This window comes from Streptomyces crystallinus (assembly GCF_039521265.1).
Classification (GTDB): domain Bacteria; phylum Actinomycetota; class Actinomycetes; order Streptomycetales; family Streptomycetaceae; genus Streptomyces; species Streptomyces crystallinus.
Window position 1 is genome coordinate 1 of the sequence record NZ_BAAACA010000031.1, and the last position, 57,671, is coordinate 57,671.

General features: G+C 71.4%; 46 protein-coding genes (1 of these 46 running past the window's edge). 21 read left to right on the plus strand and 25 right to left on the minus strand.

Features of this window, described 5'->3' with window-relative positions:
- Positions 1-205 precede the first annotated feature (205 nt).
- Entirely contained in the window at positions 206-3,187 is a 2,982-nt protein-coding gene (uvrA, locus tag ABD236_RS22340; RefSeq protein WP_344075959.1) for an excinuclease ABC subunit UvrA, read from the minus strand.
- Between the two features lie 183 nt (positions 3,188-3,370).
- Here uvrA and ABD236_RS22345 point away from each other — a divergent pair, with 183 nt between their 5' ends.
- The 3 genes from ABD236_RS22345 to ABD236_RS22355 all read left to right on the plus strand — a co-directional run bounded on the left by ABD236_RS22345 (position 3,371) and on the right by ABD236_RS22355 (position 6,151).
- Positions 3,371-4,057, plus strand: coding sequence for a maleylpyruvate isomerase family mycothiol-dependent enzyme (locus ABD236_RS22345; RefSeq protein WP_344075961.1), 687 nt, complete (start codon positions 3,371-3,373; stop codon positions 4,055-4,057).
- Between the two features lie 21 nt (positions 4,058-4,078).
- Positions 4,079-4,735 (plus strand): MBL fold metallo-hydrolase, encoded by a 657-nt coding sequence (locus ABD236_RS22350; RefSeq protein ID WP_344075963.1) that lies wholly within the window; start codon positions 4,079-4,081, stop codon positions 4,733-4,735.
- Between the two features lie 138 nt (positions 4,736-4,873).
- On the plus strand, positions 4,874-6,151 hold the full coding sequence (locus ABD236_RS22355) for an MFS transporter (protein WP_344076053.1): 1,278 nt from the start codon (positions 4,874-4,876) through the stop codon (positions 6,149-6,151).
- A 10-nt stretch (positions 6,152-6,161) separates the two neighbouring features.
- Here the strand turns inward: ABD236_RS22355 and ABD236_RS22360 are convergent, their stop codons facing one another.
- The 6 genes from ABD236_RS22360 to ABD236_RS22385 all read right to left on the minus strand — a co-directional run bounded on the left by ABD236_RS22360 (position 6,162) and on the right by ABD236_RS22385 (position 13,648).
- Entirely contained in the window at positions 6,162-6,467 is a 306-nt protein-coding gene (locus ABD236_RS22360; RefSeq protein ID WP_344075966.1) for a hypothetical protein, read from the minus strand.
- Between the two features lie 140 nt (positions 6,468-6,607).
- Positions 6,608-7,588 carry a TerC family protein gene (locus ABD236_RS22365; protein WP_344075968.1) on the minus strand — a complete coding sequence of 327 codons (981 nt, stop codon included), beginning with the start codon at positions 7,586-7,588 and terminating at the stop codon, positions 6,608-6,610.
- A 248-nt stretch (positions 7,589-7,836) separates the two neighbouring features.
- On the minus strand, positions 7,837-9,756 hold the full coding sequence (locus ABD236_RS22370; protein WP_344075970.1) for a TerD family protein: 1,920 nt from the start codon (positions 9,754-9,756) through the stop codon (positions 7,837-7,839).
- 124 nt (positions 9,757-9,880) lie between these two features.
- Complete coding sequence (locus ABD236_RS22375) at positions 9,881-10,459, minus strand: TerD family protein (protein ID WP_344075972.1); 579 nt, start codon at positions 10,457-10,459, stop codon at positions 9,881-9,883.
- A 117-nt stretch (positions 10,460-10,576) separates the two neighbouring features.
- Positions 10,577-12,715, minus strand: a complete 2,139-nt coding sequence (gene uvrB / locus ABD236_RS22380) for an excinuclease ABC subunit UvrB (RefSeq protein ID WP_344075974.1) — start codon at positions 12,713-12,715, stop codon at positions 10,577-10,579.
- 72 nt (positions 12,716-12,787) lie between these two features.
- On the minus strand, positions 12,788-13,648 hold the full coding sequence (locus tag ABD236_RS22385) for an MHYT domain-containing protein (RefSeq protein ID WP_344075977.1): 861 nt from the start codon (positions 13,646-13,648) through the stop codon (positions 12,788-12,790).
- 277 nt (positions 13,649-13,925) lie between these two features.
- Between ABD236_RS22385 and ABD236_RS22390 the strand changes: the two genes are divergently transcribed.
- Entirely contained in the window at positions 13,926-14,504 is a 579-nt protein-coding gene (locus ABD236_RS22390) for a methylated-DNA--[protein]-cysteine S-methyltransferase (protein WP_344075979.1), read from the plus strand.
- Positions 14,505-14,560: 56 nt separating this feature from the next.
- On the opposite strand, the gene ABD236_RS22395 is transcribed toward ABD236_RS22390, so the two are convergent.
- Complete coding sequence (locus ABD236_RS22395; RefSeq protein WP_344075981.1) at positions 14,561-14,950, minus strand: cupin domain-containing protein; 390 nt, start codon at positions 14,948-14,950, stop codon at positions 14,561-14,563.
- 196 nt (positions 14,951-15,146) lie between these two features.
- Here ABD236_RS22395 and ABD236_RS22400 point away from each other — a divergent pair, with 196 nt between their 5' ends.
- Together ABD236_RS22400 and ABD236_RS22405 are read left to right on the plus strand one after the other, a co-directional pair.
- Positions 15,147-16,052: a pseudouridine-5'-phosphate glycosidase gene (locus ABD236_RS22400; RefSeq protein WP_344075983.1), complete on the plus strand. Its 906-nt coding sequence runs from the start codon at positions 15,147-15,149 to the stop codon at positions 16,050-16,052.
- A gap of 89 nt (positions 16,053-16,141) precedes the next feature.
- The gene (locus ABD236_RS22405) at positions 16,142-17,071 is read left to right on the plus strand and encodes a carbohydrate kinase family protein (protein ID WP_344075985.1); all 930 of its coding nucleotides are present in this window, start codon (positions 16,142-16,144) and stop codon (positions 17,069-17,071) included.
- Between the two features lie 19 nt (positions 17,072-17,090).
- Here the strand turns inward: ABD236_RS22405 and ABD236_RS22410 are convergent, their stop codons facing one another.
- Both ABD236_RS22410 and ABD236_RS22415 read right to left on the minus strand, forming a co-directional pair.
- Entirely contained in the window at positions 17,091-17,732 is a 642-nt protein-coding gene (locus ABD236_RS22410; RefSeq protein WP_344075987.1) for a nucleoside/nucleotide kinase family protein, read from the minus strand.
- Between the two features lie 72 nt (positions 17,733-17,804).
- The gene (locus tag ABD236_RS22415) at positions 17,805-18,464 is read right to left on the minus strand and encodes a winged helix-turn-helix transcriptional regulator (protein WP_344075989.1); all 660 of its coding nucleotides are present in this window, start codon (positions 18,462-18,464) and stop codon (positions 17,805-17,807) included.
- Positions 18,465-18,593: 129 nt separating this feature from the next.
- Here ABD236_RS22415 and ABD236_RS22420 point away from each other — a divergent pair, with 129 nt between their 5' ends.
- The 3 genes from ABD236_RS22420 to ABD236_RS22430 all read left to right on the plus strand — a co-directional run bounded on the left by ABD236_RS22420 (position 18,594) and on the right by ABD236_RS22430 (position 22,955).
- A complete protein-coding gene (locus tag ABD236_RS22420; protein ID WP_344075991.1) occupies positions 18,594-19,805 on the plus strand; it encodes a pyridoxal phosphate-dependent aminotransferase in 1,212 nt (403 codons plus the stop codon).
- A gap of 139 nt (positions 19,806-19,944) precedes the next feature.
- The gene (locus ABD236_RS22425; RefSeq protein WP_344075993.1) at positions 19,945-20,595 is read left to right on the plus strand and encodes a DUF2293 domain-containing protein; all 651 of its coding nucleotides are present in this window, start codon (positions 19,945-19,947) and stop codon (positions 20,593-20,595) included.
- A gap of 284 nt (positions 20,596-20,879) precedes the next feature.
- Positions 20,880-22,955, plus strand: a complete 2,076-nt coding sequence (locus tag ABD236_RS22430) for a TerD family protein (protein WP_344076055.1) — start codon at positions 20,880-20,882, stop codon at positions 22,953-22,955.
- A 25-nt stretch (positions 22,956-22,980) separates the two neighbouring features.
- Here ABD236_RS22430 and ABD236_RS22435 read toward each other — a convergent pair whose 3' ends face one another.
- From ABD236_RS22435 to ABD236_RS22455, 5 genes are all read right to left on the minus strand, one after another.
- The gene (locus ABD236_RS22435; RefSeq protein WP_344075995.1) at positions 22,981-24,216 is read right to left on the minus strand and encodes an SWIM zinc finger family protein; all 1,236 of its coding nucleotides are present in this window, start codon (positions 24,214-24,216) and stop codon (positions 22,981-22,983) included.
- 52 nt (positions 24,217-24,268) lie between these two features.
- A complete protein-coding gene (locus tag ABD236_RS22440; protein WP_344075997.1) occupies positions 24,269-27,109 on the minus strand; it encodes a DEAD/DEAH box helicase in 2,841 nt (946 codons plus the stop codon).
- Between the two features lie 101 nt (positions 27,110-27,210).
- Complete coding sequence (locus tag ABD236_RS22445; protein ID WP_344075999.1) at positions 27,211-28,773, minus strand: carboxylesterase/lipase family protein; 1,563 nt, start codon at positions 28,771-28,773, stop codon at positions 27,211-27,213.
- Positions 28,774-28,780: 7 nt separating this feature from the next.
- Positions 28,781-29,830, minus strand: coding sequence for an alpha/beta fold hydrolase (locus ABD236_RS22450; RefSeq protein ID WP_344076001.1), 1,050 nt, complete (start codon positions 29,828-29,830; stop codon positions 28,781-28,783).
- A gap of 94 nt (positions 29,831-29,924) precedes the next feature.
- Positions 29,925-31,259: an esterase/lipase family protein gene (locus ABD236_RS22455; RefSeq protein ID WP_344076003.1), complete on the minus strand. Its 1,335-nt coding sequence runs from the start codon at positions 31,257-31,259 to the stop codon at positions 29,925-29,927.
- A 256-nt stretch (positions 31,260-31,515) separates the two neighbouring features.
- Between ABD236_RS22455 and ABD236_RS22460 the strand changes: the two genes are divergently transcribed.
- Positions 31,516-31,920: a hypothetical protein gene (locus ABD236_RS22460; RefSeq protein WP_344076005.1), complete on the plus strand. Its 405-nt coding sequence runs from the start codon at positions 31,516-31,518 to the stop codon at positions 31,918-31,920.
- 31 nt (positions 31,921-31,951) lie between these two features.
- On the opposite strand, the gene ABD236_RS22465 is transcribed toward ABD236_RS22460, so the two are convergent.
- Positions 31,952-32,878 carry an acyltransferase domain-containing protein gene (locus ABD236_RS22465; RefSeq protein WP_344076007.1) on the minus strand — a complete coding sequence of 309 codons (927 nt, stop codon included), beginning with the start codon at positions 32,876-32,878 and terminating at the stop codon, positions 31,952-31,954.
- Between the two features lie 128 nt (positions 32,879-33,006).
- On the opposite strand from ABD236_RS22465, the gene ABD236_RS22470 reads away from it, so the two are divergent.
- The gene (locus ABD236_RS22470; protein WP_344076010.1) at positions 33,007-33,267 is read left to right on the plus strand and encodes a DUF6343 family protein; all 261 of its coding nucleotides are present in this window, start codon (positions 33,007-33,009) and stop codon (positions 33,265-33,267) included.
- A 24-nt stretch (positions 33,268-33,291) separates the two neighbouring features.
- Here ABD236_RS22470 and ABD236_RS22475 read toward each other — a convergent pair whose 3' ends face one another.
- On the minus strand, positions 33,292-33,663 hold the full coding sequence (locus ABD236_RS22475) for a tetratricopeptide repeat protein (protein WP_344076013.1): 372 nt from the start codon (positions 33,661-33,663) through the stop codon (positions 33,292-33,294).
- 93 nt (positions 33,664-33,756) lie between these two features.
- Entirely contained in the window at positions 33,757-34,143 is a 387-nt protein-coding gene (locus ABD236_RS22480) for a DUF3592 domain-containing protein (protein WP_344076015.1), read from the minus strand.
- Positions 34,144-34,266: 123 nt separating this feature from the next.
- On the opposite strand from ABD236_RS22480, the gene ABD236_RS22485 reads away from it, so the two are divergent.
- Positions 34,267-35,451, plus strand: a complete 1,185-nt coding sequence (locus ABD236_RS22485) for an IS701 family transposase (RefSeq protein ID WP_344076057.1) — start codon at positions 34,267-34,269, stop codon at positions 35,449-35,451.
- Positions 35,452-35,611: 160 nt separating this feature from the next.
- On the opposite strand, the gene coaE is transcribed toward ABD236_RS22485, so the two are convergent.
- Both coaE and ABD236_RS22495 read right to left on the minus strand, forming a co-directional pair.
- Positions 35,612-36,211: a dephospho-CoA kinase gene (coaE, locus tag ABD236_RS22490; protein WP_344076017.1), complete on the minus strand. Its 600-nt coding sequence runs from the start codon at positions 36,209-36,211 to the stop codon at positions 35,612-35,614.
- A gap of 98 nt (positions 36,212-36,309) precedes the next feature.
- Positions 36,310-37,191, minus strand: coding sequence for a PAC2 family protein (locus tag ABD236_RS22495; protein ID WP_425543927.1), 882 nt, complete (start codon positions 37,189-37,191; stop codon positions 36,310-36,312).
- 322 nt (positions 37,192-37,513) lie between these two features.
- Here ABD236_RS22495 and ABD236_RS22500 point away from each other — a divergent pair, with 322 nt between their 5' ends.
- On the plus strand, positions 37,514-38,479 hold the full coding sequence (locus tag ABD236_RS22500; RefSeq protein WP_344076021.1) for a right-handed parallel beta-helix repeat-containing protein: 966 nt from the start codon (positions 37,514-37,516) through the stop codon (positions 38,477-38,479).
- A gap of 105 nt (positions 38,480-38,584) precedes the next feature.
- Here the strand turns inward: ABD236_RS22500 and rpsA are convergent, their stop codons facing one another.
- Positions 38,585-40,093 (minus strand): 30S ribosomal protein S1, encoded by a 1,509-nt coding sequence (gene rpsA / locus ABD236_RS22505; protein WP_101387822.1) that lies wholly within the window; start codon positions 40,091-40,093, stop codon positions 38,585-38,587.
- Positions 40,094-40,460: 367 nt separating this feature from the next.
- Between rpsA and ABD236_RS22510 the strand changes: the two genes are divergently transcribed.
- Both ABD236_RS22510 and hrpB read left to right on the plus strand, forming a co-directional pair.
- Entirely contained in the window at positions 40,461-41,279 is an 819-nt protein-coding gene (locus ABD236_RS22510; RefSeq protein WP_344076024.1) for a class I SAM-dependent methyltransferase, read from the plus strand.
- Positions 41,280-41,499: 220 nt separating this feature from the next.
- Entirely contained in the window at positions 41,500-44,100 is a 2,601-nt protein-coding gene (hrpB, locus tag ABD236_RS22515) for an ATP-dependent helicase HrpB (protein ID WP_344076026.1), read from the plus strand.
- 64 nt (positions 44,101-44,164) lie between these two features.
- On the opposite strand, the gene pgfA is transcribed toward hrpB, so the two are convergent.
- From pgfA to polA, 4 genes are all read right to left on the minus strand, one after another.
- Positions 44,165-45,154: a cell envelope lipid trafficking protein PgfA gene (gene pgfA, locus ABD236_RS22520; protein WP_344076028.1), complete on the minus strand. Its 990-nt coding sequence runs from the start codon at positions 45,152-45,154 to the stop codon at positions 44,165-44,167.
- 15 nt (positions 45,155-45,169) lie between these two features.
- Entirely contained in the window at positions 45,170-45,325 is a 156-nt protein-coding gene (locus tag ABD236_RS22525; protein WP_344076030.1) for an SPW_0924 family protein, read from the minus strand.
- A 156-nt stretch (positions 45,326-45,481) separates the two neighbouring features.
- Positions 45,482-47,176, minus strand: coding sequence for a lytic transglycosylase domain-containing protein (locus ABD236_RS22530; protein WP_344076032.1), 1,695 nt, complete (start codon positions 47,174-47,176; stop codon positions 45,482-45,484).
- Positions 47,177-47,420: 244 nt separating this feature from the next.
- On the minus strand, positions 47,421-50,129 hold the full coding sequence (gene polA, locus ABD236_RS22535) for a DNA polymerase I (protein ID WP_344076034.1): 2,709 nt from the start codon (positions 50,127-50,129) through the stop codon (positions 47,421-47,423).
- Positions 50,130-50,261: 132 nt separating this feature from the next.
- Here polA and ABD236_RS22540 point away from each other — a divergent pair, with 132 nt between their 5' ends.
- The 6 genes from ABD236_RS22540 to ABD236_RS22565 all read left to right on the plus strand — a co-directional run.
- Positions 50,262-52,544, plus strand: coding sequence for an FdhF/YdeP family oxidoreductase (locus ABD236_RS22540; RefSeq protein WP_344076036.1), 2,283 nt, complete (start codon positions 50,262-50,264; stop codon positions 52,542-52,544).
- A 124-nt stretch (positions 52,545-52,668) separates the two neighbouring features.
- Positions 52,669-53,136, plus strand: coding sequence for a PaaI family thioesterase (locus ABD236_RS22545; protein WP_344076038.1), 468 nt, complete (start codon positions 52,669-52,671; stop codon positions 53,134-53,136).
- Positions 53,137-53,959: 823 nt separating this feature from the next.
- Positions 53,960-54,166, plus strand: a complete 207-nt coding sequence (locus ABD236_RS22550; RefSeq protein ID WP_344076040.1) for a hypothetical protein — start codon at positions 53,960-53,962, stop codon at positions 54,164-54,166.
- A gap of 492 nt (positions 54,167-54,658) precedes the next feature.
- Positions 54,659-55,888, plus strand: coding sequence for a branched-chain amino acid ABC transporter substrate-binding protein (locus ABD236_RS22555; RefSeq protein WP_344076042.1), 1,230 nt, complete (start codon positions 54,659-54,661; stop codon positions 55,886-55,888).
- A gap of 189 nt (positions 55,889-56,077) precedes the next feature.
- Positions 56,078-57,010, plus strand: coding sequence for a branched-chain amino acid ABC transporter permease (locus ABD236_RS22560; protein WP_344076044.1), 933 nt, complete (start codon positions 56,078-56,080; stop codon positions 57,008-57,010).
- Positions 57,011-57,015: 5 nt separating this feature from the next.
- Positions 57,016-57,671, plus strand: the beginning of a protein-coding gene (locus ABD236_RS22565; RefSeq protein ID WP_344076046.1) for a branched-chain amino acid ABC transporter permease. It continues 1,129 nt past the right edge of the window; only the first 656 of its 1,785 coding nucleotides appear in the window; it begins with the start codon at positions 57,016-57,018; its stop codon lies beyond the right edge, outside the window.

Genomic DNA, 57,671 nt, shown 5'->3' on the forward strand with positions numbered 1-57,671 from the left:
GGCCCGTGGCTGAGCTGCACTCTCCGGCTGCCGGGGACTACCTAGGGGCGCGGGGAACTGCGCGACCAGCCCCCCACGGTCCGCAGACGAACCAAGGCGCCCGGGGGGCAAAGCCCCCGGCAGCGCGCCCCGCCCCCACCCTGCCCCCGGAGGGTTTAGGGAAGGGGCGGGGTGGGGGCCAAAAAAGGGCCCAGGGCGACGCCCGTCAGGACTTCCGGGCCCGGCTCGCCGCCGTCTTCTTGGCCGGCGCCTTGGCCGCCGCCCGCTTGGCGGGAGCCCGCCGCTTCACCACCGCCGCAACCGGCTCCGGCTCCGGCTCCGCATCGCTGATCCGATCCGCCCCCAGAATGTCCCGCAGGAACTTCCCGGTGTGGCTGGCCGCCACCGACGCGACCTGCTCCGGCGAGCCCTCGGCGATCACCAGACCACCGCCGCTGCCGCCCTCGGGCCCCATGTCCACGACCCAGTCCGCCGTCTTGATCACATCGAGGTTGTGCTCGATGACGATCACCGTGTTGCCCTTGTCGACAAGCCCGGACAGGACCTTGATCAGCTTCGAGATGTCCTCGAAGTGGAGACCGGTCGTGGGCTCGTCCAGGACGTACACCGTCCGCCCCGTAGACCGCTTCTGCAGCTCCGACGCCAGCTTCACCCGCTGCGCCTCACCACCCGACAGCGTCGGCGCCGACTGGCCGAGCCGGACGTAACCGAGCCCCACCTCGTTCAGCGTCCGCAGATGGCGGGCGATCGTCGGCACCGCCTCGAAGAACTCCAGCGCCTCTTCGATCGGCATGTCGAGGACCTCGGCGATGGACTTGCCCTTGTAGTGGACCTCCAGCGTCTCCCGGTTGTAGCGCGCCCCGTGGCAGACCTCGCACGGCACGTACACATCCGGCAGGAAGTTCATCTCGATCTTGATCGTGCCGTCGCCGGAGCAGTTCTCGCAGCGGCCGCCCTTGACGTTGAAGGAGAAGCGGCCGGGCAGATAGCCCCGCACCTTCGCCTCCATCGTCTCGGCGAACAGCTTGCGCACGTTGTCGAAGACACCCGTGTACGTGGCCGGGTTCGACCGGGGCGTACGGCCGATCGGGGACTGGTCGACGTGGACGACCTTGTCGACCAAGTCGTCGCCGTCCACGCGCGTGTGCCGCCCGGGCACCGCCCGCGCGCCGTTCAGCTCGCGCGCCAGGTGGGTGTAGAGGATGTCGTTGACCAGGGTCGACTTTCCGGAGCCGGAGACGCCGGTGACCGCGGTCAGCACGCCCAGCGGGAAGGAGACGTCGATGTCCCGGAGGTTGTTCTCCTTGGCGCCGTGCACGGTGAGCTTGCGCGAGGGGTCCACCGGACGCCGTACGTCCGGCAGCGGGATCGACTTCTTGCCCGCCAGGTACTGACCCGTCATCGACTCCTTGTTGGCGAGGAGCTGCTTCAAGGGGCCGCTGTGGACGACCTTGCCGCCGTGCTCACCGGCGCCCGGGCCGATGTCGACGACCCAGTCGGCCACCTTGATGGTGTCCTCGTCGTGCTCGACGACGATCAGGGTGTTGCCCATGTCGCGCAGCCGGACGAGGGTCTCGATCAGCCGGTGGTTGTCCCGCTGGTGCAGACCGATGGACGGCTCGTCCAGCACGTACAGCACGCCGACCAGGCCGGAGCCGATCTGGGTGGCGAGGCGGATGCGCTGGGCCTCGCCGCCGGACAGCGTCCCGGCGGCGCGGTTGAGCGAGAGGTAGTCGAGGCCGACGTCGACGAGGAAGCGCAGCCGCTCGTTGACCTCCTTGAGGACGCGCTCGGCGATCTTCTTGTCGCGCGCGTTGAGCTTGAGCTCGCCCAGGAAGTCGGCGCAGTCGCTGATCGACATGGCCGAGACCTCGGCGATGGAGCGGTCCATCACGGTGACCGCGAGGACCAGCGGCTTCAGCCGGGAGCCCTCACAGGTCGGACAGGGGACCTCGCGCATATAGCCCTCGAAGCGCTCGCGCGCCCCGTCGGACTCCGCCTCCGAGTGGCGCCGCTTGACGAAGGGCACCGCGCCCTCGAAGGAGGTGGTGTACGCGCGCTCCCTGCCGTACCGGTTGCGGTAGCGCACCTCGATCTGGGTCTTGTGGCCGTACAGCAGCGCCTTCCTGGCGCGCTGCGGCAGCCCGGCCCAGGGGATGTCCGTACGGAAGCCGAGCTCGTCGGCGAGCGCGCCGACGAGGCGGGCGAAGTAGTCCTTGGTGTGGCCGAGCGACCACGGGGAGATCGCGCCCTCGTCGAGGGACTTCTCCTCGTCCGGGATGATCAGCTCGGGGTCGACCTCCATGCGGGTGCCGATGCCGGTGCAGTCCGGGCAGGCGCCGAAGGGCGAGTTGAAGGAGAAGGAGCGCGGCTCCAGCTCCTCGAAGGACAGGTCGTCGTACGGGCAGTACAGATGCTCCGAGTACATCCGCTCGCGCTCGGGGTCGTCGGCCGCCAGGTCGACGAAGTCGAGCACCACCATGCCGCCGGACAGGCCGAGCGCGGTCTCCACCGAGTCGGTGAGGCGGCGCTTGGCGGAGTCCTTCACGGTGAGGCGGTCGATGACCACCTCGATGGTGTGCTTCTCCTGCTTCTTGAGCTTGGGCGGCTCGGAGAGCTGGATCGTCTCGCCGTCCACGCGCGCGCGGCTGTAGCCCTTGGTCTGGAGGTCGGCGAAGAGGTCGACGAACTCGCCCTTGCGCTCGCGCACCAGCGGCGACAGCACCTGGAAGCGGCTGCCCTCGGGCAGCTCCAGGACCTTGTCGACGATGGCCTGCGGCGACTGGCGGGTGATCGGCCGGCGGCACTCGGGGCAGTGCGGCTTGCCGATGCGCGCGAAGAGCAGTCGCAGGTAGTCGTAGACCTCGGTGATGGTGCCGACCGTCGAGCGCGGGTTGCGCGAGGTCGACTTCTGGTCGATGGAGACCGCGGGCGACAGACCTTCGATGAAGTCGACGTCCGGCTTGTCCATCTGGCCGAGGAACTGGCGGGCGTACGAGGAGAGCGACTCGACGTAGCGGCGCTGCCCCTCGGCGAAGATCGTGTCGAACGCGAGGGACGACTTGCCCGACCCCGAGAGCCCGGTGAAGACGATGAGGGAGTCGCGCGGGAGGTCGAGCGAGACGTTCTTGAGATTGTGCTCGCGCGCGCCACGGACGATGAGACGGTCGGCCACGCCGGTCCGCACCTTTCTTGAAGAGAAGCAGGGGGCGGAACCCCCGTCTCAGACTATGGGGGGTCGCCAGGGCGATGGATTGCTTTACAGCCAAGGATGCCTGATGCCACTGACGAGCCTATAGCACGCGCATTCGATTTACGGACTCGTCCAGGCGGCTTCACCCGAATGAGTGGCGGGACTATCGTCGGCGCCATGATTGATCATGCGCACGACCTGGCATCTGTACGGGAAGCCACCGACCGGCTGCTCACCGCAGCCGCCGAACTGGACAACGCGGCGCTCGCCGAGCCGTCACGGCTGCCGGGCTGGAGCCGCGGGCATGTGCTCGCCCATCTCGCCCGCAACGCGGACGCGCTCGTCAATGTGCTCGCCGGGCGCCCCATGTACGAGAGCGCCGAGGCACGGGACGCCGACATCGCGCGCGACGCGGCGCGCCCGCTCGACGTCCACCTCGCCGACCTGCGCGAGAGCGCGGCCCGCTTCCAGGAGGAGGGCGCCCGCCCGGCGGACTGGTCCCGCAAGGTGGAGCTGCGCAACGGCGTCGTCGACGAGGCCGCCCGCATCCCCTTCCGGCGGCTGATCGAGGTCGAGCTGCACCACGTCGACCTGGGCGTCGGCTACGAGCTCGAGGACCTGCCGGACGAGTTCGTCCGGCGCGAGATCCAGTTCCTGGCCGACCGCTTCTCGGGCAACTCCGCGGTCCCGCCGGTCACCCTCACCGGCAACAACGGCCACAGCCTGCGCACCGGCGGCACCGAAGGCACTCCGGTGACCGTGGGCGGCCCCGCATGGGACCTGCTGGGCTGGCTGGCGGGCCGCAGGAACGGAACCGCCCTGGAGGTCTCCGGCGGCCCGCTGCCCGCCCTGCCGCCGCTGTAGGCCCGGGGCTACGCTGAGTCCATGACGTACAGCGGAACGGTCAAGGTCGGCGGTCCTGCGGATGTCCACGAGCTCGGCGATCTCATGATCTCCAAGGTCGCGGTGGGCCCGATGGACAACAACGCGTATCTGCTGCGCTGCCGGGCCACCGGCGAGCAGCTCCTGATCGACGCGGCGGCCGAGCCCGCGACCCTGCTGACGCTGATCGGTGACGACGGCATCAAGTCCGTCGTCACCACCCACCGCCACGGCGACCACTGGCAGGCGCTCGCCGAGGTCGTCGCCGCCACCGGCGCGACGACCTACGCGGGCCGCCACGACGCCGAGGGCATCCCGGTGCCGACCGACGTGCCCGTCGAGGACGGCGACACGATCCGGGTCGGCCGGGTCGAGCTGACCGCCCGCCATCTGGTCGGCCACACCCCGGGCTCGATCGCCCTGGTCTACGACGACCCGCACGGCCATCCGCACCTGTTCACCGGCGACTGCCTCTTCCCGGGCGGGGTCGGCAACACCCACAAGGACCCGCAGGCCTTCGCCAGCCTCCTGCACGACGTGGAGACCAAGCTCTTCGCGGCGCTGCCGGACGAGACCTGGGTGTACCCGGGGCACGGCAACGACACCACGCTCGGCGAGGAGCGCCCGAAGCTGCCCGAGTGGCGAGCGCGCGGCTGGTAGTCGCACGCTCGGGCGCGAACAGTCGGTCCACGGCGCGGGCGCGCTTCCGCACGCCCCCCGTAACCGCCCTTACGCACGGGTAGTTGGCGCGACATGCGCTACTCCCCCGCCTCTCCCTCCACACCCGCACCACCGTCGATGACCCGGCTCGCCGCCGCCTCGCTCGCCGGGACGGCGGTCGAGTTCTATGACTTCTTCGTGTACGGGACGGCCGCCGCGCTCGTCCTGGGCCCGCTCTTCTTCCCCACGTTCTCCCCGCTCGCCGGCTCTCTGGCCGCCTTCGGCACCTTCGGGATCGGTTTCCTCGCCCGCCCGCTCGGATCTGTCGTCTTCGGCCATATCGGTGACCGTCACGGACGTCGTCCGGTGTTGTTCCTCTCGCTGTTCCTGACCGGTTTCGCCACTGTGGCCGTCGGCTGTGTGCCCTCGTACGCGTCGATCGGGGCCGCCGCCCCCGTCCTGCTGCTCCTCCTGCGCTTCCTCCAGGGGCTCGGGCTCGGCGGCGAGTGGGGCGGGGCCGTGCTGCTCGCGGTGGAGCACGCGCCCGCGCGGCGCCGGGTCCTGTGGTCGTCCTTTCCGCAGATGGGCCCGTCCGTGGGGTTCCTGCTGGCCAACGGCGTGATGCTGGCGCTCTCGGCGGGGCTCACCGACGCCGAGTTCCGCTCCTGGGGCTGGCGGATCCCGTTCTGGGGAGCCGGGCTGCTGGCGGCGGGCGGGCTGCTCCTGCGCTCCTCGCTCACCGAGACCCCGCAGTTCCAGGAGATCGGCGAACGCGCCCGGCTGCCCCTGGCGGAGGTGGTGCGCGACCACTGGCGCCTGGTGCTGCTGACCGCGGGGGCGCTCTCGGTCGGCTACGCCGTCTTCTACGCGGTGACCACCTGGGCCCTGGCGTACGCCACCGAACACCTCGGCGTGAGCCGTACGGTCATGCTCGTCTGCATCATGTCCGCCGTCGCCGTCAAGGGCGCGCTGACCCCGGTCTCGGCCCTGCTCGCCGACCGGTACGGGCGCCGGCCGCTCTGTCTCGCGGGCTGCACGGCCTGCGCGCTGTGGATGTTCCCGATGGTCGCGTTGCTCCAGACCGGCGAACCGCTGCTGATGTTCGCCGGCTTCCTGGGGGCGCTGCTCGCGTTCATCACCATGTTCGCGGTGATCGCGGCCTATCTGCCGGAGCTGTACGAGCCCCGGGTGCGCTGCACGGGCGCGGCCGTGGGCTACAACCTGGGCGGGGTGCTGGGCGGCGCGCTGACCCCGGTCGTGGCGACCGCGCTCGCCCGGGGCGAGGGGCCGCCGTGGGGCGTGGCGGCCTATCTGACCGGGGTCGCGCTGTTGAGCCTGGGCTGTTTCGCGCTGCTGCCGGAGACCCGGCCGGCGGCGGAGCCGACGGAGGCGGGTGCCGAGGCGGCGCCCGCCTAGGGCCTGGCGGCTACAGGGACTCCGACTCCACCACGTCGCAGTCCGTGAAGACGGGCGGCCTGCTGGAGAGCGCCGCGAGCTGCCTGGCGAGCTCGGTCGTCTCCGGCGCGTCGCTGTTGGCCATCGCCTCCTCGTACGAGTCGAACTCGACCACGGCCAGACAGCGGTTGGGGTTGGAGCGGTCCCGCAGCAGCGTGCGGTGCGTGGGACCGAGCTTGCGGCCCTCCGACCGGGCCTTCTCCTCGTACTGACGGATGAGGTCGCGCATCTCGTCCGCGCGCTCGGTCTCGAAGTCGATGATCTGCGCGAACTTCATGGGGTCCTCCTGGTCCGCGGTGCCCCCGCGGACCGGGAGCTCTCCCCGTCCAAGCAAGCACCGGCCGACCGGCCCGGCAACTGGGCGCCCGGCCGGCCGGTGCGCGCGCCGGTGCCGATGCACCGCGCGCCCCCGCGGGGTCAGACCCCGACGCTCTTCCTCTCGTCCTCCTCGGCCGCCGTCTGCTTCTTGGCGGCCACCAGGCTGGTGACGGTGGTGATGCCGAGCACGCCGCAGATGACGCCGAGCGAGACCGGGATGGAGATCTCGGGGACGTTCACCCCGTTCTCATGCAGCGCGTGCAGCACCAGCTTCACTCCGATGAAGCCGAGGATCACCGAGAGGCCGTAGCTGAGGTGGACCAGCTTCTTGAGCAGCCCGCCGATGAGGAAGTACAGCTGGCGCAGACCCATCAGCGCGAAGGCGTTGGCGGTGAAGACGATGTACGGGTCCTGGGTCAGACCGAAGATCGCGGGGATCGAGTCCATCGCGAACAGCACGTCGGTCATGCCGATGGCGAGCATCACGACGAGCAGCGGCGTCATGATCTTCTTGCCGTGCTCCTGGATGAAGAGCTTGGTGCCGTGGTACCGGTCGGCGACGCCGAACCGCTTCTCGATGGACTTGAGCAGGCGGTTCTCCTCGAACTCCTCGTCCTCCTCGTCGGAGCGCGCCTCCTGGACGAGCTTCCAGGCGGTGTAGATCAGGAAGGCGCCGAAGATGTAGAAGACCCAGGCGAAGTTGGCGATGACCGCGGCGCCGGCCGCGATGAAGATCGCCCGCAGCACCAGCGCTATCAGCACACCGAAGAGCAGCACGCGCTGCTGGAGGTGGGTCGGCACCGAGAACTTCGCCATGATCAGGATGAAGACGAAGAGGTTGTCGACGGAGAGCGACTTCTCGGTGATGAAGCCCGCGAAGAACTCGCCGGACGCCTGGCTGTCGCCGAAGACCAGCAGGCCGACGCCGAAGAGCCCGGCCAGCACGATCCAGACGACCGTCCAGATTCCGGCTTCCTTGACCGACACGTCATGGGGCTTGCGCCCGATGAAGAAGTCGACCGCGATCAGGGCGCACAGACCGAGAATGGTCAGCACCCACAGGGTCATGGAAACGTCCACAGTGCCTCCGGCTTCGTACCGCTACAGATCAGCGTCGTCGCTGCCGGAGGTCTCCTCCACCCTGGCGTGCCTCCGCCCTCGGGCCGGCGCCCCGGAACCGGTCATATCGGTCCGTACTGACGGGAACGCCGCAGTCGGGAGTACTCCCCTCCGCACCAAGAACCCTACCCCAATCACCAAGAGAAGGTAAAGGGAAGGGTAAAGAAGAACCAAGCCGGTTGGTCGGTGCGCGCCCCGGGGCGCGGACGTCAGCGCGGCCAGGCGCGCCTCGCGTCGGCGACCTGGCCCAGCACCTGCTCCAGCACCGCGCTTCCGGCCGGGACCAGCGGTGGCTCGTACGTCCACGCGTGGCCCACCCACGGATCCGCCAGGTGGTCGTCCGGCACCGGCGTCAGCCGCAGCAGCGAACGCCACAGCGGTTGCAGCACCGGCCCGTACGCACTGGCCTCCTCGCGGTCCGCGATCATCAGCAGATGGATGCCGACCGAGGGGCCCTCGTCGGCGAGGTAGCGCAGCTGGTTGACGGCCCGGTCGTCGAAGCCGTGCGGGAAGTCGTTGACGATCAGGAGCTGCTCGGCGGTGTCCATACCGGGCGGCAGCGCGTCCGCCCCGGCGCCGCCGCGCGCGGCCATCTGGAGCAGGTCGACGCGCTCGGTGAGCCGGGAGAGCACCGCCGCCACCCCCTGGGCGCCGGCGGCGGGCGGCGCGGCGAGCACCCCCGACCGCGTCAGGGGCGCGAAAGCCCCGGCCGCCGCCCCCGCCGGGTCCAGGACGTGCACCGCGAACTCGTGTGCCGGGTACACCGCCAGCAGCCGGGCCGCCAGCGCCACCGAGGTCTCCACGGCGAGCCCCTTGACCTGCTCGCTGTCCATGAAGGCGGCGGCCTCGGAGCCCGAGCGCCCGGAGTCGATCCACAGCCCGCGCTCCAGCGGCAGCCGCACCAGCATCGGGATGCGCAGCTCCGGCCGCTCCGGCAGCCGCAGGTCCCCCACGCGCAGCGCCATCGGGATCTCCATCGGCACCCGGTAGGCGTGCCAGACCGGGTTGTCCCAGCGGGCGTAGGCGGGCGGCAGGGCGGGCTCGACGACCTCGGACTCGGCGGTCAGCTGTGCCAGGTCGCGGTCGAACGCCTCGCGCGCGCGGTCGACGAGCTGCTCGCGCCGGGCCGAGGCCTCCTGGCGGGCGAGGTCGCCGGTGGAACCGATCCGGCTGCGCGGATCGGCCAGCGCCCGGTCGAGCTCCTGCTCCATCCGCGAGTCCGCGAAGTCGACGGCGCTGCGGTACGCGGCGGTGGTGCGGGCCAGGTCCTCGAACATGCCCCACACCTGGTTGTAGAGCCGCTCGTCCATGGACCAGCCGGTGGCGTCGCCCGCCACGGGGGACGCGCTCTCGCCGGGTGCCGCGGGCGGCGCGGTGGGAGGCGGCGGCGGGGGCGCGGTGTTCTTGCGGCGCGGGTGGGCGTAGTCGATGGGGCCGTCGTCGCTGAGGGACTGCTGGGCCGCCTCGGGCGGGGGCGCGGCGCCCGCCGGGCCCGTGTCGCCACCGCTGCCGGGCGCGCCGGTCCGTACCCGGCCCTCGTCCGTCGTACGGGGCGGGGGCGCCGCCACCGAGCGGGAGGCGCCCAGGGCGACCGCGTCCAGGATGCCGGCGGCGAGCTCACGGGCCTGCGGCAGGCCCTGGTCGACGAGCATGTCGGCGAGGCCGCCCGCGTAGCCCTGGCCGATGGCGCGGACCTTCCAGGCGCCGCCCCGCAGATAGAGCTCCAGGGCGACGACCGCCGACTCCGCGTCCAGGCCGGTGATCGTGTAGCTGGCGACCTCGGTGCCGTCGAGCCCGGTAACGGCCACGAAGGGCGCGGCGACCGCGGCGAACCGGCTCGGGCCCGCTGTCCCGGGCGGCAGCGCGAGCAGCACGCTCACCCGGTGCACGCCCTGCGGCAGCGCCTGAAGGTCCACGGCGAGACGGTGGTCGGCGGCGGCCTGCCGGGAGACCTCCAGGCCCGGCAGCGTGGGCGCACCGGGGTGGGCCACCCACTCCGTCCCGCGCACCGTGCCGTTCTCGTCGCCGAGGGTGGCGCCGGCCACGATCGGTGTCCCGGCCGACACCCGGATCTCCAGTCGGGTCTGGGGCAGGGGGTGGTTCTGTCCCCGTACCAGCTCGGCCGTCATCGCTCTGTCCCCTCGTCGAGTTGCCGGTGGTGCACGGTGGTGCGGGGCAGCTCCCGGCGGCCTTGCCTCCGGGAGCTGCGGTTGCGGCCGTGGGGCCGGTGGTGCCTGCGTGGCGCGCCGGCGCCTACAGGTGCGGCAGGATCGCCGGCATCAGGTCCTGGAAGGTACGGCCGTTGGACGGGTTGCCGATGGCGGTCATCTGCCAGCCGGCGCCCGCGCGGTGCACCTTCGCCATGATCTGCGCCGTGTACTGACCGCCGCCGTCCAGCGTGTAGCGCGCCAGCTCCTGGCCGTTGGTCTCGTCCACGATGCGGCAGAACGCGTTCTGCACTTCCTGGAAGGTCTGGCCGGTGAACGAGTTCACCGTGAAGACGATCTGGTCGATGTGGACCGGGACGCGCTGGAGGTCGACGAGGATGGACTCGTCGTCGCCGCCCTGGCCCGCGCCGCCGACCAGGTTGTCGCCGGTGTGACGGACCGAGCCGTCGTCGCTGACGAGGTGGCGGAAGAACACCACGTCCACCGGCTGCTTGTCGGCGAAGAGCACCGCCGAGGCGTCCAGGTCGATCTCCCGGGTGCGCGAGCCGAACAGGCCGCGGCGCGGCGCCGCCTGCCAGCCGAGCCCCATCCGCACCGCGGTCAGGGTGCCGCCACCCTGCTTCTCCAGGCTGATGGCCTGCCCCTTGGTCATATTGACCGTCACGCGCTGTCCCCTCTCCGCATTTTTTACGTTCCCGCCCGACCCTACGCAGTGGCGCGATGTGCGCCACCGCTCGGGGCGGATTTGTGTCGGTCTTGCAACACAGCGGGTGGCGGGCCGTCAGGCCTGCCCCGCCTCCCGCATCTGCCGCAACTCCTTCTTCAGCTCGCCGACTTCGTCGCGCAACCTGGCGGCGATCTCGAACTGGAGCTCGGCGGCGGCGGCCCGCATCCGCTCGGTCATCTCCTCGATCTGCTCGGCGAGTTCGGCGGCCGGGCGGTCGGTGAGGACCTCGCCGCCCTTGCCCGCCTTCGCCTTCGACTTCGACTTCGCCGCCTTCGCGCCGAGCGCGGGGACCGGCGCCTTGGCGCCCTTGCCGTCCTTGCCCTTGCGGTAGCCGGAGCCGAGCAGCTGCTCGGTGTCGACCTCCTCGCGCGCGATGGTGGCGACGATGTCGTTGATCTTCTTCCGCAGCGGCTGCGGGTCGATCCCGTGCTCCTTGTTGTACGCGACCTGCTTCTCCCGGCGGCGGTTGGTCTCCTCGATGGCCTTCTCCATCGCCGGGGTGATCTTGTCGGCGTACATATGGACCTGGCCGGAGACATTGCGCGCCGCGCGGCCGATGGTCTGGATCAGCGAGGTGCCCGAGCGGAGGAAGCCCTCCTTGTCGGCGTCGAGGATCGCGACCAGCGACACCTCGGGCAGGTCCAGGCCCTCACGGAGCAGGTTGATGCCGACCAGGACGTCGAACTCGCCCGCCCGCAGCTCCCGCAGCAGCTCGACCCGGCGCAGGGTGTCGACGTCGCTGTGCAGATACCGCACCTGGATGCCCATCTCCAGGAAGTAGTCGGTCAGGTCCTCGGCCATCTTCTTGGTGAGGGTGGTGACCAGGACGCGCTCGTCCTTCTCGGTGCGCTTGCGGATCTCGTGCACCAGGTCGTCGATCTGGCCCTCGGTGGGCTTGACCACGACCTCGGGGTCGACCAGGCCGGTGGGGCGGATGATCTGCTCCACGAAGCCGTCGCCGCGCGACAGCTCGTACTTTCCGGGGGTCGCCGAGAGGTAGACGGTCTGCCCGATGCGGCCCAGGAACTCCTCCCACTTCAGCGGCCGGTTGTCCATCGCGGACGGCAGCCGGAAGCCGTGGTCGACCAGGGTGCGCTTACGGGAGGCGTCGCCCTCGTACATCGCGCCGATCTGCGGCACGGTGACGTGCGACTCGTCGAGGACCAGCAGGAAGTCGTCCGGGAAGTAGTCGAGGAGGGTGTTGGGCGCGGTGCCGGGGTCGCGGCCGTCGAAGTGCATCGAGTAGTTCTCGACGCCCGAGCAGCTGCCGATCTGGCGCAGCATCTCGATGTCGTACGTGGTGCGCATCCGCAGCCGCTGGGCCTCCAGGAGCTTGCCCTGCTTCTCCAGCTCGGCCAGGCGCTGCTCCAGCTCCTGCTCGATGCCGGTGATCGCCTTCTCCATGCGCTCGGGGCCCGCCACATAGTGGCTCGCGGGGAAGACGTAGAGCTCGCGGTCCTCGCTGATGACCTCGCCGGTGAGCGGGTGGAGGGTGGACAGCGCCTCGATCTCGTCGCCGAACATCTCGATCCGGACGGCGAGCTCCTCGTAGACCGGGAAGATCTCGATGGTGTCGCCGCGCACCCGGAACGTGCCGCGCGCGAAGGCGACGTCGTTGCGCGTGTACTGGATGTCGACGAAGCGGCGCAGCAGCTGGTCGCGGTCGATCTCCTCGCCGACCTTCAGCGGCACCATCCGGTCCACGTACTCCTGCGGCGTGCCCAGGCCGTAGATGCACGAGACGGAGGCCACGACGATCACGTCGCGGCGGGTCAGCAGCGAGTTCGTCGCCGAGTGGCGCAGCCGCTCGACCTCCTCGTTGATCGAGGAGTCCTTCTCGATGTACGTGTCCGACTGCGGGACGTACGCCTCGGGCTGGTAGTAGTCGTAGTACGAGACGAAGTACTCGACGGCGTTGTTGGGCAGGAGCTCGCGGAACTCGTTCGCCAGCTGGGCCGCCAGGGTCTTGTTCGGCGCCATGACGAGCGTGGGGCGCTGGAGCTTCTCGATCATCCAGGCAGTCGTCGCCGACTTGCCGGTGCCGGTCGCGCCCAGCAGGACGACATCCTTCTCACCTGCGCGGATGCGCCGCTCCAGCTCGGCGATGGCCGCCGGCTGGTCGCCGCTGGGCTGGTAGGGACTGACGACCTCGAAAGGCGCCACCGTACGTTCGATCTTGGAAACGGGCCGCATGGAACCACCGTACGACCCCCCACTGACAGTCGGGCGCGATCGGCCCGGCGGCCGGGTCCTCCGAGCCTCGGATCACCAGTCGTGCGGCGACGAGGAGCCCTCGCCGGGCCGGTGCGGGGCGGCCCACCGGGTCGGCTCGGGGAACGAGGGCAGATGGCGCGGGACGGGCGCCGGGCGGGGCGGCCGCTTCTCCCACTCGGGCCTGCCCATCACCACGAGCGGGTCGAACATCACGACGACGCCCGCGAGCACCAGGAAGGCGACCGGGCCGATGAGCATCGGTGCGAGCACGGTCGCGGAGGAGTCCCCGGCCGTGGTGCCCGCCCCGTCGTGCAGATGGACGCTGAGCGCGGCCATGCCCGTGTAGTGCATACCGCTCACCGCCAGGCCCATGACGACGCTGGCGCCGAGGCTGGCGAGGAAACCGCTCACCGAGACGGCGGCCCACAGGGCGGCGGTGGCGGCGACGACCGCGATCACCACGGAGAGGCTGACGGTGAGCGTGTTGTACGCGAATTCGCCGTGCAGTCGAATTCCGGCCATTCCGAGGTAGTGCATCGACGCCACCCCGAGTCCGGTGACGGTCCCGCCGGTGACCAGGGCCATGGGGGTGGCGCCCCGGTATCCGACGATGAAGATGCCGATCCCGACCATGACGACGGCCAGGCCGAGGCTGGCGAACGTGATGGCCCGGTCGTAGCTCAGCACTTCCTGGCGGACCGAGAAACCCATCATCGCGATGAAGTGCATGGTCCATATGCCGGAGCCTATGGAGGTGGCCCCGAGGGCCAGCCAGAGCGCCCTGAAGGGCCGGTCGGCCCGTAGCGACCTGGCGGTGCAGCGCAGCCCGAGCGCGCCGCCCAGACAGGCCATGAGGAACGCCACTACCGGCGTGACGAGCCCGTAGGTGAAGCCGTCGACCGTCCCGTGCATATCCGTTGCCCTTCACCCCGTACCGACTACCGACTGAAGAGGCCGACTGCTGTCGCGGAGGCCCTGGTTCGGGGCGACATTAAGGCTCGCCGAGCGACAGGCAAACATTTTCACGCCAATTTGTCGACACCTTGAACCCGGGGGGTGTCTTCCCCGTACTTCCACGACAGCAAACGATCCCGTCCGGCGGACGGCGCCGGCCCTGCGACGACCGGCCGGACCGGGGCCCGCCGCCGGCCCCCCGGGCGTTGTCAGTGCCGGGTCGTACGGTGGCGACATGAGCAGCGACGAGCAGTTCGAGCGGGCCTCGCGGGGGCCGGAGCGGGTGGTGTGGGCCGTCGTCGGCAGCGACATCGGCCCCCTGCTGCTGGCCGCGACCGACCAGGGCCTGGTGAACGTGGTCTTCCACGCCCGCGAGCCGGTCCGGGACAAGGCGCTGCGGGGCCTGGCGGCCCGACTGGGGACCGAGCCGGTCGCGGCCCGCCCGGAAGGGACGGGCCCGCTGGCCGAGCCCATACGGCAGCTGGAGGCGTATTTCGCGGGCGAGCTGCGCGCCTTCGAGCTGCCGCTGGACTGGACGCTGTCCTCCGGGTTCAACCGCCAGGTGCTCCGCGAACTGGAGGCGACCGTTCCGTACGGGACGGTGGTGGGGTACGGCGACCTCGCCGACCGGGTCGGCCAGCCCCGGGCGGCGCAGGCGGTGGGCGCCGCCATGGGGTCCAACCCGCTGCCGGTCGTGGTGCCCTGCCACCGGGTGGTGGAGAGCGACGGCGGGCTCGGCGGGTTCGGCGGCGGCCTGGAGACCAAGCGGCGGCTGCTCGCCCTGGAAGGGGTGCTGCCGCAGCCGCTGTTCTGAGGGCTCCGGGCGGACCGTCGGCTCAGGGCCGGCCGTAAGGTGCGGGCCGGGAGGCGCTAGAGGCTGATGTGGTACGCCTTGCGCAGCGTCTCGTGCACGGTCCACGTCGTCCGGTCGCCCTCGCGCAGCACGCACGCGTCACCGGGGCCGAGCTCTAGGGTCTCGCCGCCCGCCACCTCGACGGTCGCACGCCCGCTGACCACCACGAAGAGCTCATTGGCCTCCGTGTCGGTCACCACACCGGGGGTGATCTGCCAGATGCCGCGCACCTGCTTGCCGTCGGGCGACTCCCAGAGCACCTTGCCGGTGACCTCGGGGGTGCCCGAGACGATCTGGCCGGGGTCCAGGGGCTCGGGCTCCAGCTCGGCGTCCGGGATGTGGACAACGAACGAGGCCGGAGCGGCCTCGGCGACGGAAGGGGACTCGATGTGATCATTGGTCGTCATGGCGCGCCAATCTAGCCATGTCCTCCGGCGCCCTCGACGCCGCCTCTGTCCGGAACCGCCCGCCGGGAGCAGACTCCCCGTGAGTGGCTCGCGGGGGCGGGCCCCGTAGGCCTCGCGGCCGCCGCCTCCGCGCGCCTCGCACAGGTGATCGCCGACGGGACGTTTACGCGGCGCGCGGGCGCGCCAGGGATGGGGCATGTCCTACGACGACGTACTCAAGGTGTCCGAAGAGGTGCGGGAGGCCCTGGCCGAGGGGCGCCCGGTGGTCGCCCTGGAGTCCACGATCATCGCGCACGGACTGCCGCGCCCGCGCAATCTGCGGGTGGCGACGGAGCTGGAGGAGCTGGTACGGACCGGGGGCGCCGTCCCCGCCACGGTCGCGGTCCTGGACGGGCGGCCCCATGTCGGCCTGGACAAGGACCAGTTGGAGCGGATCGCGGGCGGCGGGCTGCGCAAGCTCGGCCACCGCGATCTGCCCATGGCGCTGGCCGCGGGCGCGAGCGGGGCCACCACGGTCTCGGCGACCGCCTATCTGGCGCACTGGGCGGACATCCGCGTCTTCGCCACCGGCGGGCTCGGCGGCGTCCACCGGGGCTGGACCGAGACCCAGGACGAGTCGGCGGACCTGCGGCTGCTGGCCCGTACGCCGGTCGCGGTGGTGTGCGCGGGAGTGAAGTCGATCCTGGACGTGCCGGCGACGCTGCAACGGCTGGAGACGCTCGGCATCGGGGTGGTGGGCTACGGCACGGACCGCTTCCCCGGCTTCTATCTGGCCGACTCCGGCGAGCCGGTCGACTGGACGGTGAACACCCCTCAGGAGGCCGCCGACGTGCTGCGCTCCCACGACGCCATCGGCCCCGACTCGGCGCTGATCGTGGCCAATCCGGTGCCGGAGGCGGACCAGCTCGACCCGGAGCTGCACGACCGGGTGCTGGCCGAGGCCCTGGCCGCCTGCCGGGAGCGGGGGATCACGGGCCAGGCCGTCACCCCGTTCCTGCTCGACCATCTGGTGCGGCACACCGGCGGGGCGTCCCTGGAGGCGAACGTGGCAGCGGTGCGCGGCAACGTACGGCTGGCGGCGGCGATCGCAGCGGCGCTGTGAGGGGTGCGCCGACGAGAACGGGGCCGGGTTCGGAACCGGGATCGGGATCCGGACCGAGCTCGGAAGCTCCTGGTCCTGGACCTGGACCTATGCGGGACGCGGCGGAAGGCTCGGCGCCCCGGGGCCTGCTGGTCGTCGGGGACGTAGTGACCGACGTCGTCGCCCGGCACCGGGGCCCATTGGCCCCGGCCACGGACACGGCGGCCCAGATCCGTACGGTCCCGGGCGGGGCGGGGGCCAATGCGGCCTGCTGGGCGGCCCGTTCGGGCTGCCCGGACGTACGCGTCCTGGGCCGGGTCGGCAGCGACGCGCTGGCCTGGCACGAGCGGCGGCTGCGGCGTGCGGGCGTACGGCCGCTGCTGGTCGCGGACCCGGTGGCGCCCACCGCCACCGTCGTCTCCTTGGTCGACACCGCGACCGCCGAGCGCACTTTCCTGACCGACAGCGGCGCCGTGCTGCGCATATCCCCCGCCGACTGGGACCCCGCGTTCCTGGACGGCGTCGGCCGGCTGCACCTCTCCGGCTATCTGTTCTTCGCCGACGCGAGCCGTGAACTGGCCCTCGCCGCCTGCCGTTCGGCACTGGAAGCGGATGTTCCGGTGAGCCTGGACCCGGCGTCGGCGGGGTTCCTGGCCGAGCTGGGGGCCGAGCGTTTCCTGGCCGCGGCGGAGGGGGTGGAGGCGCTGCTGCCCAACACCGACGAGGCACGGCTGCTCACGGGACTCGCCGAACCGGCCGAGGCCGCCGTCGCGTTGAGCCGTAAGTTCCCGCTGGTCGCGGTGACGCTGGGGGCGGCCGGAGCGCTGGTGGCGGTGGGCGGCGAGGTCGTAGCCCGGGTGGCGGCTCCGGCCCCGAGCGCGCCCGCCGTGGACTCGACGGGCGCGGGTGACGCCTTCACCGGCGGTTTCCTCGCCGCCCTGCTCGCGGGCGCGGACCCGGCCGAGGCAGCTCGGGCGGGCTGCCGGGCGGGCGCGGAGGCGGTGACGGTGGTGGGCGGACGGCCGCCCGTACAGGACTGATCCGGAGAGCAGACAGGCTCTAACGGGCCGTGCCTCCGTTCCACGCCGGGTGCCTCGGGTCGTCGGCGCGCACGACCACGTCGGCGGCTTCGGCGGGCCGCACCTCCTCCTCGTACCGCTCGAACGCGGAGAGCGTCCACCGGGCGCCGTCCTCCGTGCGCCGCCGCAGCGCGCCCGGCGAGAGGCGGAGGTGGACGGTGAGGTCGAAGGGGAACCACCGCCCCAGGAGCAGCGGCCCGTGGACCACCAGCACGCCGCCCTTCGGCAGGTCCTGGTACGCGCTCCGGGTCGCCCGGTCGGTCACCGGGTCCCAGAGGTCGGGCAACACCCGGCCGCTGCCCCCGGCCTCCAGCGGGTCGAACACCTCGCGCCACAGCGCGGCGGTGTCGAACCAGCCGTCGAAGTACGTGTCCGGATCCTCGCGGCCGTACTCGAAGCGCAGCGAGGCGGGCCGCAGGAAGCCCTCCGTGGACAGCACGAGCACCGACCGCCCCCGTATGCGCAGCGCCTCGGCGAGCGCGGCCGCCAGCTCACCGGGCCGGGCCGCGGGCGCCCCGTCGACGCCGACACGCAGCCACGGGCCGCCGCCGGGTGACGTGTCCACGGCCCGTTCCGCCAGAGCCTCGGTCAGCCGTTCCCAGGTGATCGCTTCGAGTCGCACGCCTCCATGATGCGGGGTGCTCCGGCCCGGGCGACGGCGGCCCGGGCGCGCGTGCGGCGCGGCGGGCGCCGGTCACTCGCCGCGCAGGGCCGCGGCGACGGGCCCCTCGCCCGTCACCTCGATCCGTCCGTCCTTGACCCCTTCCTCGATGGTCAGCGCGCCCTCGGCGAGGGCGCGGCAGGTGTCCGCGTCCAGGACGAGCCGGGCGTCGGCATCGGGCGCGGGCCCCTCCCCGTACACCGTGCCCCCGTCGTCCACGGATCCGTCCCCGCCGGTGCGGACGTGGAACTCGCCCTCGTCCAGGCGTACGTCGAGGACCGCCGGGCCGTACGGAAGGCGGCCCAGCAGCGGGATCAGCGGGATCGCGAACCAGTGCGCGCGCACGGCGTCGGTGGGCCGCCGCTCGGCGAGGTCCGGCGCGCCCCAGGCGGCGAGGGCGGTCAGCACGGGCAGCAACTCACGTCCGCGCGCGGTCAGTTCGTACACCGTCGCGGCTGCGGGCGGGGGCAGCTTGCGGCGGGTCGCGAGCTCCTCGCGCTCCATGTCCTTGAGGCGTGAGGCGAGCACGTCCGTGGACACGCCCGGAAGATCCGCGTGCAGATCCGTATAACGACGGGGTCCGGCGAGGAGTTCCCGGACGATCAGCAGCGTCCACCGGTCCCCGACGGCATCGAGGGCGCGGGCGGCGGCGCAGTACTGGTCGTAGCTTCGACGACGTGGCTGACGTGGCATGCGACGCAGTCTAGACAAGATGTTGGACTTTCCAAGCTCCTACTTGGTAAAACCAAGTAACGCAATTCGAGTGACTGACGACAGACGAGTCACACCAGAGGGATCTGGGCACCTCGGGAGGGCCACGGCATGGAGTTCCGGCAGTCGAGCAAGCTGAGCGAGGTCTGTTACGAGATCCGCGGCCCGGTCATCGAGCACGCCAACGCGCTGGAGGAGGCGGGCCACAGCGTGCTGCGGTTGAACACCGGCAACCCGGCGCTCTTCGGCTTCGAGGCGCCGGAGGAGATCCTCCAGGACATGATCCGGATGCTCCCGCAGGCCCACGGCTACACGGACTCGCGCGGCATCCTCTCGGCCCGGCGCGCGGTCGCCCAGCGCTACCAGGCGATGGGGCTGCCTGACGTCTCCGTGGACGACGTCTTCCTCGGCAACGGCGTCTCCGAGCTGGTCTCCATGGCCGTACAGGCCCTGCTGGAGGACGGCGACGAAGTCCTCATCCCCGCGCCCGACTTCCCTCTCTGGACAGCGGTCACCAAGCTCGCGGGCGGCCAGGCCGTGCACTACATGTGCGACGAGTCGGCCGACTGGTACCCCGACCTCGACGACATGGCGTCGAAGATCACCGACCGCACCCGGGCCGTCGTCATCATCAATCCCAACAACCCGACGGGCGCCGTGTACCCGAAGGAGGTCATCGAGGGCATCCTCGATCTGGCCCGCCGCCACCAGCTGATGGTGTTCGCGGACGAGATCTACGACCAGATCGTCTACGACGACGCCGTCGCCCACTGCGCCGCCGCGCTCGCGCCCGACCTCGTCGTCCTCACCTTCAGCGGCCTGTCGAAGACGTACCGCGTGGCCGGGTTCCGCTCCGGCTGGCTGGTCGTCAGCGGCCCGCAGCAGCACGCCAGGAACTATCTGGAGGGGCTCACCATGCTCGCTTCCATGCGGCTGTGCCCCAACGCGCCCGCCCAGTACGCCATCCAGGCCGCGCTCGGGGGCCGCCAGTCCAGCAAGGAGCTGACCGCGCCAGGCGGCAGGCTCCACGAACAGCGCGACCGGGCCTGGGAGAAGCTCAACGAGATTCCCGGGGTGTCCTGTGTGAAGCCCAAGGGCGCGCTGTACGCCTTTCCCCGGATCGACCCCAAGGTTCACCCGATCGAAGACGACGAGAAGTTCGTCCTTGACCTGCTGCTGCGGGAGAAGATCCAGGTCGTCCAGGGCACCGGCTTCAACTGGCCGCGCCCGGACCACTTCCGGATCCTGACCCTGCCGCACGCGGACGCCCTGGACGCGGCGATCAGCCGCATCGGGCGCTTCCTCAGCGGATACCGGCAGTAGACGTAGTCCGACCACCGCGGTTTGCGCGAAAGCCGCTTGAGGGATCAAGACAGGAAGGGGAGAGCAGGGGGTCGTCGAGCCGTCCGGGCTGTCCGGGCCGTCCGGTCGTCCGGGCCGTCGGCAAGGGAGGTGGCACCCCGTGCTCGTCATAGAACCCAGACGGCGGCACCGCTGCGCCGACTGCGAGCGGGCCCCCCTCGCCCGGCTGGTCCTGGACACCGGAGCCCCGCGCTGTCTGGACTGCGCCGACCTCGGGCACCTGGTGTTCCTGCCGCGCGGCGACACGGCCCTGACGCGCCGCGCCCGCGAGGAGAGCACGCTCTCGGCCGTCGTCGTCCGCTTCAACCGCCGACGGCGCCGGTACGAACGCCAGGGCGTGCTCGTCGAGGAGGCGGCGCTCGCCGTCGCCGAGGAGCGCTGTCTGGCCGACGCGGAGGCCCGTGCGCGCCGCCGCGCCCGCGACGCGCTCCGCCGGGCCGCCGAGGACGTCCGCTTCACCGCGACCCTGGAGGCCGAGATCCTGCGCCTGTTTCCCGGCTGCCCGCCCGAACGGGCCCACGACATAGCGCTCCACACCTCACTCCGGGGCAGCGGCCGGGTGGGCCGCAGCGCGGCGGGCCGCGCCCTGGACGAGGAGGCGCTGACAGCGGCCGTCCGCGCCTCCGTACGCCACCTGGACACGCCCTACGACGAACTCCTGATGGCCAGGGTCCCGCGCAACCGGGCACGGGCACGGGTGGCGGCGCGGATCGAGGGAGTGCTGGCGGGGTGGGCGGAGGGGTGGATGTAGTGCGAGAGGCCTGCCTGCCATGCTGCTCCGACAGCTCGCGGTTGCCCTGCCGACTGATGCGTGGAAGCTACGGCTCGCCGTGTCCGCGGAGCTGTGGCTGGCAGGTGCGGGTCATTTGGTACGAGATTCGACGTCTTTGCTCATACGGCTCGGCCTTCAGGTTCCAGATGAGTAAGCTGCACGTCAGGCTCTTGGGGAGAGCCTCAACATACCGTGAAAGAGAGGGCAGTTCGGCTATGCCTGTGCGGCCCTCGCGTCCCGTGGGGGGATCTCGCGTGCACGAAATGGCCAAGGGTTCCAACGTCAGTCTGTCCGCGCTCAGTGAACATGCCGACTCCGTCATGGTGAGCCTGAGCTGGAGCAGCCCCAGCGGGGAGGGTGACGCCGATGTCTCCGTGCTCCTGATCGACGCCGGCGGGAAGGTTCGCAGCAACAGCGACTTCTACTTCTACAACAACCCAACCGCGCCCGACGGCAGTGTGCACCTTCTGGGATCGACTCCGACCGAGAACGGCACCGAGGACCGTATCCGACTGGACCTCACAGCCCTTCCCGACGACGTGAATCGCGCTGTCATCGCAGCGAGCCGGCACCGGCGCGCCCATTTCGGCGAGCTGGAGAACATTCGGCTCACCCTGAAGGACGGATCCGGCGACGACGTTCTGGGATTCTCCATCACCGATGCGACCGTGGAGAGCGCCTTCGTCTTCGGGGAGATCTACCGACGCAACGACGAGTGGAAGTTCAGGGCCGTCGGTCAGGGCTACGGCACGGGGCTGGCCGGGCTGGCCACCGACTACGGCATCGAAGTCGATGAGGACGACGATGGAGACGACGAGACGGGCAGTGCCACCGAAGCCCAGGAGCACGGTGTACGGGGCATTGAGGAGAGCATTGCCGAGCCCGTCGGCGGGGACCCGTCGGGCACGATCGAGGTGGTGGTCGTCGCGGAAGGCGTCGCCGCGTCCGTGTCCGTCCCCGTACCGCGTGAAGCGGAGTCGCCGAACCCTGCCCCGGTACGCCGGGTTCGCACGGCCAAGAAGAAGGTCACTCTTCCGCGAACGACAAAGCCCTCCCTGGCCGAGAACGACAGCTGGCGGACAGCCCGTCTCTTCCCCGCTTCTTCGCTCAAGAGCGACCGGGAGCGTGAAGTGCGGGCAACGTCCATCCTGCTGTCGGTGATGGCTCAGGTGCCGGAATTCGGTCGTCGGCTCACTGCGGCGTTCGGCGCGCCCGCCGGGCGTATGGAGACCTTCACCGAAGTTTCGCTGCCTCACGGCGAGAATCCGAAGCGGCCGGACGGAATCCTTCGCATCGAGCGCGCCGGAAAGCTCTGGACCGCGCTCGTCGAGACGAAGACGAACGGCAACCCGCTCAAGCCCGAGCAGGTCCAGGACTACATGGACATCGCCTCCCGGCGCGGTTACGAGGCCGTCATCACACTCTCGAACGATGTGGCCCTCGAAGGAAGCCCCCTGGTCGACGTGAAGGTCGACGGACGACGCAAGCACAAAGTGGCGCTGTGGCACCTTTCCTGGGCCGAGGTGACCCAGCAGGCACAAATGCTGCTCCGCCACGAGGGCGTACGACAGGAATCGCACGCCTGGCTGCTACAGGAGCTTCTCCATTACCTCCAGCACGAGAACTCCGGCTGCCACGGTTTCCAGAACATGGGCCCGGCCTGGGTCCCGGTGCGCAACGGAATCGACGAGGAGACGCTGTCACCCGGCGACTCCCGGACCGTGCAGGTGGTGGAGAGCTGGGAACGGCTGGTCCGCCAAGTCTGCCTCCGGATCGGCGGAGAACTCGGCACCAAGGTCATGCCGGTTCAGCGCGCCAAGCGCGGGACCGACCCGCAGTCGCGCCGCATCGAAGTGGCGGACCGCTTCTGTGTGGACGGGAAACTGGAGGCCGAGATCCGGATCGACGGCGTACCCGGCATCGTCGCCATCAGCGCTGATCTGCGCATGGGCAGGCTGCGGACGTCTATCGAGGTGCCCGCCCCTGACCAGGGCTACCCCCTTTCATGGGTGAAGCGACTCATGAAGCAGCTCCACGAGGCACCGGCGGACCTGCATGTGCAAACGCTGCTGGAAGGCGATGCCGCCGGCCCACGCGGGACGTTGGAGAAGCTGCGGATGGAGCCCGGAGACCTCCTCGCGAAGGGGCCGGAGCGCATCATCGGTTTCCGGCTGTCGCTCTCCAAGAGCGTGGGCAACACGCGCGGCAACTCCGAGAACGGATTCATCCGCAGTGTTGACGCCGCGGTCGACCGCTTCCACACCACCGTGGTAGCCAGACTGGAGCAGCGCACGTCTCGGCGCCCCAAGGCTGCCATCGCTCCGGAAGCCGTCATGTGATCCTGTCCGCCCGCCTCTCGCCCTCTCAACGATCCGGCAGGGCGTCAAGCGCCTCCACCGGGTCCTGCGCCGGTATCCCCCGGGGCCACCAGTCCTCCCGCCCCGGGTCGGACTCGTACACGTACCAGAGGCCGTCGCGGCCGTAGCGGAGTTGGGTGGTGGGGGTGGAGAGGTGGTTGCGCCAGGGGCGGAAGCCGGGGTGGCCGGCGGCTGTCAGGGCGGGGCGGGCGCGGTCGAAGGGGCCCGCCGGGGGATCCCAGGGGGCTTCCAGGACGGACAGCGCCGCGAGCCCGCCCTGGCGCCAGGCGGCCACCGCGCGTGCGAGGTCGGTGGGGGTGCGGCCGGTGGCCCGGGAGAGCGCGGCGTACAGCGCCCTGGTCGTCGAGGTCACGCCGGAACCCGGGTGCGCGGCCGCCAGGCGGACCGCGTCCTGCCACGTGGACAGGCCCGCGATCGGGTCCTCGCCCGTGGTGAGCAGCACGTGCGCGCGGGCCGCCGCCTCGGTGGCCAGCAGGTCGAGCGCGAGCGGGTCCGGGGCGCCCTGGAACGTGGGGAAGGCCGGTGGATGGCCGGCTCGCTCCGGAGGCGGGAACGGGGGCGGCAGCTCAGGGCGTGCGCCGGAGCGGACGGCCTCGCGGGCCGCGACCGTGGGCAGTTCGGGTGTGGCTGTCTCCCGCTCGACCGCCGTCAGGGCGCTGTTGCGCCGCGCCAGCGCGGCGAGCGTCTCCTGCTCGCCCCGGCCGCGCATCAGCAGCAGGACGAACGGGTCCTCGTCGAGGAGCCGGGCCGTCTGGTAGCAGAGCGCCGCCGCGTGCTTGCACGGATAGCCGTCGTCGGGGCAGGAGCAGTCGGGGACCAGGTCGCCGGACGCGGGGAGCAGATCCACCTGGTCGGCGAGGGTGTGCGGCAGGTCCTTGTCGAGCAGCGCCGCGATGTGCGAGGGGTCCTGGGCGGCGGTGTCGAGGAAGTCCTCCCACGCCTGGTCGGACAGGGTGCGCAGGCGCAGTTCCGTCCGGTACGGGCGGGGGCGGGAGCCGTGGACGTACGCGGTGATGCGGCCGGGGGTGACCGTGATCGCGTCGACGTGGCCCGCCTGCGCGTACTTCCGGCCGCGGGCCAGCCGGGCCGGGTCCAGGGCCAGGTCCTCCAGCGCCTCGATCCAGGCTCCGCCCCACCAGGTGCCGGTCCGCTCCGAACGGGCGCCCAGGGCCGGGAACGTGCGGCGGCGGTCGTCGTACCGGGTCGTCGGCAGCGGGCTCATCCGGGCCTCCTCTCAGGGGCGGGGCGGACCGTCGCTGCCGTACGGAGTGCGTTCATACGCCCCTCCGCAGGGAGATGAGGTCCGCCAGCTCGCGGTCGGTGAGTTCGGTCAGCGCGGCCTCTCCGGAGCCCAGAACCGCGTCGGCCAGGGCGCGCTTCGCGGCGAGCATCTCCGCGATGCGGTCCTCCACGGTGCCTTCGGCGATCAGGCGGTGGACCTGCACTGGCTGGGTCTGGCCGATGCGGTAGGCCCGGTCGGTCGCCTGCTCCTCCACGGCCGGGTTCCACCAGCGGTCGTAGTGGATCACATGGCCCGCACGGGTGAGGTTGAGCCCGGTGCCGGCCGCCTTCAGGGAGAGGATGAAGACGGGGACCTCGCCGGACTGGAACGCGTCCACCAGCCGGTCCCGCTCCGCCACCGGTGTTCCGCCGTGCAGGAGTTGGGAGGGTACTCCGCGCGCGGTGAGGTGCGCGGAGAGCAGCCGGGCCATCGACACGTACTGGGTGAAGACGAGGACCGAGCCGTCCTCGGCCAGGATCGTGTCGAGCAGCTCGTCCAGGAGGGTGAGCTTGCCGGAGCGGGCGTGCAGCCGGGGCGCGGCCTCCTTCAGATACTGCGCCGGGTGGTTGCAGATCTGCTTCAGGGCCGTCAGCAGCTTCATGATCAGGGCGCGGCGGGCGATGCCCTCGGCGGCCTCGACCCCGGCCATGGCCTCCCGGACGACCGCTTCGTAGAGCGAGGCCTGTTCGCGGGTGAGCGGGACCGGGTGGTCGGTCTCCGTCTTGGGCGGCAGCTCGGGCACGATGCCCGGGTCGGACTTCTTGCGGCGCAGCAGGAAGGGGCGGACCAGCCGGGCCAGCCGCTCGGCGGCCTGCGCGTCCTCGCCGTTCTCCACAGCGCGCGCGTGGCGGGCGCGGAACGACTTGAGCGGGCCGAGCAGCCCGGGCGTCGTCCAGTCGAGCAGGGCCCACAGCTCGGAGAGGTTGTTCTCGACCGGGGTGCCGGTGAGGGCGATCCGCGCCGGCGCGGGGACGGTGCGCAGCGCCCTCGCCGTCGCCGAGAACGGGTTCTTGACGTGCTGCGCCTCGTCGGCGACGACCATCCCCCAGCTGTGTTCGGCCAGTTGGGGGGCGCTGCCGCGCATCGTGCCGTACGTGGTGAGGACGAAGCCGCCCGCCGTGTCCGCCAGGCTGCGGTCGCTGCCGTGGAAGCGCCGCACGGGGACGCCGGGGGCGAACCGGGCGATCTCGCGCTGCCAGTTGCCGAGCAGCGAAGCGGGGCAGACCACCAGGGTCGGCTCGGGGCGCGCGCGGCGCAGATGCAGGGCGATCACGGTGATGGTCTTGCCCAGGCCCATGTCGTCCGCGAGGCAGCCGCCGAGGCCGAGCGAGGTCATCAGGTCCAGCCAGGCGAGGCCGCGCAGCTGGTAGTCACGCAGGGTGGCGTCCAGGCCCGGGGGCTGGACGGCGGCCTGCGGGCCCGCGGTGAGGCGGTCGCGCAGCACGGCGAGCGCGCCGGCCGGGACCGCCTCGACCGTCTCGCCGTCCACCTCGGCGGTGCCGGTCAGGGCGACGGACAGCGCGTCCACGGGGTCGAGCAGTCCCAGGTCGCGCTTGCGCGCCTTGCGTACGAGCGCGGGGTCGGCCACCACCCACTGATCGCGCAGCCGCACGATCGGGCGGTGGGCCTCGGCGAGCGTGTCCATCTCGGACTGGCTGAGCGGTTCGCCGCCGAGCGCCAGCTCCCAGTTGAAGGCGAGCAGCTCCCCGGCGTCGAAGAACGCCGTGCCGTCGGTCGCCGAGCCGGGCGCGGGCCGGACCACGGCGGTGGCGCTCAGGGTGCGGGCCAGCTCGCGCGGCCAGTGCACGGCGACTCCCGCCGCGTCCAGCCGGGTCGCGGCCGAGCCGAGCAGGTCGTACAGCTCGGTCTCGGTGAGCGCCAGCACGTCCGGTACCGGCCGCTCCAGCAACAGGCCCAGCGGCGGCCAGACCCGGGCCGCCCGGCGCAGCGCGAGCAGGGCGTCGATCCGCGCGCGCGGTCCGAACGCGTCGGAGCGCTCCCCTTCCCACAGGGCCGCCGCGTCGACGACCAGGGTGGGGTCGGCGAGGCTGTGAATCTGGACGACCGCGGAGCCCGCGCGCCGCGCGTCCTGCTCGTCGTCGCTGTCGAACATCCCGTACCCCGACAGGTCCAGGCGCAGGGAGACCCGGACGCCCGCGTCCATGCCGGCCGCCGCCTCGGCGGCCCAGACGCGCGCGCCGGGCAGGTGCTGGGGCGCGGCCGCCGCGAACGCCGGGCCCACCGCGTGGGCGGCGGCCGGGGTGCGCGGCAGGCTGTCGGCGACCGCGTCCAGGAAGGCCCGGACCAGCGCCTCGGGGTCGGGCAGCCGCAACGGGCCGCGGCCGGGGGCCGGGACTCCGTACGCCTCGTACGGCATGGCGGCGGCGATGGCGCGGAGCTGGGCGATGTCGTCGGCGTCCAGCGGGCCGGCCCGCCAGGCGTCGTGGTCGGTCCCGGTCAGCCCGGGCAGCAGCCTGCCGCGCGCGACGAGGTGCAGGGCGTGCAGCGCGGCGGCACCCCAGCAGGCGGCCGCGGGGTGGGCGCCGGGGTGCTGCCGGGCCCGGACGAGCAGGGGCAGCGCCTCGGTGACGGGCAGCAGGCGGGCCAGGACGGTACGCCGCGCGGCTCCGGCGCCGTGGCGGCGCACCACGGTCAGCTCGGTGACCTCGCCCGGACCGCCGTCCTCGGGGTCCGCCGCGCCGGGCAGCGGGCCGCCCGCCGGGTCCCAGAAGGCGACCTTGCCCTCGCGGGGCAGCCCGGCGGGCAGGAAGACCGCGGCGGCGGACACACCGGGCCGCGGCGCGAGCTCGGCCGTCCGCTCGGCGTGCGTCATGTCAGGTCACCTCCCCTCGGGCGTGGGGCCGCGGGTCAGCACCTGGTCCGCGACTGCTCTACGACCTTACGGGCGGGGTCTGACAATCGGGCACCGCGTCCTCAGCGCACCCCCTCCCACAAGGCACGTTCGGCCGCCCGCGGGTCCCGGACCAGCTCGGTCGGGGCGGCCGGGGAGGCGCCGAAGACCATGGTCGTACGGGTCTCCCGGTCGTAGACGTCCCAGCCCGGCTCGCCGGTCGCCGCGAACGCCACCCACGCGCCGTGCATCGCGTCCGCGAGGCCCTGCGGCGGCCGGTCGCCGAGCATCGGGGCGTAGACGGGGTCGCGCAGGTTGTCGAAGACGAAGCCGAGCTCCGCGCTGTGGCAGGCGCCGAGCTCGCCGCCGTACTGCGGCGAGCGCCAGGCGAACTCGTACACATGCGTGCCGGGCACGGACTCGGCGAGGCGGACGGCCGGGATCCGGTAGAACCAGTCGGTCGCCACGGCGTCGAAGAGCTCGCCGGGGCCCGCGCCGGGGCGGTTCTCGGCGTACACGGGGAGCGCCTTGTCGGGGTCGAGTCCGTACGCCTCGGTGGTCTCGCGCAGCTTGCGCTCGCTGAGCCGGTGCAGCCGCTCGGTGGGGACCAGGAAGAGGCGGTACTCCTCGCGGTTGCTGCCGGCGAGCAGGTCCACCCCGCAGTCGGCGGCGGGCAGCGGCAGCGCGTCGAGGACCGGCTCGAAGGGCATCATGTTGAGGATCGCCTCGCCCCACAGGGCGGGGTCCGGGCGGGCGCCCATCTCGGCCCGCAGCCCGGCCTGGGCCGGCAGCAGCTCGGCGAAGGGGACGCGCGCGAACGCCTCGGTCAGTGCCGTCCCGGTTGCCTCGATGCCCAGCTCGGCCGCGAGGTGCGCGGTGATCAGGTCGGCCGTGGCAGGCCGCAGGAAGTGATGGGCGGCGCCGCTCTGCAGGATCGCCCGGCGGAACAGCCCACGCGCGCGTGGGTGCGCGAGCAGGACGCCGATGCTCATCCCGCCCGCCGACTCGCCGAACACGGTCACCCGGTCCGGGTCGCCGCCGAAGCCCTCGATGTTGTCGCGGACCCACTCCAGGGCCGCGATCTGGTCGAGCAGCCCGCGGTTGTCGGGGCGTCCCGGGAGCCGCAGGTAACCGTCCGTGCCGAGGCGGTAGTTGACGTTGACGCAGACCACGCCGTCGCGCGCGAAGGCGGCGCCGTCGTACGCCGGGCCCACCCCCGAGCCGTTGGAGAATGCCCCGCCGTGCAGCCAGACCATCACCGGCAGGCCGCCGCCCGGGCCCGGGTGCGGGGTCCAGACGCTGAGGTTGAGGCAGTCCTCGCCCTGTCCGCCGTCCGCGTCCGGGATCAGGGCGTCCATCGGCGGGGCGTAGGGGGCCCGGGGCGCCGACGGGCCGTGTGTGAAGGCGTCCCGTACGCCGTCCCAGGAGGCCGCCGGAGCCGGTTCGCGGAACCGCCGCGGGCCGAAGGGCGGTGCGGCGTACGGGATGCCGAGGAAGGACGTCACCGCGTCGCTCCCGGTGCGGCCGCGCACCGCGCCCTGCCGGGTCGTGCACACGCGCGTCGCGGCCGCTTCCAGCGGCCTGACGGGCTCCCCCGGCGTGATCGGCCGCAACGATTCCGGCTTCCCCGGCCTGGTCGGTTCCATCGGCGCCTCAGACTCCTTCGGCCAGCGTCTCCAGCAGGGCGTCGCCGAACTCCTCGGGGCGCTCGACGTGCACCGCGTGCCCTGCTCCGGGCACTGTCACCTCTCGTACCCTGCCGCCCACGCGCGCGTAAAGGGCGAGAACCTGCCGCGTCTGGGCGACCATCGGCTGTGCCGGGGTGCCGTCCCAGCCGGGCACCGCGCCGATCGCGCCCAGATGGGCGAGGTCGAAGAGCGAGGTGTCGGAGACGATCACGTCGTCCTCGCCGCGCACCCAGGTCACCGGCGGCTTCGCGGGGAGCCCGGCGAGGGCGGTGTGCAGGTCGTCGAGGCGGAAGTGGGTCGGGGCGAGGCAGTTGAGCACCCCGCGCGTGCCCGGGGCGGTGCCCGGCCAGGCCTCGCAGGGCCTGCTGTCACCGGGGTAGTGGTCGTCGCCGAGCCGGGTGCTGAGCATCGACTCGACGTACTCGTCCTCCCGTTCCGGGCGCGACGGCGGCTTCACATAGCAGTGCGCGAGCACGCTGCGGGGCGAGAGCGGGGACTCCTCACCGCGATCGCCCTCGGCCAGCAGCCGTACGAAGTCGGGATGGGCGGTGCCACCGCCGGAACCGGCCCCCTCGGGAGAGTTGAGCCGGCCGTCGACGCCGTGGGTGCCGCCGAAGCCGTACGGCGACACCGGGTTGGCCAAGGTCAGCGAGCGCACCATGGCGGGCCGGTCCCGCATGTGTTGCAGCACCACACCGCCTCCCATGGACCAGCCGACGAAGTGTGCGCGCTCCAGGTCCAGCGCCTCCAGGAGCGCGCCCAGGTCGTCCACGTAGTCGCGCAGTCCACGGGTCGCGTCGACCGGCAGCGGGTCGGTGCCGCCGAAGCCGCGCAGGTCGACGGCGATCGGCCGGTAGCGCTCGGGCAGGGAGAGCATCGCGTCCTGCCAGAAGGCGGACGAGGAGACGTTTCCGTGCACGAAGACGACCGGTTCGCCCGCCTCCCGGGAAACGTCCTCCAGGATGTGCTGGGTGAGCCGGGCGGTCGGTACCCGGCGTGCGGTGAGCGTGGGCATACGGGCCGTCCTTCGGCTACGGGAACGATTCTTCGGGCGCTCGGCCCCGCCGGGGCGTCGGATACCGGCGGAGCCGAGAGGTCAGTCGGCGGGCTCAGGCCAGCCAGGAGGCCACCTGGGCCTCCGAGGCGCTGTTCCAGCCGAGTTCGAGGTGGTTGGCGCCGGTCACGGTGGCCTTGCCGCCGACGGTGGCGACGCCGGTCGTGTCGAGCGCGCTGGAGACGAAGACGACGCCGTCGCTCGGGCCGCGGTTCTCGTTGAAGATGCCCACGACACTCGGCGAGCCGCCCGCCAGGAGGTACGTGGTGACGGAGGCGGGAACTCCGGCCCGCTGCAGCGGGGCGACCAGCGAGCCCGCCTCGATGGCCGGCTGGATGCCGTCACCGGCCGTGTAGAAGCCCTGGCCTCCGTAGTACGTCGTGTACCAGTCCTGGGCCGTCTGGTCGACGCCGTACACGCCGTCCCAGCGGGCCAGCATCTGCCGCTGGCCCGGGTAGTCGTCGTAGCCGCCGGACGGCGTCATGGAGAACTCGGGGTGGGCCGTGTACGTCCCGTAGCAGGTCATCCGGGAGTGCGGGGAGGGCGCGTTGATCTTTCCGCCGCACTCTGGCCAGATGGAGAAGTCGTGGGCCCATCCGTGCGCGTACGGGTAGTCGAAGCCGCCGTTGGGACCGCCGAGGGTGATGAGCTTCCGTACGTCACCGGCGTACGCGCGTCCCCAGGAGGGCTTGAGGGACGAGACGTACGCGCGCGTGGAGAGCTCTCCCTTGCTCCAGCCGACCAGGTCGACCTTGGCGACGCCGAGCTTCGCCTTGATGAGGGCGACGGCGTCGCCGACGGCCTGGGCCTGCATCAGGTTGTCGCCCTGCTTGTGGGCGAAGCCGACGGCGAAGACGCGGTGGCCGCGCGCGGCGAGGTACTGCATCATCCCGGTCGAGGGGCACGAGAGCGTGCCGCAGCCGTACCCGCCGGACTCTCCGGGGTTGGCCCAGGCCCGGTCGGCCGTGTCGTTGGCGCCGTGCACCAGGAGGACGGGAGTGGCCTTGGCGCCGGTGTTCCAGCCGGGCGCCGAGTAGAGCAGGAAGCGGTCGGAGGTGGGGCGGGCGACGCCGCCGAAGTAGGTGACGCGCACCCCGTCCTGGTTGCCCCGGCCGTCCGGCGGATAGCCCTCGGCGGCGGCCGCCTGGAAGCCCGCAGTGGTGTCTCGGTAGCGCTCGACCTTCTCCCAGCCGTTGGTGACCGTGCCGGAGCCGTAGGCGGCTTCCAGAGTGAGGTACGGGGGCGGGGCGGCGGTGCTGCTCGCCGCGGCCGCCAGGGGGCGTGTGGCCGTGCCTGTGGCGGTGGCCGTGCCTCCCGCCGACAGGAGCGCGCCGAGCGCCGCCGTCGCGGCCAGAGCCGCTCTCCATCCCCCACGATGTCTGCTGCGCACGTCCGGGCCCCCTTGCCTTGGCTGATCTGGCTGCGACCACGACGCTAAGGAGGCGGCGCACAGGTGGGGGATGTGTGCGCGCCACATAAGCGCGCTGGCGGATGTGGGGACGAACGGGTGCGGGGCGCCGGTTTGCGGCCGGTGGGGGTGGTGTCGCCCGCCCGGCCGCGTACGGGATGCCCGGTCGGCGATCACCGGGCAGGGTGACGGTACTGACCGCCGTACCGCCGCCGTACCGTACAGACGAGGACCGCTCATGTCCGTGCCTGTGTCCCAGCTCGCGCCGCGCCCCTCCGAGCCGTCTCCGTCCGCTCCGGGCCGCTCGGGGGCCGCCAGGAGGCGGCTCGGCTTCGCCGCCGGGGCCCTGCTGCTCACGTTCGCCACCGCGGCCTGCGCCGGCCTCGGCCGTACGGCGGTCGGCACCTTCTCGTACGCCACGTCGGCGGAGCGGATCGTCAAGATCAGCAGCCCGCCGATCAAGGGCTGCCACCGGATGGCGCCGACGGGCGCCACGGCCGTCCTCAACAACACGCTGGCGGACGTCCGCCTCTACCGGACGCTGGACTGCCGCGGCAAGGAGATGGTGTACATCCCGAGCCGACTCGGGGACAACATCGCGCCCAACACCCTGCCCTGGCGCAGCTACGCGTTCGTGCACTGACGCCGGGCGGGCCGCGCCCCGGGAGCCCGGCTCACAGTTCGAACCACCCGTGTCCGAGGTACCAGTGCTCACCGGCGAGCAGATGCCCCGCGACGGCGCGCTCCACGGCGGTCCGCTGGAGCAGCGCCTCGACGGGCAGCTCCGGATCCCCGAAGACGAAGAACACCGGGACGCTGTCCTCCGCTTCGGTCTCCCGGTATGCGATACGGAACCGGCGCTGGAAGCGGACGAGATTGGAGTCCTCCGGCAGGTACTTCTGTAGCTGTGTGTCGAGCAGCCATGAGTGGCAGCCCGCGACGCGGTAGGGCTCGTCGGGGTAGCGGCGCGCGAAGAAGTCCCGGGCCAGCGCGAGCGAGGCGTCGCACGCCCCCGGGGTCAGCGGCCCCCGGAAATCGGGGATGTGAAGGCTGAGGCAAGGGTCACCGGGTCCGAGCGGCAGCCCGGCGGCCCGCACCGCCTCGCCGGTGCGCTCGCCGAGCCGGGCACGCTGGAACTGCAACCGTCCCAACTGATAGAGCTCGCCGCGGAAGTGCGGCCACAGCCAGCGCGGCTTCACCAGCCCGGCGCTCCCGTGCCATCTGCGGTGCACGGCCAGCTGACGGCCGAGGTCGGCGAGGGTGCGGCGGGAGATGTCGGCGGGCACGCCACGCTCGTCGTGGTACGCGCGCGTATGCGGCAGTGCGGCGAGCAGGACGAGCACGGGGAAGAGCCGCCGGAGACCCTCGGAGCTCACCAACCCCTCCGGCCAAGGCGGCAATTCGGGCTGAAAGCCGACGCTTCCCATATCTCGCACGAGGGCTTTCACGGACTCCTCCAGCAGTGCGCGGACGTCCGGGTCGGCCGCCGCCTTCCTTACGAGCCCCACGAGTTCGTTGATGTCCTCGTGCGGTACGGCGAGGTCGAGCAGCACCTCGGGCAGCTCGTCCCCCACTGGCAGCAGCACGTCCTCGTCCACCATGCGCGTCACCCTATGTGTCACCGGTGACAGGTCCGCGGGATTCCCCCGCAACCAGCAGAGCCGGGCCTCGGCGAGGAGCCTGTTCCAGCCACTGGGTGGGTAAAATCTCCCTGGAAGAGGCGATGGCCATGCGCACTGGGAGTGAGCCCACGACCGCACGCAGTCCCCTGCGGATGCGGTTCTGGCTGAGCGTCTGGGGGCTGATCTGGGCCCTCGCGGGCACGGCGGGCTTCGCGCTGGAGGGCCGCCCGGGCTGGACGGCCGCGTGCGCGGCACTCGCCCTGGTGATCACGATCGACCTCGTCATGATCATCCATCACATCCACCAGGGCCCGCACTACCAGCCGGGCCCGGACGTCCCGCCGTACGAACCGCCCCGGCGGCGTTAGGCGGCCTCGGGCGTCGGACCCGCCTCAGGCGCCGTCCGACTCGAACCGGGCCGCTTCCAGGTACTCCGGCTTGGGGTCCAGCGCCGCCGCCAGGCGGAAGTGGCGGACCGCCTGGTCGGGGCGGGCCGCGCGTTCATAGGTGCGGGCGAGGGCGAAGTGGGCGAAGGCGTTGTCCGGCTCGCGCTCCAGGACCAGCTGGAACTCCAGTTCCGCCGCACGGAGTTGGGCCGAGGCGAAGAACGCGCGGGCGCGCAGGAGGCGGGCCGCGGTGTTCTCGGGGTGGGCCGCGACGACCGAGTCGAGGAGCTTCACCGCGCCGCGCGGGTCCCGGGCCGCGAGCAGCTGCTCCGCCGCGCGGAAGTCGATGACGTGCGTTTCCGGGGTGCTCTCGGCCACGGTCGAGTCCTTTCCCTCGCTGCGCGTTGACAACGCACTGCCCAGTTCCCGTATTCCGTATTCATTCCGGCCGTCACGCAGTGCGAGGGGCGCTCACAGCGCGGCGACCGCCAGGACCAGACCCACGGCCAGTACGGCGGCTCCCGCTGCTACGAACGTACGGTCCAGGCCCGTTCGTTCCCGGCCGAGGAGAATTACCTCGCACGGGTCCGCGGGGTCGTAGGCGAGATGGACGCGCGCGCCGGGCGTGAGCGGCTCGCGGCGCGTGGGCGGAACGGGGGACGGCAGCTCCAGGACCCGGCCGTCGGCTGTCTCGTACTGGAGGAGTGGGCGGCCCGAGCCGGGCGGGGCGGGCTTGACCAGCGCCCAGACGGCGTCGCCCGCCGCCGCGACGCGCCGCGTCTCGCGCAGCCCGTACGCACCGGCCAGCAGCGCCACGAGGCCGCCGAAGACCGTGAAACCCGCCAGTACGAAGAGCACATCGGGATCGTAATCCCGTAGGGCGAGGCGGTGCGGTGATTTCGGACTTCCCGCCTATGGACCGGCCTAGTACTGCAACGGTGTTTGCCGTGACTGGTGGCCAGCTCGGTCGTTGGTGTGGTTATGGGTGGGGACCTTGCTGATGTCAGGCTGTGGGCGCGTGAACTGGACGTGGTGCATGAGCGGTTCGTGCATCGTTTCAGCAGGTCGGAGCCGCGGGCGTCGGTTCTGGCGTATATGCGGGGGCTGATCGCTCCGCTGCAGCGCAAGAACGGCTGGACCGTGGCCGAACAGGCGGGTCATGAGGGTCCGGACCGGATCCAGCGGATGCTGAACCGGATCGAGTGGGACGCCGACGAGGTCCTCAACGACGTCCGTGAGTACGTGGTGGAGAACATCGGTGATTCCGGGGCGGTCCTGATCGTGGACGACACCGGATTCCTGAAGAAGGGGACAGGGTCGGCCGGCGTTCAGCGGCAGTACTCCGGCACGGCCGGGCGGACGGAGAACTGTCAGGTCGGCGTGTTCCTTGGCTATGCAACCGACCGGGGCAGGACGTTGATCGACCGCCGCTTGTATCTGCCGACCTCCTGGACGGATGACCGGGAACGCTGCCGCCGGGCCGGCATCGCAGACGACACCGGTTTCGAGACGAAGGTGGCCATGGCCAAGGCGATGGTCCGAAAAGCCATCGCGGACAAGATCCCGTTCGGTTGGGTGACCGCGGACGCCGCTTACGGCTTCAGCAAGGGTTGGCGGTTTGAGCTCGAGCAGGCGGACGTCTTCCACGTCATGGCCACCACCCGGCACGACACCGTGGTCACCCGCTGGGCGATCGACCATCCCGTCCACGACCTGTTCACCGGCCTTGCCCGGCAGAAGTGGAAGCGCCGTTCTTGTGGCGATGGGGCCCACGGCCTGCGGGTTTACGACTGGGCCCGCGTTGAGGTGCGGCCCTGGCACCGCGAGGACCGCCGGCACTGGGTGATGGCCCGCCGCAGCGTCGCCCGGCCGCAGGAGATTTCCTACTACATCGCCTACTGCCCCGCCGAGACGACCCTGGATGACCTGATCCGTGTCGCGGGCAGCAGGTGGGCCATCGAGGAGTGCTTCCAGAGCGCGAAGCAGGAGTGCGGCCTGGACGACTACCAGGTCCGCCGCTACCCCGGCTGGCACCGCCACATGACCCTCGCCCTGGCCGTCCACGCCTGCCTCACCATCCTGCGGGCCCGTGAGCTCGATACTGGGAAAGCAGAAACGGATCCTCCCACCTCACCCACCTCAGCCTCGCCGAAATCAGACGCCTGATCACGCGCCTCACCGACCGTCCGCCGGCCTCCATCGATCACATCCTGCACTGGTCAACCTGGCGTCGACGACGCCAACACCAAGCCCGAGTCAGTCACTACAAACGACGCGGACACAGCCCATGAACTGGCCACCAGTCACACCAAACACCGTTGCAGTACTAGTGCCCGGCCCGCTCCAGAAGCTCCGCCCACACCTTGCTGACCTGCGGCTCCAGCGCCTCGAGCGGGCCGTCGTTGTCGATGACCAGGTCCGCCACGGCGAGCCGCTGCTCCCGGGTCGCCTGGGCGGCCATCCGGGCCTCGGCCTCGGAGCGCGCCATGCCGCGTAGACGCGTCAGCCGCTCCAGCTGGGTGGCGGGCGTGGCGTCGACGACCACCACCAGGTCGTACAGCGGCGCCAGGCCGTTCTCGGTCAGCAGCGGGACGTCGTGGACGACCACCGAGTCCGGGCCCGCGGCCGCCTCCAGCTCCGCCGAACGCGCTCCGACCAGGGGATGGACGATGCCGTTCAGGACGGCGAGTTTCGTGGGGTCGGCGAAGACGATCGCCCCCAGCGCCGGGCGGTCCAGCGTGCCGTCCGCCGTGAGGATCCCGGCGCCGAACGCCTCGACCACCGACGCCAGCCCCTCGCTGCCCGGCTCGACCACCTCTCGGGCGATCTTGTCGGCATCGATCAGCACCGCCCCGTACGAGACGAGCATGCGCGACACTTCGCTCTTGCCGGCGCCGATTCCGCCGGTCAGGCCCACCTTCAGCATGAGCGGCAGCCTAGGGGATGCCGCCCATGCCGACTCCGACAGGCCCACCGGGCGTACATCGCTGCCGCCCGGCTACCGCGCGCGTCGCCCGGTCGTCGTCACAGGTCGCCCTCGCGCTCGGCGAGGAACCGCTCGAACTCCCGGCCCAGTTCGTCCGCCGACGGGAGGTCCGCCGGTTCGGCCACCAGGTTGCCGCGGCTCTCGGCGCCCGCGATCGCGTCGTACTGGTGCTCAAGTCCCTGCACCAGCGTGACGAGTTCCTCGTCGCCTTCGCCGATCTGGCGTTCGATCTCCGTCTGGGTGCGCTGCGCCTCGGTCCGCAGGCCGTGGGCGACGCTCGGCAGCACCAGGCCGGTGGCCGCCGTGATCGCCTCCAGGGCGGTCAGCGCGGCGTCCGGGTAGGCCGACCGCGCCACGTAGTGCGGGACGTGCGTGGCCACGCCGAGGACGTCGTGCCCGGCCTCCATCAGCCGGTACTCGATCAACGACTCGGCACTGCCGGGCACTTGCGCCTCGTCGAAGGGCGAGCGGTGACCCGGCATCAGGTCCGTGCGGTTGCCGTGCGGCGTGATGCCGACGGGGCGGGTGTGCGGGACGCCCATGGGGATGCCGTGGAAGTTGACCGAAAGCCGTACGCCGAGGCGCTCGACGATCTGCCGTACGGCGACGGCGAACCGCTCCCACTCCACGTCCGGTTCGGGGCCCGACATCAGCAGGAAGGGCGCGCCCGTGGCGTCCTGCACCAGGCGCACCTCGATCGCGGGGGTCTCGAACTCCGTCCAGCGGTCCCGCTTGAAGGTCAGCAGCGGGCGGCGGGCGCGGTAGTCGACGAGTCTGTCGTGGTCGAAGCGGGCCACCACCTGGTGGGGCAGGCTGTCCAACAGCTTCCCGACGATCTGCTCGCCGGTCTCACCCGCGTCGATGTATCCGTCGAAGTGGTACAGCATGACCAGGCCGGCCGACTCCTGCGCGAGCGCCATGTCGACGACTGCGAGGCCCTTCGGCTCCCATTCGTACAAACCCTGCGGATCAAGCACGATTACCGCTCCTCCTCGTGTTCGTAGGGAAGAACGCCCCATGCGACAACGGCATTCCCGCGCGCGTCCGTTTCACATGCTGTTCTCACAGTGGCCGCTCCGGGGTGGCACCGGCGTTTTCCGGCCGCTGGTCCGGACCTTGACATGCCCATGGGCCATCCCTACCGTCACCAGACGACAGCACGTTCAGAAACGCGTCCAGCGTTCACATGAGAGAACTGCTGTGTACGAGAACGGTTACCCCACCTCGACCCGGAGGCCCCCCATGCGTAACCGACCCCTGCTCGTCTCGCTGCTCACCGGCGCCCTCGCCACCGGAGGACTCGGTCTCGCCGCCGCGTCGGCCGACGCGTCCGCCGCCGTCATCGACGTCTCCACGGCCAGCCAGCTGAAATCCGCGCTCTCCGCCGCCCGTCCCGGCGACACCATCCGGCTCGCGGACGGCACGTACACCGGCAACTTCAAGACGACCGCCGTCGGCACCTCGTCCGCACGGATCACCCTCACCGGCTCGCCCAAGGCTGTGCTCAAGGCGAGCGGCGGATACGGCCTGTACCTCAACGGCGCCTCGTACTGGACCGTCCAGGGCCTCACCGTCACCGGCGGCCAGAAGGGGATCATGATGGACGGGGCGAGTGGCGTCGTCATCGACTCCGTGACCGTGCACGGCCTCTCCATGGAGGGCGTCCACTTCCGCAAGTCCAGCAAGAACGGCGTCATCAGGAACTCGCGCATCTACGACACCGGCCGGGACGGCTCGGGCATGGGCGAGGGCGTCTACGTAGGCACGGCGGGCGACCTGTCCGACAGGAGCGACCAGGTACAGATACTCGACAACACCATCGGCCCGGGCGTAGGCGGCGAGAACGTCGACGTCAAGGAGGGCACCACGGGCACCCGGATCGTCGGCAACCACTTCGACGGCAGCGGGCTGACCAACGCCAACTACGACGACTCCTGGGTCGACGTGAAGGGCAACAAGGCCGTGGTCGAGGGCAACACCGGCGTCCACACCCTCAACAACGGCTACGAGACGCACACCCAGCAGTCCGGCTGGGGCTGCGGCACCGTCTTCCGGTCCAACACCTCGGACCTGAGCGACTCCCCCGGCTCGCAGCGGCTCGCGATCAACGTGACCCATTACGACCCGAGCGGTTGCCCGACGACCGTCTACAGCAGCAACAAGGTCACCGGCGGGAAGGGGCTCACCAACATCCCGGTCACTCCGTAGCAGCCCGCCCCGTACGACGGCATAAGGCCCGCAACGATGTAAGACCCGCCCCCCAATGGGGAGCGGGCCTTACATTTCGGCTATCTACCGACCGGGGTCAGAGCGTCAGCTCTGGCCGCCCGCCAGCTTCTCGCGCAGGGCAGCCAGGGCCTCGTCCGACGCCAGGGCGCCGGAGTTGTCGTCCGACTCCGAGGAGTACGAACCACCCGAGATGCCGGCACCGGCGTTGCCACCGGCGGCCGGGGCGGCAGCACCCTCGGCAGCGGCGGCCTCGTCGGCCTCGCGGGACTTGATGACCTGGGCCTGGTGCTGCTCGAAGCGCTGCTGCGCCTCGGCGTACTGGCCCTCCCACGCCTCGCGCTGGGTCTCGTAGCCCTCGAGCCAGTCGTTGGTCTCGGGGTCGAAGCCCTCGGGGTAGATGTAGTTGCCCTGGTCGTCGTAGGACGCGGCCATGCCGTACAGGGTCGGGTCGAACTCGACCGACGCCGGGTCGGCACCGAAGGACTCGTTGGCCTGCTTCAGGGACAGCGAGATCCGGCGACGCTCGAGGTCGATGTCGATGACCTTGACGAAGATCTCGTCGTTGACCTGGACGACCTGCTCCGGGATCTCCACGTGGCGCTCGGCCAGCTCGGAGATGTGGACCAGGCCCTCGATGCCCTCGTCGACGCGCACGAACGCACCGAACGGAACGAGCTTGGTGACCTTACCCGGGACGACCTGACCGATCTGGTGCGTACGGGCGAACTGCTGCCACGGGTCCTCCTGCGTCGCCTTCAGCGACAGGGAGACACGCTCGCGGTCCATGTCGACGTCGAGGACCTCGACGGTGACTTCCTGGCCGACCTCGACAACCTCGGACGGGTGGTCGATGTGCTTCCAGGACAGCTCGGAGACGTGGACGAGACCGTCGACGCCACCCAGGTCCACGAAGGCACCGAAGTTGACGATCGAGGAAACGACGCCGGAGCGGACCTGACCCTTCTGGAGGGTGGTGAGGAACGTCTGACGGACCTCGGACTGGGTCTGCTCCAGCCAGGCGCGGCGGGACAGGACCACGTTGTTGCGGTTCTTGTCCAGCTCGATGATCTTCGCCTCGAGCTCCTTGCCCACGTAGGGCTGGAGGTCGCGGACGCGGCGCATCTCGACGAGGGAGGCCGGCAGGAAGCCACGGAGGCCGATGTCGAGGATGAGACCACCCTTGACGACCTCGATGACGGTACCGGTGACGATGCCGTCCTCTTCCTTGATCTTCTCGATGGTGCCCCAGGCACGCTCGTACTGAGCGCGCTTCTTCGAGAGGATCAGGCGGCCTTCCTTGTCCTCCTTCTGGAGAACCAGGGCCTCGATCTCGTCGCCGACCTTGACGACCTCGTTCGGGTCGACGTCGTGCTTGATCGAGAGCTCGCGGCTCGGGATGACACCTTCGGTCTTGTAACCGATGTCGAGCAGGACCTCGTCCCGGTCGACCTTCACGATGACGCCGTCGACGATGTCGCCGTCGTTGAAGTACTTGATCGTCTCGTCGATCGCGGCGAGGAAGGCTTCCTCGTTACCGATGTCGTTGACCGCAACCTGCGGGGTGGTGGCGGTGGTCTCGGTGCTGCTCGTCATGTGGGAAAGGGCTCCGGTACGGACATGAAGTCGTAGGTACTGCTACGCCGAAAGCCCGTATCGCCTCTGCAGAAGCCGGACAGCCTAGGAAGCGCCCGTCCCGGTGGACCGGGGGCGCCTCGAAACCGAGGGGACATACAACAGTGGGAGCGCGCCTGCTACGTCTGAGGTGCGCAGGCTCGCAGCGCAACTTGTAGCATACGGGGGCAGCCGGACAGGGTCAATGCGCGAAGGCGCACACCCGGGGCGGATCCCCGCATTCCCGGCACAACTGAGGTTCTCCGAGGCCACGCAGGCCCATGCCGTCCCCAGCAGAACGCGGCCGAAGTCGCGCTCGCGTTCTGCGCAAACTACAACGACGGGCACGATGATCCAAGAGTACGAGGCCGAATACGAGCCCGAGGCGACGCGGCGTGACGCGAGTGACGCGGAGAGCAGCCGGGCGAGCCGCGGCTGGTGGGACCGCAACGCCGACGAGTACCAGACGGACCACGGAGCGTTCCTCGGGGACGACCGGTTCGTCTGGGGGCCGGAGGGCCTGGACGAGGCGGAGGCGGCGCTGCTCGGCCCCGTGGAGTCGCTGAAGGGACTCGACATCCTGGAGATCGGCGCCGGGGCGGCCCAGTGCGCGCGCTGGCTCGCCGCCCAGGGCGCCCGGCCGGTCGCCCTGGACCTCTCGCACCGCCAGCTCCAGCACGCCCTGCGCATCGACGGAGGGGCGGTTCCGCTGGTGGAGGCGGACGCGGGGGCGCTGCCGTTCGCGGACGGCTCCTTCGACCTCGCGTGCTCCGCGTACGGGGCGGTTCCCTTCGTGGCCGACCCGGTGCGGGTCTTCCGCGAGGTGCGCCGAGTGCTGCGGCCCGGAGGGCGCTGGGTCTTCAGCGTCACGCACCCCATCCGCTGGGCGTTCCCGGACGAGCCGGGCCCGGAGGGGCTGAGCGTGGCCGCGTCCTACTTCGACCGCACGCCGTACGTGGAGCAGGACGAGACGGGGCACGCGGTGTACGTCGAGCACCACCGGACGCTGGGCGACCGGGTCCGCGACGTGGTGGCGGGCGGCTTCCGGCTGGTCGACCTGGTCGAGCCGGAATGGCCGGCCTGGAACACCCAGGAGTGGGGCGGCTGGTCCCCGCTGCGGGGCAATCTGATTCCGGGCACGGCGATCTTCGTGTGCGAGCGGGATTAGGGCCGGACGGTCGGGTCGGGGTGGGGCACGCGGGACGGGCCTGAGGGGGACAGGGCCCCGAGGGGGACGGGGCCCGAGGACGGCGGGGCGGGCCGCGTGGGATCGGCTTGGGTCTGGGCTCCCCCTCCCTCCCGCCCCCATTAGTCATACGAGCCCACAAACCAGCTGGTCTGTGGACGACCGGAAACCGGCCCGGGCCGGGACGTACGAAACTGTGGTCGTGATCCGAACCGACGCGATCGAGCGTCTTCCCGTTCGCCATGCCGTGCCCGAGCTGCTCAGCGCACTCGACGGGCACGGCACGGCGGTCCTGTCCGCGCCCCCGGGCACCGGCAAGACCACGCTGGTGCCGCTGGCCCTGGCCGGGCTGACCGGGATATGGCCACGGCGGCGGGTGCTGGTCGCCGAGCCGCGGCGGATGGCGGTGAGGGCCGCCGCCCGCCGGATGGCGTGGCTGCTCGGCCAGGAGGTCGGGGACGCGGTCGGATTCTCCGTGCGCGGGGAGCGCCGCACCGGCCCCGGCACGGTCGTCGAAGTGGTGACCACCGGCGTCCTGCTGCAACGGCTCCAGCGCGACCCCGAGCTCGCCGGGGTGGACGTGGTGCTGCTCGACGAGTGCCATGAACGCCACCTCGACGCGGACACCGCGATCGCCTTCCTGGTAGACGTGCGGGCCGCCCTGCGTCCGGAGCTCCAGCTGATCGCGGCCTCCGCGACCAGCGACGCGGAGGCCTGGTCCCAGCTGCTGACAGTGGCCGAGGGCTCGGGCCCCGCGCCGGTGGTGCGGAGCACGGGCGAGGGCCACGGAGCGGCGGTCCACTATGCCCCGCCGCCCGCCGGGATCCGCCCGTCGCACGGCACCTGGGTCGACCCGCAGCTGCTGCGCCATGTCGCGGCCACGGTCCGCCAAGCCTTGGCCGCGCACGAAGGGGACGTGCTCTGCTTCCTGCCGGGCACCGGCGAGATCGCCCGGACGGCCGGAATGCTGGACGGCGTGGACGCCGAGGTCCTCCAACTGCACGGGCGGGCTCCGACAGCGGTCCAGGACGCGGTGCTGCGCGGCGGCGAGGGGCGCCGGCGGGTGGTCCTGGCGACCTCGGTGGCCGAGTCGAGCCTGACTGTGCCGGGCGTACGGATCGTGGTCGATTCCGGGCTGGCCCGCGAGCCGCGTGTCGACCACGCCCGGGGACTCGGCTCGCTGGCGACCGTGACGGTGTCGGACGCGGCGGCGACCCAGCGGCTGGGCCGCGCGGGCCGGGAGGCGTTCGGCACGGTGTACCGGTGCTGGGCACCCGCCGACGACGCCCGGCGTCCGCGCTTCCCCTCCCCCGAGATCAAGATCGCGGACCTGGCGTCCTTCGCCCTGCGGACCGCGTGCTGGGGCGATCCCACGGCGAGTGGCCTCGCGCTGCTCGATCCCCCGCCCGCCGGGGCGATGGCGGCGGCCCGCTCGGTCCTGACCGCGATCGGCGCGGTGGACGAGGACGGCCGGGCCACCGAGCGGGGCGTGCGGATGGCGCGGCTCGGGGTGCACCCCCGGCTGGCCCGGGCGCTCCTGGACGGCGCGGCCGAGGTGGGCGCGCGCCGGGCTGCCGAGGTGGTGGCGCTGCTGAGCGAGGAGCCGCCGAGGGAGTACGGGGACGACCTGGCGGCGGCCTGGCGCACGGCCCGCCGGGGCGGGGATGGATACGGGGCGCGCTGGCGTCAGGAGGTGCGGCGGCTGACGTCGGCGGCGGCGGGGGCGACGGAGGTGGCGGGGCTGGGTGCCACGTCCTTCTCTCTGGCTGGTGTCGGCCCGGAAGTTGCTCCGAGGGCTGGGGGATCGGGATCGGGCGCCGCGTCGGGATCGGATGACGCCGTTGCCGGGCTGGTCACCGCGCTGGCGTTTCCGGAGCGGGTGGCGCGGGCTCGGGGTGAGGGCTCGTTCCTGATGGTGTCCGGTACGCGGGCGGAGCTCGGCCAGGGGTCGGGCCTGCGCAGTGCCGGATGGCTCGCGGTGGCCGTGGCGGACCGGCCGGTGCAGGCGGCTTCGGCGCGGGTACGGCTGGCCGCCGTCGTGGACGAGGGCATCGCGCGCGTGGTGGCCGGACCGCTGGGGGCCGAGGGCGAGGAGGTGCGCTGGGAGGACGGCGATGTCGTCGCCCGGGAAGTGGAGCGGCTGGGCGCGGTGGAGCTGTCCGTACGGCCCTTGAAACAGCCCGACCCCGCTTTGGTGCGGGAGGCGCTACTGGACGGGCTGGCGAGGGAGGGCATAGGACTGCTGCGGTGGTCGCGGGATGCCGTGGGGCTACGGGAGCGGCTGGCGTTTCTGCACCGGACACTGGGCGAGCCGTGGCCGGACGTGTCCGACGCGGCGCTGCTGGCGCGGGCCGAGGACTGGCTGGAGCCGGAGCTCTCCCGGGCGCGACGCCGGGCCGATCTGGGGCGGCTGGAGGCGGGGCAGGCGCTGAACCGGCTGCTGCCGTGGGCGAGCGGCGAGGCAGCGCGGCTGGACGAGCTGGCGCCGGAGCGCATAGAGGTGCCCAGCGGGTCGCGGATCAGAGTGGAGTACGGGGGCGCGCAGCCGGTGCTGGCGGTGAAGCTCCAGGAGATGTTCGGGCTGGAGGGGACGCCGGAGATCGCCGGGGTGCCCGTGCTCATACATCTGCTCTCCCCGGCCGGGCGTCCCGCCGCGGTCACCGCCGACCTGGCGAACTTCTGGCGGGAGGGCTATCGGGCGGTCCGTGCCGAGCTGCGCGGGCGCTACCCCAAGCACCCCTGGCCGGAGGACCCTTCCCAGGCCCAGCCGACGCGCCACACCAACGCGCGGCTCAAACGGTGATCTGGAGAAGGCGAGCTGTCGGAGCGAGGATGGCCTGCCGGCCGGCGTCACACGCTCGCGGGTGTCACGCGCCGACCGGCTCCGGCTCCGTACGGGTCTCGGGTGCGGGGGTGCCGGGGCGGCGGCTGCGGGCCTCCAGCCACAAGGAGAGGGCGAGCAGGGCGATGCCGAGTCCGAGGAAGCCCCAGGGGAGGTAGGAGGTGAGGAGAAGGACCAGGGTGCGGTTCTTCTTGATCAGGGCGACCGTGTGGTCGACGTAGTCCTCGCGCATCTTCACATGACCGGAGAAGGCGGTGATCTTGTCTTGGCCGAACAGAGCGGTGGCGTTGCGGAGTTCTTCCTGGTGGACCTCCTCGCCGTTGACCGGTCCGCCGGTCACGGGGTCGACCCAGAACATCCGTTTGGTGGAGTACCAGCGGGTGAGCCCGGTCTGCTGGGCGACCTCGGGGGTGACGCCGAGGGGCATCGCCTTGGGGAAGGGGACCCGGGTCCAGGGGATGGTCTGCTCGAAGTAGTAGACCTTCAGTCCGTGGAAGGTCCTCGTGCCCTTGTAGTGGATGGGGGCGGTGGTGCGGGTCTGGGCGTCGAAGTACTCGTAGTCCCGCTTCTCGGTGAGGAAGGGCCACTTGAACTCGAGTCCCTCGCGCTTGACCGGGTCGCCGTCGACCATCTCGCCGGTGGCGTGGACAGGGGCCTGGCTGTGGGCGTCGAAGACATAGCGCTCGGGGATCCTGGAGACGAACTGGCCCTTGTCGTCGAGCACATAGGTGAGGGAGTCCCAGACGACGACGTCCTTGCCGGCGGTCTTCTCGATCTTCCGGGACTCCCCGACGTTGCCCTTGAGGGTCTGCACGATGGTCACCTTGGGGACCGTCACGGACTTGAACTGCTTGTAGTCGATGAGGGTGGCGTTCTTGGCCTCAAGAACCGTCTCCTGGTACTGGCTGGGCGGGACCTTGGCGAGCCGGGGGAAGGCATACCAGCGCAGCAGCGGTGAGAGGGCCGCGAAGAAGACGGCGAGGGCGAGCAGGATCAGGCTGGCTTTGCGTCGCATGCGGCCGGCTCTCCTCTACTTCCCCGGCGGGATGGCCCCGGGGGCGGTGGGGACGGTGGTGAGCAGGGGCTTGGGCGAGGTGCTGCCCTCGGGGCCGCCGATCGCGGAGACGGTCAGGACGATGGCGAGGGCGGCGGCGAGCCCGATGGCCGCGGCGACGAGGGCGCGCATGCTCGGCCTCCCGGAGCTGATGGGGCGTCAGGATTGGGGCACCGTAGCAACGCGGGGATGAGATGAGAACACGTGGAACCGCCCCCGCTGCGCTGGGGGCGGCGGGGGCGGTCCGGAGACGACGGCGGCGCAGGGCCGCGGGAGGCGAGGTGGTGGTCAGGCGACCTTGAGCTGGAGGTCGAGGGTGGCGCCGCCGGGGGTGGTGAGGCGGAGCACGAAGGTCCCGGTCTGGCCGTCCGCGTAGATCTTGGGAAGCCGCAGCACGCCGTTGGCGTCGGTCTTCAGATCCTTGAGGGACCGGATGGGGTTGCCCTTGGCGTCCTTGAAGTAGGGGCCCTTGTCGTTGACCTTGGTGTCGGCGGACGGAGTGCCGGCGGCGGGCGCCTCCGGCGTGACGATCATCGCGGCGGCGACGGCGATGCCGGGGACGACGGCACCCTTGCGGGTGGCCTTGACCTCGACGTAGTTGGCGAACTCGGCGCCGGGGGCGGCCGTCAGCTCCTTGGTGTCGGTGCGCGTCAGGGTGTCCGCCTGGCGGGCATCGACGGTGGCGGTCCACTTGAGCTCGGGCAGCGCGCTGCCGACGACGGTGGCCTGGACGGTGAAGCTGCCGGTCTGCTCGCCCGCCTGGAGTGCGGGGGCGGTGGCGCGGCCGTCGGCGCCGGTGGCGACCGTGACCTGGGTGGCGCCGCCTGGGAAGCGGGCGTCGGTGGCGCCGGTGACCTGGAAGCGGACGGTCGCCTTGCTCAGCGGTCGGCCGAGCTGGTCCAGGACCCGCACCTTGGCCTGCCCGGCGAACGAGGAGCCGGCGGTCGCCGTCAGGGGCGCGGTGCCCGCGTCCTCGAAGGTGCTCGCCTTCTTCGACGGCAGCGGCTTGGGCGAGCTGGGCTTGCTCGGGGTCGGCTTGGAGGGCTCCGGGTGCGTCGGCGTGGGGCCCGGCTTGGACGGGGTGGGCTTCGGCGTCGGGCTCGGCGTCGTCGGGTGCGGCGCCGGGGTCGGGGCCGTGCGGACGGGGCGCTGGGCCGGGACGTCGCTGCGGGTGCCCGGCTGCACGCCCGTACCGTTCGGGACCTCGTGGGAGCCGCGCTTGTAGTACTCGAACCACCTGAGGACCGTGGTCAGGTACTCCTGCGAGTGGTTGTAGCTGAGCACCGCCTTGTCCAGGTCGTCCTGGACGGCGAGGTCGCGGTTGCCGCAGAGGTAGTACGCGGTGGCCAGCGAGGCGTCGTAGATGTTGTTGGGGTCCTTGCGGCCGTCGCCGTTGCCGTCGCGGCCGGAGGTCGCCCAGGTGGAGGGGATGAACTGCATGGGGCCGACAGCGCGGTCGTGGACGGTGTCGCTGTCGTACAGGCCGTGGTCGGTGTCGGTGATGTTGGCGAAGCCGACGCCGTTGAGGACCGGGCCGAGGATGGGGCTGAGGGTGGTGCCGTTGGCGTCGACGCGGCCGCCGTTGGCCTGGCCGGACTCGACCTTGCCGATGGCCGCGAGTATCTGCCAGGGGAGGTGGCAGGCGGCCCGGTCGCGGGCGACCTCGGCCTCGGCCTTCTTGTAGGCGTCGAGGATGGTCGCGGGTATGCCCTGGTCGTCCGCGCCCAGGACGGGCGAGCCGGTGGCCGGGGTGCCGGGCGGGTTCGGGGAGACGAGGGGCGGGAGGTCCGTGTAGTACGGCGAGTTGCCGCTGGCCGGGGCTCCGGGGGGAGGCGTCGGGGTGCCGGACGCCGCGTGTTCACCCGCCGGGCCGTTGGCGAGGACGCCGGGGCCCTGGGAGGCGGAGAGCGCCGCCACCGCCGCCGCGGCCACGGCAGTCGTGGTCGCTCCCTTGCGCAGCCGTCGACCGATCTGCGGTGCCATACGTCCAGCCCCTCCCCGTGGTCAGCAGTTCGCGCTCCCCAGCGCAGGCCTCAGGAGACCCTAACGGACCCACTGGGTGGCGCGACACCGCCCCCTGACCCTTATTCACCTTTTCACCGCTTCGTCACCCGGCGGCTTCCCGGATATGGCGGAGAATCGGTTCCCCTCGCCGTACAGGGAGCTGCCCGCCGGGTGCGGCACCCGGCGGGCAGCTCCTCGGGGCCCGGTGGTCCGGGCCCGGTGGTCAGTGCGCGGCCGACTCCCAGTCCGCGCCCGCGCCCACCGACACGTCCAGCGGCGCGCGCAGGGACACGGCCGAGGCCATCTCCCGGCGGACCAGGGCCTCGACCTTCTCGCGCTCCCCCGGGGCGACCTCCAGCACGATTTCGTCGTGGACCTGGAGCAGCAGACGGGAGGTGAGGCCCGCCTCGGTCAGCGCCCTGTCCACCCGGAGCATGGCGACCTTGACGATGTCCGCGGCCGTGCCCTGGATCGGGGCGTTGAGCGCCATCCGCTCGGCCATCTCGCGGCGCTGGCGGTTGTCGCTGTTGAGGTCCGGCAGATAGCGGCGGCGGCCGAGCATCGTCTCCGTGTACCCGGTCGCCCGGGCCTCCTCCACCACGCGCTGGAGGTAGTCCCGTACGCCGCCGAAGCGCTCGAAGAACGTGTCCATCAGACCGCGTGCCTCCGCCGCCTCGATGTTCAGCTGCTGGGAGAGGCCGAACGCCGAGAGGCCGTACGCCAGGCCGTACGACATGGCCTTGATCTTGCGGCGCATCTCCGGGTCGACCTGGGTCTTGTCGACGCCGAAGACCTGGGAGGCCACCGTGGTGTGCAGGTCCTCGCCGGAGGTGAAGGCCTCGATGAGGCCCTCGTCCTCCGAGAGGTGGGCCATCACCCGGAGCTCGATCTGGCTGTAGTCGGCGGTGAGCAGCGACTCGAAGCCCTCGCCGACCACGAAGCCGCGGCGGATGGCGCGGCCCTCGTCCGTACGCACCGGGATGTTCTGGAGGTTGGGGTCGGTCGAGGAGAGGCGGCCGGTCGCGGCGACCGTCTGGTTGAAGGTGGTGTGGATGCGGCCGTCCGCCGCGACGGTCTTGATCAGGCCCTCGACGGTGACCCGCAGCTTCGCCTGCTCGCGGTGGCGCAGCATGATGACCGGCAGCTCGTGCTCGGTCTGGGCGGCCAGCCACGCCAGGGCGTCGGCGTCCGTCGTGTAGCCCGTCTTCGTCTTCTTGGTCTTGGGCAGGGCGAGCTCGCCGAAGAGGACTTCCTGGAGCTGCTTGGGCGAGCCGAGGTTGAACTCGCGGCCCACCGAGGCGTGCGCCTCCTTCACGGCCTGCTGCACCGCGCCCGCGAACTGCTGCTCCATCGCCTCCAGATGCGGGCGGTCGGCCGCGATGCCGTACCGCTCCATCTTGGCGAGGAGGGCCGAGGTGGGCAGCTCCACGTCATGGAGCAGGTCGGCCGCACCGACCTGCTCCAGGCGCTCGGTGAAGGCGGCGCCGAGGTCCAGGACCGCGCGCGCCTGCGTCATCAGGGCCTCGGCCTCGGCCTGGTCGTCGGTGCCGAAGGCGAGCTGGCCGTCGGCGGCCACCGGGGCGAGCTCGCGCCCCAGGTACTCCACGGACAGCGCGTCCAGGGCGAACGAGCGGCGGCCGGGCTTGACCAGGTACGCGGCGAGGGCCGTGTCCATGGTGACGCCCTCGACGCTCCAGCCGTGCTCGGGGAAGACCCGCATGGCGGCCTTGGCGTTGTGCAGGACCTTCGGCCTGGCGGCGTCCGCGATCCAGGCGGCGAAGGCGCGCTCGTCGGCCTCGTCGAGCTCGGAGGGGTCGAACCAGGCGGCGGGGCCGTCGGCGGCGGCCAGCGCGATCTCGCTGACACTGCCGGTGCCGAGCGCCCAGGCGTCGACGGTGGCCATGCCCAGCGGCTCCGAGCCGTGCTCGGCGAGCCAGGGGGCGAGCTCGCCCGCGCCCAGGACCGAGCCGTCCAGCTCCACTCCGGCGGCGGGGGCCGGGGCCTCCTCCTCGCCGGCGCCCGGGTCGACCGCGAGCAGCCGCTCGCGCAGCGAGGCGTTACGGATCTCCAGCACGTCCAGGACGCCGATCAGCGCCGTACGGTCGTAGGCGACGCGCTCCAGGTCGGCCGGGGCCTTGGGCAGCTCCACGTCGCGCACCATCTCGGTGAGGCGGCGGTTGAGGCTGACGGCCTCCAGGTGGTCCCTGAAGTTCTGCCCGGCCTTGCCCTTGATCTCGTCGGCGCGCGCGACCAGCTGCTCGAAGGAGCCGAACTGGTTGATCCACTTCGCGGCGGTCTTCTCGCCCACGCCCGGGATGCCCGGCAGATTGTCGGACGGGTCGCCGCGCAGCGCCGCGAAGTCCGGGTACTGCTGGGGGGTCAGGCCGTACTTCTCCTCGACCTTCTCCGGGGTGAAGCGGGTCAGCTCCGAGACGCCCTTGGTCGGGTAGAGCACCGTCACGTGCTCCGAGACCAGCTGGAAGGAGTCGCGGTCGCCGGTGACGATGAGGACCTCGAAGCCCTGGGCCTCGGCCTGGGTCGCGAGCGTCGCGATGATGTCGTCGGCCTCGAAGCCGTCGGTCGCGAAGCGCGGGGCGTTCATCGCGTCCAGGAGCTCGCCGATCAGCTCGACCTGCCCCTTGAACTCGTCGGGGGTCTTGGAGCGGTTCGCCTTGTACTCCGGGAACTCCTCGGAGCGCCAGGTCTTGCGGGACACGTCGAACGCCACCGCGAAGTGCGTGGGCGACTCGTCACGCAGCGTGTTCGCCAGCATCGACATGAAGCCGTACACGGCGTTGGTCGGCTGACCCGCCCCGGTCGTGAAGTTCTCCGCGGGCAGCGCGAAGAACGCCCGGTACGCCAGGGAGTGCCCGTCCATGAGGAGCAGGCGCGGTCGGTTGTCTGGGGTCTTCTTCGATGCCGTCTCAGCCACGTCCCCGATCCTGCCACGCCCCACTGACAATCCCGGACAGTGCGCTGCGGGGACCGCGCCGGGACGGCTGTCAGTGCCCCGTGACAGGATCGGAACCGTACGTATCGCACACGTCGCTCGAAGGGGAGCGCCATGGCCACCAAGCCGCCCGCTGGGGACCCGGTTCAGGACGCGCCGCAGGTCGCGCCGCCCAAGCACGCCGCCGCCGGACTTCCCGCGATCGGGTACACGGCGCTGGTGGCCCAGCAGCAGATGGGCGTGGCCCGGGCGACGCGGACGCTGCTGAAGGTCAACCAGAAGGACGGGTTCGACTGTCCGGGGTGCGCCTGGCCGGAGGGCGACAAGCGGCATGTGGCGGAGTTCTGCGAGAACGGGGCGAAGGCGGTCGCCGAGGAGGCGACGCTGCGCCGGGTTACACCCGACTTCTTCGCCGCGCACCCGGTCTCCGACCTGGCGGGCCGCAGTGGGTACTGGCTGGGCCAGCAGGGCCGGATCACCCAGCCGATGTATCTGCCGGAGGGCGCCGACCGGTACGAGGCGGTGACCTGGGAGCGGGCGTTCGAGATCGTCGCGGACGAGCTGAAGGCGCTGGACTCGCCGGACGAGGCGCTCTTCTACACCTCGGGGCGCACCAGCAACGAAGCGGCGTTCCTGCTCCAGCTCTTCGCTCGCGAGTTCGGCACCAACAACCTGCCGGACTGCTCCAACATGTGCCACGAGTCGTCCGGCTCGGCGCTCACCGAGACCATCGGGATCGGCAAGGGCAGCGTCTCCCTGGAGGATCTGCACCAGGCCGACTTGATCATCGTCGCCGGGCAGAACCCGGGCACGAACCACCCCCGGATGCTCTCGGCCCTGGAAGAGGCCAAGCGGGCGGGCGCGAAGATCATCTCGGTGAACCCGCTGCCCGAGGCGGGCATGGAGCGCTTCAAGAACCCGCAGACCGCCAAGGGCCTCGCGCTGGGCGGCCAGAAGCTCAACGACCTCTTCCTCCAGATCCGCATCGGCGGCGACCAGGCCCTGTTCCGCCTGCTCAACAAGCTGATCGTGGAGACCGAGGGGGCCGTGGACGAGCTGTTCGTCCGCGAGCACACCCATGGGTACGAGGAGTTCGCCGAGGCGGCCCGGGCGGCCGACTGGGACGAGACGCTGGCCGCGACGGGGCTCACGCGCGCGGAGATCGAGCAGACGCTCTCCATGGCGCTCTCCTCCCGGCGCACCATCGTGTGCTGGGCGATGGGGCTGACCCAGCACAAGCACGCGGTGGCGACCATCCGGGAAGTGGTCAACTTCCTTCTGCTGCGCGGCAACATCGGCCGCACCGGCGCCGGAGTCTGCCCGGTGCGCGGCCACTCGAACGTCCAGGGCGACCGCACCATGGGCATCTTCGAACGGCCGGCGCCCGCGTTCCTGGACGCCCTGGAGAAGGAGTTCGGCTTCGCGCCGCCGCGCCACCACGGCTATGACGTGGTGCGCTCCATCGAGGCGCTGCGCGACGGCAGGGCGAAGGTCTTCTTCGCGATGGGCGGCAACTTCGTGGGGGCCACCCCCGACACCGAGGTCACCGAGGCCGCGATGCGCCGTGCCTCGCTCACCGTCCATGTGTCGACCAAGCTCAACCGGTCCCACGCGGTCACCGGGCGGCGCGCGCTGATCCTGCCGACGCTCGGGCGCACCGACAAGGACGTACAGAAGAGCGGCAAGCAGTTCGTCACCGTCGAGGACTCGATGGGGCTGGTGCACTCCTCGCGCGGCAACCTGCGGCCCGCGAGCCCGCACCTGCTCTCCGAGCCGGCCATCGTGGCCCGCCTCGCGCGCGCCACGCTGGGCGCCGGCTCCAGGGTGAACTGGGAGGAGTTCGAGCAGGACTACGCGACGATCCGCGACCGCATCGCGCGCGTGGTGCCCGGCTTCGAGGACTTCAACGCGCGCGTGGCCGAGCCCGGCGGCTTCCGGCTGCCGCACGCGCCGCGCGACGAGCGCCGCTTCCCGACCGCGACGGGCAAGGCGAACTTCACGGCGGCGCCGGTGGAGTATCCGACGGTGCCCGAGGGGCGGCTGCTGCTCCAGACCCTGCGTTCGCACGACCAGTACAACACCACGATCTACGGCCTGGACGACCGCTACCGGGGCATCAAGGGCGGCCGCCGGGTGATCCTGCTCAACCCCGAGGACGGGCGGGAGCTGGGCTTCGCGGACGGCTCGTACGCGGACCTGGTGAGCGAGTGGAAGGACGGCGTGGAGCGGCGGGCGCCGGGGTTCCGGGTCGTGTACTACCCGACGACGCGGGGGTGCGCGGCGGCGTACTACCCGGAGACCAACGTCCTGGTGCCGCTGGACTCCACGGCGGACACCAGCAACACCCCTGCCAGCAAGTCCGTGATCGTACGTCTGGAACAATCGGCGACCGTCTAAGCGTTCGCTCAGACAGGCCGGCCGGGTCCCTGGGACCAGGCCTGCCGACAGTCAGGTCGGCCGGCACCGCGGATCGGGCCTGCCGACGGCCAGACGGAACCGGACCACGATCGGAGTCCCGCCCATGGGTGAGCAGAGCAAGGTGAAGTTCCCGCAGGAGGTCCTCGACGAGTACGCGGCGCTGGGCGTCGACCTGCCCGCGCTGTTCTCCGCGGGGCACCTCGGCACCCGGATGGGCGTGCAGGTCCTGGAGGCCTCGGCGGAGCGGGTCGTCGGCACGATGCCGGTCGAGGGGAACACCCAGCCGTACGGGCTGCTGCACGGCGGGGCTTCGGCCGTGCTGGCCGAGACGCTGGGGTCGGTGGGGGCGATGCTGCACGGGGGCGCCTCGAAGGTGGCGGTGGGGGTGGATCTGAACTGCACGCATCATCGGGGGGTGCGGAGTGGGCTGGTGACGGGGGTGGCTACGCCGGTGCATCGGGGGCGGTCGACGGCGACGTATGAAGTGGTGATCACGGATGAGGGCGGGCGGCGGGTCTGTTCTGCTCGGTTGACTTGCTTGTTGCGGGATGCGGGGGGTTCTGCGGGGTGAGTCGCCCCTCCCCGCCCCTTCCCTAAACCCTCCGGGGGTGGGTGGGGTGCAGCTGGTCTCCCGGGGCTCTGCCCCCGGACCCCGGTTGCGGGGGCTCCGCCCCCTGCGCCCCACTCCAAGCGAAAGCTCCGTCCCCTGCCGCCCCGGCGGGGCTGCGTCCCTGCTCCCCCATTTCGGCGGGGCCTGCGGCCGCCGCACCCCGCATCGCGTTCGCCTGCGGGCCGGTGGGGGCTGGTCGCGCAGTTCCCCGCGCCCCTGAAGGAACGGGGCCTGCGGCCCCTGTTCCTCCGCGCCCGCCAAGAGCCCCGCGCACCCCAAAGGAACAGTCGCCCCCGCCCCGCCCCCTCTGGCCACCGCCGCCGATGCCAGCCTCCTTCTGATCCCCGCAGAGGCCGCACTACCTAGAGGCCGTACTACCTAGGGGCGCGGGGAACTGCGCGAGCAACCCACCACCAAGCCGCAGACAAACACCGGCCCCATCAGGGGCGCGGGGAACTGCGCGACCAGCCCACCACCCACCCGCAGACAAACACCGGGCCCCCAACCCCCTTATCCCCCACCCCAGTTGTGTCACCGATCGTGACCCCCTACCGTTCGCCCCATGGGCACGCCATCAGGAACCGGACACCCCCTTGGGGCGTGGCGCGTGGTGGGGCGAGGGGTCGTTTCGGTCGGGGTTTGTGCGCTGGTGCTCGGAGGCGTCGGGGTTGGCTGTTCGGGTGGAGGCAGGGGCGGCGCATCTCCTGTCACAGCCGTCCCGGCGCCCACCACCAGCACCCCGGAGGAGGACTGCCGGCAGCTCGTCGGGTACTGGGCGCGGGCCGTGATCCAGGGCAACCGCTGGTCGGGGCTCGACTGGGAGCAGAAGGGGTTCTCCATCGATCAGCACGAGATCCATGAGCGGGTCGTCGCCGCGGCGAGGGGCGAGGAGCGCGCGCACGGTGTCGACGCCGCCTTGCGCCTCGTCGACCGGGAAGCGCGACAGGAGTGCTCCGCCGCGCATGGAGCCATGGGGGGTGGTCGGCACTAGGGGCGGCAAGCGGGCCGTTACCGGGTCCATACCAACCTTCCGGCCACTCCCGATCGTAACGCTCTGTAACTCGGGCGAAATGGATAAACGGGATCAGCCCCTCCGGTCCACTTTCACAAGATCATTACGGAAATCCGCACCGCGGGGCATCACCGCAGGTGGGGCCGGTACCCCCGGCAACCCCCTCTGTCAGTAGCAAGATCGGCTCAAGCCCCTTAGCGGAACTGGGAATTCTCAGTATGTGGGCGCTCTTCGGGCTCACCAATGCCCCCATCTGTCCACAGAGCTCCCCTCGGCGTGTCCGCTCGTCATAACAAGAAAGTCACATCCTGACCTTCCCTGGTCCCCGACTCCGCCACCTGCGCCTAGAGTCACGGCCAGTCACCGCGCCGCCGGGCGCGTCTGCTGCACGGCCACCGGTACCACCCCAGTACGGCCCGGCGAGTCACACGACGTCTCAGCGGAGACGTCGCGCCAGGGAGAGGACATATCGTGCGACACCGTTCCTTGCTCATACTCACCACCGTGCTCACCACGGGGGCGCTCACCCTCACCGCGTGCGGTTCGCGCGACAAGAAGGACGACAACGGCGGCGGCGGCAAGACGACCACCGTGATCATCGGTGTCGACGCCCCGCTGACCGGCCAGAACTCCGCCACCGGCCTCGGCATCCAGTATGGCGTGCAGATCGCCGTCGACGACGCCAACGCCAAGAACCTGGTCCCGGGCGTCAAGTTCGCGGTCAAGGCGCTCGACGACAAGGCGCTGCCGCCGACCGGCCAGCAGAACGCCACCGCGCTCGTCGCCAACAAGGACGTCCTCGGTGTGGTCGGCCCGCTGAACTCCGGCGTCGCCCAGACGATGCAGCAGGTCTTCGCGACCGCCAACCTCGTCGAGATCTCCCCGTCGAACACCAACCCCACCCTGACCCAGGGCAAGGACTGGGCGGCCGGGAACAAGACCCGCCCGTTCAAGACCTACTTCCGCACCGCCACCACCGACGCCATCCAGGGCGGCTTCGCGGCGGACTACGCGGTGAACACGCTGAAGAAGAAGAGCGTCTTCGTCGTCGACGACAAGCAGACCTACGGCGCCGGTCTGGCCGCCCTCTTCAAGCAGGGCTTCACCAAGGCCGGCGGCAAGGTCGCGGGCGAGGACCACGTCAACGTGGGCGACAAGGACTTCGCCAGCCTCGTCACCAAGATCAAGAACTCGGGTGCCGACCTCGTCTACTACGGCGGTCAGTACGACGAGGCGCAGATCGTCACCAAGCAGCTCAAGGACTCCGGCGTCAAGGTCCCGCTCTTCGGTGGTGACGGCATCTACTCCGACACCTTCATCACCACCGCCGGCAAGGCGAGCGAGGGCGACCTCGCCACCTCCGTCGGCGAGCCGGTCGACGGACTGCCCGCCGCCAAGGACTTCATCCAGAAGTACAAGGACAAGAAGTACCCGGGCGACTACGGCACCTACGGCGGCTACTCGTACGACGCCGCCACCGCGATCATCAAGGCGGTCGGCAACGTGGTGAAGGACGGCAAGGTCCCGGCCGACGCCCGCCAGCAGATCGTCGCCGAGGTCCAGAAGAGCCAGTTCGACGGTATCGCCGGCAAGGTCTCGTTCGACGAGTTCGGTGACACCACCAACAAGCGGCTGACCGTCTACCAGGTCACCGACGGCAAGTGGAAGGCCGTCAAGAGCGGCACGTACAACGCCGGCTGATCGATCCAGCCCCGGCCCCTGTACGACCCGCTGGACCGTAGGACCCGTACCACCCGTTCCACCGCACCAGCACAGCACCACCGCTCCACCCGCACGACAACAGGGCCGCGCGGCCACGACAACCGTCTACCGCGCGGCCCGACGTCTACTCCCCTTGCACTCACTCCCCATCCACATGGAGGCCATGCGGTGCACACTCTGCCGCAACAGCTGGCCAACGGGCTGCTCCTCGGCTCGATGTACGGGCTGATCGCCATCGGCTACACGATGGTGTACGGCATCGTCCAGCTCATCAACTTCGCCCACGGCGAGATCTTCATGACCGGCGCCTTCGGCGGACTCACGGTCTACCTCTACGTGCTGCCCGACGGCATATCCATGTGGATAGCCCTCCCTCTGATGCTGATCGGCGGCGCCCTCGTCTCCGTGCTCATCGCACTGGGAGCGGAACGCTTCGCCTACCGACCACTGCGCGGCGCGCCACGCCTGGCGCCACTGATCACCGCGATCGGACTCTCGCTCGCGCTCCAGCAGGCGGTCTTCAACTGGTACCCGAAGGCCAAGAACGACGAGCCGTTCCCGCAGCTCCCCGGCGGGCCGTTCCACGTCGGCTCGATCACCTTCGGCTCCGGTGACATCTTCCTGATCACGGCGGCCCCGCTGTGCATGGCGGCGCTCGCGCTGTTCGTGCGCTCCTCGCGCACCGGCCGCGCCATGCAGGCCACCGCGCAGGACCCGGACACCGCCCAGCTGATGGGCATCGACACCAACCGCATCATCATGATCGCCTTCGCCATCGGCGGCATCTTCGCCGCCGTCGCCGGTGTCGCCTGGGGCCTGAAGTACGGCTCCATCAAGTACGAGATGGGCTTCCAGGCCGGTCTCAAGGCGTTCACCGCGGCCGTCCTCGGCGGTATCGGCAACATCTACGGCGCCATGATCGGCGGTGTGGTCCTCGGCCTCGCCGAGACCATGGCCAGCGCGTACATCGCCAACGTCCCCGGGATGCAGCAGCTCGGCGGCTCGGGCTGGGCGAACGTCTGGGCGTTCGTCCTCCTCATTCTCGTCCTGCTCTTCAGGCCACAAGGCCTGGTGGGCGAACGCGTCGCGGACAGGGCGTGATCTCCATGACCACCAGCACCATCAAGGACGTCGCCACCCCGGCCGAGCCGCGCGGAGTCATCCCGCTGCCCGTGTCCGCGGCCCGGCTGCTCGTCGCGGTCGGCGCCGTCGCCACGATCGCCTCCACCTTCCTCGCCTGGACCTGGACCTCCGAGTTCCCCGGCGACCTCACCGTCACCGGCTACCCGGCCGGGCTCCAGACCCTCACCCTGGTCGCCGGAGCGCTCACCCTCCTCTACGCCCTGGCGGGCTACGGGGTGCGCGGCCTCGGCTGGCTCAACCCCGGCGGCAGCAACAACCCGGTGCTCCTCGCCGCGGTCTCCGCGTTCGCGGTCGTCTGGTACACCGTGATCGCCATCTCGTACGACCTGGGCGGCATCGCCAACCTGGAGCCGGGCGGGTTCGTCGCGGCCGTCGCCTCGCTGATCCCGGTCCTGGGCGCGCTCGCGCTGCCCCGCCCGGGCCGCTCGCTGCGCGACCACATCGCCAAGCCCGACGCCATCCCGCCGGCCGCGCCGCTGCCCAGCTGGGCACAGCGCCTGGTCATCTCGCTGGCGACCGCGCTCGGCCTGGTCGTCTTCACCTACGGCATCGGCGTCAACGACGAGGAGAGCGAGACCTTCATCGGTCTGCTGCTCCTGGTGCTGTTCGGCTCGATGGC

Bases quoted from the DNA above. Each gene is read 5' to 3' on its own strand.
- ABD236_RS22345 (WP_344075961.1), top strand. From the start codon at position 3,371: ATGATTGATCATGCGCACGACCTGGCATCTGTACGGGAAGCCACCGAC.
- ABD236_RS22350 (WP_344075963.1), top strand. From the start codon at position 4,079: ATGACGTACAGCGGAACGGTCAAGGTCGGCGGTCCTGCGGATGTCCAC.
- ABD236_RS22355 (WP_344076053.1), top strand. From the start codon at position 4,874: ATGACCCGGCTCGCCGCCGCCTCGCTCGCCGGGACGGCGGTCGAGTTC.
- ABD236_RS22360 (WP_344075966.1), bottom strand. From the start codon at position 6,467: ATGAAGTTCGCGCAGATCATCGACTTCGAGACCGAGCGCGCGGACGAG.
- ABD236_RS22370 (WP_344075970.1), bottom strand. From the start codon at position 9,756: ATGACGGCCGAGCTGGTACGGGGACAGAACCACCCCCTGCCCCAGACC.
- uvrB (WP_344075974.1), bottom strand. From the start codon at position 12,715: ATGCGGCCCGTTTCCAAGATCGAACGTACGGTGGCGCCTTTCGAGGTC.
- ABD236_RS22385 (WP_344075977.1), bottom strand. From the start codon at position 13,648: ATGCACGGGACGGTCGACGGCTTCACCTACGGGCTCGTCACGCCGGTA.
- ABD236_RS22390 (WP_344075979.1), top strand. From the start codon at position 13,926: ATGAGCAGCGACGAGCAGTTCGAGCGGGCCTCGCGGGGGCCGGAGCGG.
- ABD236_RS22395 (WP_344075981.1), bottom strand. From the start codon at position 14,950: ATGACGACCAATGATCACATCGAGTCCCCTTCCGTCGCCGAGGCCGCT.
- ABD236_RS22400 (WP_344075983.1), top strand. From the start codon at position 15,147: ATGTCCTACGACGACGTACTCAAGGTGTCCGAAGAGGTGCGGGAGGCC.
- ABD236_RS22405 (WP_344075985.1), top strand. From the start codon at position 16,142: ATGCGGGACGCGGCGGAAGGCTCGGCGCCCCGGGGCCTGCTGGTCGTC.
- ABD236_RS22415 (WP_344075989.1), bottom strand. From the start codon at position 18,464: ATGCCACGTCAGCCACGTCGTCGAAGCTACGACCAGTACTGCGCCGCC.
- ABD236_RS22420 (WP_344075991.1), top strand. From the start codon at position 18,594: ATGGAGTTCCGGCAGTCGAGCAAGCTGAGCGAGGTCTGTTACGAGATC.
- ABD236_RS22430 (WP_344076055.1), top strand. From the start codon at position 20,880: ATGGCCAAGGGTTCCAACGTCAGTCTGTCCGCGCTCAGTGAACATGCC.
- ABD236_RS22435 (WP_344075995.1), bottom strand. From the start codon at position 24,216: ATGAGCCCGCTGCCGACGACCCGGTACGACGACCGCCGCCGCACGTTC.
- ABD236_RS22440 (WP_344075997.1), bottom strand. From the start codon at position 27,109: ATGACGCACGCCGAGCGGACGGCCGAGCTCGCGCCGCGGCCCGGTGTG.
- ABD236_RS22445 (WP_344075999.1), bottom strand. From the start codon at position 28,773: ATGGAACCGACCAGGCCGGGGAAGCCGGAATCGTTGCGGCCGATCACG.
- ABD236_RS22450 (WP_344076001.1), bottom strand. From the start codon at position 29,830: ATGCCCACGCTCACCGCACGCCGGGTACCGACCGCCCGGCTCACCCAG.
- ABD236_RS22460 (WP_344076005.1), top strand. From the start codon at position 31,516: ATGTCCGTGCCTGTGTCCCAGCTCGCGCCGCGCCCCTCCGAGCCGTCT.
- ABD236_RS22465 (WP_344076007.1), bottom strand. From the start codon at position 32,878: ATGGTGGACGAGGACGTGCTGCTGCCAGTGGGGGACGAGCTGCCCGAG.
- ABD236_RS22470 (WP_344076010.1), top strand. From the start codon at position 33,007: ATGCGCACTGGGAGTGAGCCCACGACCGCACGCAGTCCCCTGCGGATG.
- ABD236_RS22485 (WP_344076057.1), top strand. From the start codon at position 34,267: ATGGGTGGGGACCTTGCTGATGTCAGGCTGTGGGCGCGTGAACTGGAC.
- coaE (WP_344076017.1), bottom strand. From the start codon at position 36,211: ATGCTGAAGGTGGGCCTGACCGGCGGAATCGGCGCCGGCAAGAGCGAA.
- ABD236_RS22495 (WP_425543927.1), bottom strand. From the start codon at position 37,191: ATGGCGCTCGCGCAGGAGTCGGCCGGCCTGGTCATGCTGTACCACTTC.
- ABD236_RS22500 (WP_344076021.1), top strand. From the start codon at position 37,514: ATGCGTAACCGACCCCTGCTCGTCTCGCTGCTCACCGGCGCCCTCGCC.
- rpsA (WP_101387822.1), bottom strand. From the start codon at position 40,093: ATGACGAGCAGCACCGAGACCACCGCCACCACCCCGCAGGTTGCGGTC.
- ABD236_RS22510 (WP_344076024.1), top strand. From the start codon at position 40,461: ATGATCCAAGAGTACGAGGCCGAATACGAGCCCGAGGCGACGCGGCGT.
- pgfA (WP_344076028.1), bottom strand. From the start codon at position 45,154: ATGCGACGCAAAGCCAGCCTGATCCTGCTCGCCCTCGCCGTCTTCTTC.
- ABD236_RS22525 (WP_344076030.1), bottom strand. From the start codon at position 45,325: ATGCGCGCCCTCGTCGCCGCGGCCATCGGGCTCGCCGCCGCCCTCGCC.
- ABD236_RS22530 (WP_344076032.1), bottom strand. From the start codon at position 47,176: ATGGCACCGCAGATCGGTCGACGGCTGCGCAAGGGAGCGACCACGACT.
- ABD236_RS22540 (WP_344076036.1), top strand. From the start codon at position 50,262: ATGGCCACCAAGCCGCCCGCTGGGGACCCGGTTCAGGACGCGCCGCAG.
- ABD236_RS22545 (WP_344076038.1), top strand. From the start codon at position 52,669: ATGGGTGAGCAGAGCAAGGTGAAGTTCCCGCAGGAGGTCCTCGACGAG.